General features: G+C 43.3%; 57 protein-coding genes and 1 pseudogene (2 of these 58 only partly in view). 43 read left to right on the top strand and 15 right to left on the bottom strand.

The annotated features are described in order from the left end of the window. The 6 genes from AC0VX7_RS06295 to AC0VX7_RS06320 all read left to right on the top strand — a co-directional run. Positions 1–881, top strand: the 3' portion of a protein-coding gene (locus AC0VX7_RS06295; RefSeq protein WP_475427134.1) for an ABC transporter permease. It extends 373 nt beyond the left edge of the window; the window shows 881 of its 1,254 coding nt (coding positions 374–1,254); its start codon lies off the left edge, out of view; its stop codon occupies positions 879–881. Positions 882–1,092: 211 nt separating this feature from the next. After that, the gene (locus AC0VX7_RS06300) at positions 1,093–1,788 is read left to right on the top strand and encodes a Type 1 glutamine amidotransferase-like domain-containing protein (RefSeq protein WP_475428094.1); all 696 of its coding nucleotides are present in this window, start codon (positions 1,093–1,095) and stop codon (positions 1,786–1,788) included. 116 nt (positions 1,789–1,904) lie between these two features. After that, the gene (locus AC0VX7_RS06305) at positions 1,905–3,128 is read left to right on the top strand and encodes a metallophosphoesterase family protein (protein WP_475427135.1); all 1,224 of its coding nucleotides are present in this window, start codon (positions 1,905–1,907) and stop codon (positions 3,126–3,128) included. Between the two features lie 14 nt (positions 3,129–3,142). Next, positions 3,143–6,142 (top strand): AAA family ATPase, encoded by a 3,000-nt coding sequence (locus AC0VX7_RS06310; protein WP_475427136.1) that lies wholly within the window; start codon positions 3,143–3,145, stop codon positions 6,140–6,142. A 76-nt stretch (positions 6,143–6,218) separates the two neighbouring features. Further along, positions 6,219–7,163: a 3'-5' exoribonuclease YhaM gene (gene yhaM / locus AC0VX7_RS06315; protein WP_475427137.1), complete on the top strand. Its 945-nt coding sequence runs from the start codon at positions 6,219–6,221 to the stop codon at positions 7,161–7,163. A 149-nt stretch (positions 7,164–7,312) separates the two neighbouring features. Then, positions 7,313–7,495, top strand: coding sequence for a sporulation YhaL family protein (locus AC0VX7_RS06320; RefSeq protein ID WP_102261744.1), 183 nt, complete (start codon positions 7,313–7,315; stop codon positions 7,493–7,495). A 376-nt stretch (positions 7,496–7,871) separates the two neighbouring features. Here AC0VX7_RS06320 and AC0VX7_RS06325 read toward each other — a convergent pair whose 3' ends face one another. Then, a complete protein-coding gene (locus AC0VX7_RS06325; RefSeq protein ID WP_475427138.1) occupies positions 7,872–8,756 on the bottom strand; it encodes a peptidylprolyl isomerase in 885 nt (294 codons plus the stop codon). Positions 8,757–8,946: 190 nt separating this feature from the next. On the opposite strand from AC0VX7_RS06325, the gene AC0VX7_RS06330 reads away from it, so the two are divergent. The 3 genes from AC0VX7_RS06330 (at position 8,947) to AC0VX7_RS06340 (ending at position 9,389) form a co-directional block, all read left to right on the top strand. Further along, on the top strand, positions 8,947–9,027 hold the full coding sequence (locus AC0VX7_RS06330) for a YjcZ family sporulation protein (RefSeq protein WP_475428095.1): 81 nt from the start codon (positions 8,947–8,949) through the stop codon (positions 9,025–9,027). Between the two features lie 93 nt (positions 9,028–9,120). Beyond that, positions 9,121–9,204: a YjcZ family sporulation protein gene (locus tag AC0VX7_RS06335; protein ID WP_064503397.1), complete on the top strand. Its 84-nt coding sequence runs from the start codon at positions 9,121–9,123 to the stop codon at positions 9,202–9,204. Between the two features lie 92 nt (positions 9,205–9,296). Further along, the gene (locus AC0VX7_RS06340) at positions 9,297–9,389 is read left to right on the top strand and encodes a YjcZ family sporulation protein (protein WP_023615405.1); all 93 of its coding nucleotides are present in this window, start codon (positions 9,297–9,299) and stop codon (positions 9,387–9,389) included. A gap of 261 nt (positions 9,390–9,650) precedes the next feature. On the opposite strand, the gene AC0VX7_RS06345 is transcribed toward AC0VX7_RS06340, so the two are convergent. From AC0VX7_RS06345 to AC0VX7_RS06355, 3 genes are all read right to left on the bottom strand, one after another. After that, positions 9,651–9,839, bottom strand: coding sequence for a hypothetical protein (locus tag AC0VX7_RS06345; protein ID WP_214705013.1), 189 nt, complete (start codon positions 9,837–9,839; stop codon positions 9,651–9,653). Between the two features lie 346 nt (positions 9,840–10,185). After that, positions 10,186–10,761 (bottom strand): HTH-type transcriptional regulator Hpr, encoded by a 576-nt coding sequence (locus AC0VX7_RS06350; protein ID WP_215034589.1) that lies wholly within the window; start codon positions 10,759–10,761, stop codon positions 10,186–10,188. 241 nt (positions 10,762–11,002) lie between these two features. Next, a complete protein-coding gene (locus AC0VX7_RS06355; RefSeq protein ID WP_475427139.1) occupies positions 11,003–11,374 on the bottom strand; it encodes a YtxH domain-containing protein in 372 nt (123 codons plus the stop codon). Between the two features lie 150 nt (positions 11,375–11,524). On the opposite strand from AC0VX7_RS06355, the gene yhzF reads away from it, so the two are divergent. Continuing rightward, positions 11,525–11,737 (top strand): membrane protein YhzF, encoded by a 213-nt coding sequence (yhzF, locus tag AC0VX7_RS06360; RefSeq protein ID WP_475427140.1) that lies wholly within the window; start codon positions 11,525–11,527, stop codon positions 11,735–11,737. A gap of 47 nt (positions 11,738–11,784) precedes the next feature. Here the strand turns inward: yhzF and AC0VX7_RS06365 are convergent, their stop codons facing one another. The 3 genes from AC0VX7_RS06365 to AC0VX7_RS06375 form a co-directional block, all read right to left on the bottom strand. Then, positions 11,785–12,303: a tryptophan transporter gene (locus tag AC0VX7_RS06365; RefSeq protein ID WP_475427141.1), complete on the bottom strand. Its 519-nt coding sequence runs from the start codon at positions 12,301–12,303 to the stop codon at positions 11,785–11,787. A 124-nt stretch (positions 12,304–12,427) separates the two neighbouring features. Next, positions 12,428–13,510 (bottom strand): 3-phosphoserine/phosphohydroxythreonine transaminase, encoded by a 1,083-nt coding sequence (gene serC, locus AC0VX7_RS06370; protein ID WP_475427142.1) that lies wholly within the window; start codon positions 13,508–13,510, stop codon positions 12,428–12,430. A 766-nt stretch (positions 13,511–14,276) separates the two neighbouring features. After that, positions 14,277–14,696, bottom strand: a complete 420-nt coding sequence (locus AC0VX7_RS06375; protein ID WP_475427143.1) for an HIT family protein — start codon at positions 14,694–14,696, stop codon at positions 14,277–14,279. A gap of 576 nt (positions 14,697–15,272) precedes the next feature. Here AC0VX7_RS06375 and AC0VX7_RS06380 point away from each other — a divergent pair. From AC0VX7_RS06380 to AC0VX7_RS06390, 3 genes are all read left to right on the top strand, one after another. Beyond that, positions 15,273–16,013, top strand: a complete 741-nt coding sequence (locus tag AC0VX7_RS06380; protein WP_475427144.1) for an ABC transporter ATP-binding protein — start codon at positions 15,273–15,275, stop codon at positions 16,011–16,013. After that, on the top strand, positions 16,006–17,217 hold the full coding sequence (locus AC0VX7_RS06385; RefSeq protein WP_475427145.1) for an ABC transporter permease: 1,212 nt from the start codon (positions 16,006–16,008) through the stop codon (positions 17,215–17,217). Before AC0VX7_RS06380 ends, AC0VX7_RS06385 begins: the two co-directional genes overlap by 8 nt. Before the next feature lie 103 nt (positions 17,218–17,320). Next, complete coding sequence (locus tag AC0VX7_RS06390) at positions 17,321–18,043, top strand: EcsC family protein (RefSeq protein ID WP_214908913.1); 723 nt, start codon at positions 17,321–17,323, stop codon at positions 18,041–18,043. A gap of 187 nt (positions 18,044–18,230) precedes the next feature. On the opposite strand, the gene AC0VX7_RS06395 is transcribed toward AC0VX7_RS06390, so the two are convergent. Together AC0VX7_RS06395 and AC0VX7_RS06400 are read right to left on the bottom strand one after the other, a co-directional pair. Then, positions 18,231–19,394 (bottom strand): M20 family metallopeptidase, encoded by a 1,164-nt coding sequence (locus AC0VX7_RS06395; protein WP_475428096.1) that lies wholly within the window; start codon positions 19,392–19,394, stop codon positions 18,231–18,233. A gap of 193 nt (positions 19,395–19,587) precedes the next feature. Beyond that, entirely contained in the window at positions 19,588–20,979 is a 1,392-nt protein-coding gene (locus AC0VX7_RS06400; protein WP_475427146.1) for a hypothetical protein, read from the bottom strand. Between the two features lie 291 nt (positions 20,980–21,270). Between AC0VX7_RS06400 and liaF the strand changes: the two genes are divergently transcribed. Genes liaF through AC0VX7_RS06415 form a run of 3 tightly spaced genes read left to right on the top strand, consistent with a single transcriptional unit; the run spans position 21,271 to position 23,727 of the window. Next, positions 21,271–22,038 (top strand): cell wall-active antibiotics response protein LiaF, encoded by a 768-nt coding sequence (liaF, locus tag AC0VX7_RS06405; protein ID WP_475427147.1) that lies wholly within the window; start codon positions 21,271–21,273, stop codon positions 22,036–22,038. 13 nt (positions 22,039–22,051) lie between these two features. After that, complete coding sequence (locus AC0VX7_RS06410; protein ID WP_215034571.1) at positions 22,052–23,086, top strand: sensor histidine kinase; 1,035 nt, start codon at positions 22,052–22,054, stop codon at positions 23,084–23,086. Then, positions 23,086–23,727, top strand: a complete 642-nt coding sequence (locus tag AC0VX7_RS06415) for a response regulator transcription factor (protein ID WP_475427148.1) — start codon at positions 23,086–23,088, stop codon at positions 23,725–23,727. The genes AC0VX7_RS06410 and AC0VX7_RS06415 overlap by 1 nt, the downstream gene beginning before the upstream one ends. A 34-nt stretch (positions 23,728–23,761) precedes the next feature. On the opposite strand, the gene AC0VX7_RS06420 is transcribed toward AC0VX7_RS06415, so the two are convergent. Beyond that, complete coding sequence (locus AC0VX7_RS06420; RefSeq protein ID WP_475427149.1) at positions 23,762–24,268, bottom strand: antibiotic biosynthesis monooxygenase family protein; 507 nt, start codon at positions 24,266–24,268, stop codon at positions 23,762–23,764. A gap of 304 nt (positions 24,269–24,572) precedes the next feature. Here AC0VX7_RS06420 and hemE point away from each other — a divergent pair, with 304 nt between their 5' ends. The 5 genes from hemE to AC0VX7_RS06445 all read left to right on the top strand — a co-directional run bounded on the left by hemE (position 24,573) and on the right by AC0VX7_RS06445 (position 31,241). After that, complete coding sequence (gene hemE / locus AC0VX7_RS06425) at positions 24,573–25,619, top strand: uroporphyrinogen decarboxylase (protein ID WP_475427150.1); 1,047 nt, start codon at positions 24,573–24,575, stop codon at positions 25,617–25,619. 90 nt (positions 25,620–25,709) lie between these two features. Then, positions 25,710–26,648 carry a ferrochelatase gene (gene hemH / locus AC0VX7_RS06430; protein WP_475427151.1) on the top strand — a complete coding sequence of 313 codons (939 nt, stop codon included), beginning with the start codon at positions 25,710–25,712 and terminating at the stop codon, positions 26,646–26,648. Between the two features lie 174 nt (positions 26,649–26,822). Continuing rightward, complete coding sequence (hemY, locus tag AC0VX7_RS06435) at positions 26,823–28,247, top strand: protoporphyrinogen oxidase (protein WP_475427152.1); 1,425 nt, start codon at positions 26,823–26,825, stop codon at positions 28,245–28,247. Positions 28,248–28,379: 132 nt separating this feature from the next. Next, positions 28,380–28,952, top strand: a complete 573-nt coding sequence (locus AC0VX7_RS06440) for a TetR/AcrR family transcriptional regulator (RefSeq protein ID WP_475427153.1) — start codon at positions 28,380–28,382, stop codon at positions 28,950–28,952. Between the two features lie 72 nt (positions 28,953–29,024). Further along, entirely contained in the window at positions 29,025–31,241 is a 2,217-nt protein-coding gene (locus AC0VX7_RS06445) for a YhgE/Pip family protein (protein ID WP_475427154.1), read from the top strand. Between the two features lie 121 nt (positions 31,242–31,362). Here the strand turns inward: AC0VX7_RS06445 and yhfH are convergent, their stop codons facing one another. Then, positions 31,363–31,497 carry a protein YhfH gene (yhfH, locus tag AC0VX7_RS06450; protein ID WP_084135502.1) on the bottom strand — a complete coding sequence of 45 codons (135 nt, stop codon included), beginning with the start codon at positions 31,495–31,497 and terminating at the stop codon, positions 31,363–31,365. A gap of 172 nt (positions 31,498–31,669) precedes the next feature. Here yhfH and AC0VX7_RS06455 point away from each other — a divergent pair, with 172 nt between their 5' ends. The 10 genes from AC0VX7_RS06455 to AC0VX7_RS06500 all read left to right on the top strand — a co-directional run bounded on the left by AC0VX7_RS06455 (position 31,670) and on the right by AC0VX7_RS06500 (position 42,291). After that, the gene (locus AC0VX7_RS06455; protein ID WP_475427155.1) at positions 31,670–32,404 is read left to right on the top strand and encodes an MBL fold metallo-hydrolase; all 735 of its coding nucleotides are present in this window, start codon (positions 31,670–31,672) and stop codon (positions 32,402–32,404) included. A gap of 13 nt (positions 32,405–32,417) precedes the next feature. Beyond that, positions 32,418–33,407, top strand: a complete 990-nt coding sequence (locus tag AC0VX7_RS06460) for a lipoate--protein ligase (protein WP_475427156.1) — start codon at positions 32,418–32,420, stop codon at positions 33,405–33,407. A gap of 171 nt (positions 33,408–33,578) precedes the next feature. Continuing rightward, entirely contained in the window at positions 33,579–35,135 is a 1,557-nt protein-coding gene (locus AC0VX7_RS06465) for a fatty acid--CoA ligase family protein (protein WP_475427157.1), read from the top strand. Positions 35,136–35,252: 117 nt separating this feature from the next. Then, complete coding sequence (locus AC0VX7_RS06470) at positions 35,253–36,038, top strand: enoyl-CoA hydratase-related protein (RefSeq protein ID WP_475427158.1); 786 nt, start codon at positions 35,253–35,255, stop codon at positions 36,036–36,038. Between the two features lie 410 nt (positions 36,039–36,448). Beyond that, a complete protein-coding gene (locus AC0VX7_RS06475) occupies positions 36,449–37,177 on the top strand; it encodes an AzlC family ABC transporter permease (RefSeq protein ID WP_215034547.1) in 729 nt (242 codons plus the stop codon). Next, positions 37,170–37,475 carry an AzlD domain-containing protein gene (locus AC0VX7_RS06480; protein ID WP_215034545.1) on the top strand — a complete coding sequence of 102 codons (306 nt, stop codon included), beginning with the start codon at positions 37,170–37,172 and terminating at the stop codon, positions 37,473–37,475. Before AC0VX7_RS06475 ends, AC0VX7_RS06480 begins: the two co-directional genes overlap by 8 nt. 197 nt (positions 37,476–37,672) lie before the next feature. After that, positions 37,673–38,461 carry an ABC transporter ATP-binding protein gene (locus AC0VX7_RS06485; RefSeq protein ID WP_475427159.1) on the top strand — a complete coding sequence of 263 codons (789 nt, stop codon included), beginning with the start codon at positions 37,673–37,675 and terminating at the stop codon, positions 38,459–38,461. Continuing rightward, positions 38,445–39,200: an ABC transporter permease gene (locus AC0VX7_RS06490; RefSeq protein WP_041966754.1), complete on the top strand. Its 756-nt coding sequence runs from the start codon at positions 38,445–38,447 to the stop codon at positions 39,198–39,200. The genes AC0VX7_RS06485 and AC0VX7_RS06490 overlap by 17 nt, the downstream gene beginning before the upstream one ends. Before the next feature lie 197 nt (positions 39,201–39,397). Further along, entirely contained in the window at positions 39,398–40,396 is a 999-nt protein-coding gene (locus AC0VX7_RS06495) for an aliphatic sulfonate ABC transporter substrate-binding protein (protein WP_475427160.1), read from the top strand. Positions 40,397–41,004: 608 nt separating this feature from the next. After that, complete coding sequence (locus AC0VX7_RS06500; protein ID WP_475427161.1) at positions 41,005–42,291, top strand: M48 family metallopeptidase; 1,287 nt, start codon at positions 41,005–41,007, stop codon at positions 42,289–42,291. Between the two features lie 208 nt (positions 42,292–42,499). On the opposite strand, the gene AC0VX7_RS06505 is transcribed toward AC0VX7_RS06500, so the two are convergent. Then, a complete protein-coding gene (locus AC0VX7_RS06505; RefSeq protein WP_041966757.1) occupies positions 42,500–42,736 on the bottom strand; it encodes an IDEAL domain-containing protein in 237 nt (78 codons plus the stop codon). Positions 42,737–42,926: 190 nt separating this feature from the next. Here AC0VX7_RS06505 and AC0VX7_RS06510 point away from each other — a divergent pair, with 190 nt between their 5' ends. Further along, complete coding sequence (locus tag AC0VX7_RS06510; RefSeq protein ID WP_041966758.1) at positions 42,927–43,505, top strand: competence protein ComK; 579 nt, start codon at positions 42,927–42,929, stop codon at positions 43,503–43,505. Positions 43,506–43,522: 17 nt separating this feature from the next. On the opposite strand, the gene AC0VX7_RS06515 is transcribed toward AC0VX7_RS06510, so the two are convergent. Next, a complete protein-coding gene (locus AC0VX7_RS06515) occupies positions 43,523–43,915 on the bottom strand; it encodes a YhjD family protein (RefSeq protein WP_475427162.1) in 393 nt (130 codons plus the stop codon). Between the two features lie 247 nt (positions 43,916–44,162). On the opposite strand from AC0VX7_RS06515, the gene AC0VX7_RS06520 reads away from it, so the two are divergent. From AC0VX7_RS06520 to AC0VX7_RS06540, 5 genes are all read left to right on the top strand, one after another. Next, positions 44,163–46,145 (top strand): S9 family peptidase, encoded by a 1,983-nt coding sequence (locus AC0VX7_RS06520; protein ID WP_475427163.1) that lies wholly within the window; start codon positions 44,163–44,165, stop codon positions 46,143–46,145. Between the two features lie 273 nt (positions 46,146–46,418). Beyond that, entirely contained in the window at positions 46,419–47,357 is a 939-nt protein-coding gene (locus tag AC0VX7_RS06525) for an LCP family protein (protein WP_475427164.1), read from the top strand. Positions 47,358–47,485: 128 nt separating this feature from the next. Then, positions 47,486–48,103, top strand: coding sequence for a TVP38/TMEM64 family protein (locus AC0VX7_RS06530; protein WP_475427165.1), 618 nt, complete (start codon positions 47,486–47,488; stop codon positions 48,101–48,103). 27 nt (positions 48,104–48,130) lie between these two features. Further along, positions 48,131–48,685, top strand: a complete 555-nt coding sequence (gene lepB, locus AC0VX7_RS06535; RefSeq protein ID WP_475427166.1) for a signal peptidase I — start codon at positions 48,131–48,133, stop codon at positions 48,683–48,685. A 103-nt stretch (positions 48,686–48,788) separates the two neighbouring features. Continuing rightward, positions 48,789–52,031: a winged helix-turn-helix domain-containing protein gene (locus AC0VX7_RS06540; protein WP_475427167.1), complete on the top strand. Its 3,243-nt coding sequence runs from the start codon at positions 48,789–48,791 to the stop codon at positions 52,029–52,031. Between the two features lie 23 nt (positions 52,032–52,054). Here AC0VX7_RS06540 and AC0VX7_RS06545 read toward each other — a convergent pair whose 3' ends face one another. Together AC0VX7_RS06545 and AC0VX7_RS06550 are read right to left on the bottom strand one after the other, a co-directional pair. Continuing rightward, the gene (locus AC0VX7_RS06545; protein ID WP_475427168.1) at positions 52,055–52,372 is read right to left on the bottom strand and encodes a hypothetical protein; all 318 of its coding nucleotides are present in this window, start codon (positions 52,370–52,372) and stop codon (positions 52,055–52,057) included. 99 nt (positions 52,373–52,471) lie between these two features. After that, a pseudogene (locus tag AC0VX7_RS06550) lies at positions 52,472–52,603 on the bottom strand (DUF3949 domain-containing protein); the annotation flags it as partial. 325 nt (positions 52,604–52,928) lie between these two features. Here AC0VX7_RS06550 and AC0VX7_RS06555 point away from each other — a divergent pair. The 6 genes from AC0VX7_RS06555 to AC0VX7_RS06580 form a co-directional block, all read left to right on the top strand. After that, positions 52,929–54,173, top strand: a complete 1,245-nt coding sequence (locus AC0VX7_RS06555; RefSeq protein ID WP_215034515.1) for a substrate-binding domain-containing protein — start codon at positions 52,929–52,931, stop codon at positions 54,171–54,173. A gap of 97 nt (positions 54,174–54,270) precedes the next feature. Then, positions 54,271–55,044: an ABC transporter ATP-binding protein gene (locus tag AC0VX7_RS06560; protein ID WP_215034619.1), complete on the top strand. Its 774-nt coding sequence runs from the start codon at positions 54,271–54,273 to the stop codon at positions 55,042–55,044. After that, positions 55,022–55,729, top strand: a complete 708-nt coding sequence (locus AC0VX7_RS06565) for an ABC transporter ATP-binding protein (protein ID WP_215034514.1) — start codon at positions 55,022–55,024, stop codon at positions 55,727–55,729. The genes AC0VX7_RS06560 and AC0VX7_RS06565 overlap by 23 nt, the downstream gene beginning before the upstream one ends. 17 nt (positions 55,730–55,746) lie before the next feature. Further along, positions 55,747–56,607 (top strand): branched-chain amino acid ABC transporter permease, encoded by an 861-nt coding sequence (locus AC0VX7_RS06570; protein ID WP_475427169.1) that lies wholly within the window; start codon positions 55,747–55,749, stop codon positions 56,605–56,607. Between the two features lie 4 nt (positions 56,608–56,611). Then, a complete protein-coding gene (locus tag AC0VX7_RS06575) occupies positions 56,612–57,625 on the top strand; it encodes a branched-chain amino acid ABC transporter permease (protein ID WP_475427170.1) in 1,014 nt (337 codons plus the stop codon). Continuing rightward, positions 57,625–57,671 carry the 5' end (the start) of a hypothetical protein gene (locus AC0VX7_RS06580; RefSeq protein WP_475427171.1) on the top strand. 133 nt of this gene lie beyond the right edge of the window, so 47 of the gene's 180 nt are visible here — the first part of the coding sequence; its start codon is at positions 57,625–57,627; the stop codon falls past the right edge of the window. The genes AC0VX7_RS06575 and AC0VX7_RS06580 overlap by 1 nt, the downstream gene beginning before the upstream one ends.

Genomic DNA, 57,671 nt, shown 5'->3' on the forward strand with positions numbered 1-57,671 from the left:
CTGCTATTCCTGGAGACCTGCAGGCGGCATTACAGCAGATTAAGACGGCGATGGCATCCACACAAATCAATATCGCTCCGGAGGAACTGGAAAAACTGTATGCTCCAGTTCAATTCGAAAAATCTGCTCTTGAAGAAGATGCCAAGACGGAAGAGGAACTGAATCAGGCAAGAGGATTGGTCTATGTTCTCCTTTTCATCATTTATTTTGCGGTCATCATGTACGCCAACATGATCGCTATGGAAGTCGCGACTGAAAAATCTTCAAGAGTAATGGAAATCATGATTTCCAGTGTATCCCCTATCAAGCAAATGTTTGCAAAGATTCTCGGAATCGGACTGCTAAGTTTGACTCAGCTTGCTGTGCTTTTATTAGTAGGGTACTTCTCAGTCAAACAGAATCTCGATAATATGGAAGGTGGATTCTTCGAGTTTTTCGGTTTTGGGAATATCGCAGGCAGCACAATTGCATATGCAGTAATTTTCTTCATTTTAGGGTACTTCCTGTACGCGACTATGGCTGCCTTCCTTGGCTCACTCGTCAGCAGGATTGAAGATGTCCAGCAAATGATTACACCAATGACGATGCTTGTTGTCGCTGGTTTCATGATGGCGATGTTTGGACTGGGACAGCCAGAAGCGCCATTTGTAAAATACACATCCTTCATTCCGTTTTTTTCGCCGATGCTGATGTTCCTGCGTGTAGGAATGCTGAACATCCCTTTCTGGGAAATCGCCTTATCAATAGGTATCCTTGTTGCTACAATTGCTTTCTTGGCTGTATTTGGTGCCAGAGTCTATCGAGGTGGAGTCCTGATGTACGGAAAATCAAATTCATTCAAGGACATCAAAAAAGCACTGCAGCTAACGAAAAACGAATAATGGTAAAAGCCGCAATCCCCGGATTGCGGCTTTTTTACAGGATTTTCGATGAACTTAGTGGAATATTTATTAAAGATAACGTTGCATGTGGACGAGATGGAGCGGGAACTAGAGTTTCGGTAACATAAATGACGAACATGTGCCCTAAATGAAGAGGCACCCAGAATTTTAACCACAAGATTACCATTTTAATAGAAGGAGTGTGGTCATGTTGAGGCAGATTATTGCGATGGGCGGCGGGGGTTTTTCGATGGAGCCGGAGAATCCGCTGTTGGATTTATATATCCTGGGACAGTCGGAAAAGCAGACGCCAAAGGTTTGCTTCGTGCCGACTGCCAGCGGGGATGCTGACAGTTATATTACGAGATTCTATACAGCTTTTGAAAGACATGAATGTACACCTTCACATCTTTCATTATTCAGGCCGCCGACAAGGGATCTGGAAGCCTATATTATGGATAAGGATATTATCTATGTTGGGGGAGGAAATACAAAGAACCTGCTCGCACTTTGGAAGGAATGGGGACTGGATATCGTCCTCCGAAAAGCCTGGCAGCAGGGCAAAATAATGGCTGGTGTTAGCGCTGGTTCGATCTGCTGGTTTGAGGAAGGGGTAACAGATTCTTTTGGCAGCGGACTTGAACCGCTTAAAACGCTTGGGTTTCTGAAAGGAAGCAATTGCCCGCATTATGATGGAGAAGAGGACCGCCGTCCTGCTTATAAGAGATTTGTAGGTTCAGGCAGGATTTCTGGGGGATATGCCGCTGATGATGGAGCTGCATTGCACTATATCGATGAGGAATTAGTTAAGGCGGTAAGCTCAAGGCCCAAAGCAAAAGCTTATCATGTCTGCAAGACAGAAGGAAAAGTGCGGGAAACAGTAGTAGAAACCATGTATCTCGGATAACTTGAAACTGCAGTTCAGATGAGAACTGCAGTTTTTTTGATTACGATGACAGAACGTGCATTCGTATTTTGAACATGTTAAAATAAAAGAAAATAGGACGGGAAAGGAATAACCAAATGAAACAGGTGAAGTTTTTACATACTGCCGACCTTCATCTTGATAGTCCGATGGTCGGTCTGAGGCATTTGCCAAAAGCCATTTTTCACAGGTTGCAGGAGAGTACTTTTAAAGCATTGAAAAATATCACAGATGCTGCGATCAAACATGAAGTTGATTTTGTCGTTATTGCAGGTGATCTATACGATGCTGAGGACCGGAGCATTCGGGCTCAGGCTGTTCTTCGCAATGAAATGGGGAGGCTCGCTGACAAAGGGATTAAGGTATATGGTATCCACGGAAACCATGACCATCTTGGTGCAAAATCTGTGACGATTGATTTTCCGGATAATGTTCACATTTTCTCAGATCAGGTGGAAAAGGCTGATTTTAGGAAACATGATGGCACTCTTGTCCATTTGTACGGTTTCAGCTATCCTGAGCGGCATGTAATGGAGCGATGGATTGAGAAGTATAAAAAGATTGAAGGTGCGGATTTTCACATTGGGTTGCTTCATGGCCATTTTGAGGGAGTGAGTGATCATGGGAAATACGCGCCTTTCAGGTTATCTGAGCTTATTAATAAAGACTATGATTATTGGGCACTTGGCCACATTCATAAGAGGGAGTTTTTATCACAGCAGCCTTATGTTGTCTATCCTGGCAATCCCCAGGGACGAAACAGGAAGGAACTCGGCGAAAAAGGAGCGTATATTGTTAAGTTGACAGAAGCAGGATCTTCGGTTTCTTTTATCGAAACAGCTGATGTGATATGGGATGAAACAGTTATTGACGCGAAGGATTCGTTAAGCTTCAATGCCACTTATGAAAAATGCCTGGCCGTCATTGATGGGAAAAGAAGAGAAGGAAAAGGGGTCCTGCTGGATATTCGGATTGATAACCTGGATTCGGGTCAGACAGATGTGATTGAAAAAGTAGCCAGTGGTGAACTCCTTGAACTTCTGCAGGAAGCTGAAAAGGATGAGGAGTCTTTTGTCTGGGTGCACAAGCTCAAATTTACTGAAAACATTGCAGTCGACCGGGCTGAATTGATTAAGCAAAGCGATTTTTATGAGGAGTTATTCAATTCTATTGAGCAATACGATGATATCAAAGACTCACTGTCTCCATTATTCCAGCACAGCCAGGCTAGAAGGCATTTAGGGCTGCTATCGGAAAGTGAAAAAGAACAGCTGGTAGAGGATGCCGAAAGGATTCTGCTTCAGCTTCTGCTGAAAAATTAATGAAAGGAGGCAGTATGATGAAACTCATTGAACTGCATGTATACGGTTATGGCAAGCTCGAGAATTATGTGATTGGCTCTGTAGGTCAATTGCAGGTATTCTATGGCGAAAACGAAGCTGGGAAGTCGACCATCATGTCATTCATCCATAGTATTCTGTTCGGCTTTCCGGCTAAGCAAAGTGCAGAAATCCGCTATGAGCCAAAGAATAATTCAAAGTATGGCGGCAAAATAAAAGCTTTTTTTCCTGACAGTGGAGTGGCTGTCATTGAGAGAGTGAAAGGCAAGTCCACCGGTGACGTGACTGTATCTCTTGAGGACGGGACGATTGGCGGAGAAGAGTTACTTAAGAATCTCTTGAAAAGAATGGATAAAAGCATTTTCCAGGCTATTTATTCGTTCAACGTCCATGGGTTGCAAAATATCCATGCAATGAAGGGAGAAGAGCTTGGCAGGTACTTGTTCTCTGCCGGAACGCTTGGTACAGATAAGCTCTTTAATACGGAGAGTTTCCTCACAAAGGAAATGGAGCAGCGTTTCAAGCCAAGTGGGAAGAGGCCGTTATTGAATGAGAAATTGAAAGAGTTGAAGGAAGTCCAAACCTCATTGAAAATTGCAGAACATCAGAACGAAAAATATTCGGAGCTGATGAGTACGAAAGATGGATTGAGCAAGAAAATTGCTCAGTTGCAGAAAGAAATTGCAATGCTGGAGCAAAAAGGGTTTAAGCTTCGTGAGTACAAGCGAAATGAAAAGCTTGTCATAGAAGCCGCAACGATAGAGAGCAAAATCCGTGAGCATGATCCGGGATTTTTTCCGGAAGATGGTCTGAACCTTCTTGAAAAATTGGACGAGCAGCTTAAGATCATCGAGGCAAGATTGTTAAGGATAAAAGAGAAGAAGGACCATTTCCTGAAAGAACTGGAGAGGAACAGACCGAATTCTGAATTACTCGGAATGGAAACTGAAATTGAAGCCAGAATTGAGAATCTGCCTTTATATGACCAACTGAAGCAGGAAAAAAGACTTCTTGAATCCAAACTCGTGGAAATAACAGAAGAAATAAGTCAGCTAAATGACAAGCTTCATACAGACTTCAATGAAGAAAATATCCATGAAATCAACACAAGTATTTTTATTAAGGAAGAGGCCGAAAACATCCAGCAGACAGAGCAAAGATTAAAGGATAAAAAGCTGGAGTTGGAGGCTGACTTTGAAGAGGAGAAAAAGGCACTAGCAGAACTTGAGGCAAGGGCTGAAGGTGCAAAAGGTGAACTTCTTGATGAAGGAAAGCGAAATCAATTAGTGAACGAAATGGATCTCCTGGAGAATAAAGATAGAATCCAGTCCGAATTAAATGATGTGGCAGACCAGATTGAAGCGGTCAAATCCAGGGAAGAAAGTGAAAAAAACAGAAGGAAAAAACAACAAAAGAAAGAGTATAATCAGTTACTACTTCTCGGAGGTATTTTTCTCATTGTGTTTCTTTGGGGAATCACAAATGGCACATGGTTACTAGCTGGAATCGGGATAGCAGGTTTGTTGTTTTTGTTGGCTGCGCGCTATAAGTCAAATGAGAAAATGCCAGTGGAGGACCAAATCCTATCCAAGTTGCAGGAGCGGGAAAGAGAGCTAAAAGATGCGTTAGGCAGCCAGCCGGAAGGCAGTGCTTTTACAATCAAAAATCTGCTTGCCAGGGACGAGGAGGCGAGACTGCGCCATCGTGAACTGCTCATCAAAATCGAGCATCAGCATGATCGTTTTGAAAAAGTTGTCCAGCAATTTGAAGCATGGGAAGCAGATGTAGCCGGTATAAAGCGGAAAAGGGTAGAATTACTGAAGCAATTCTGTCTAACGGAAACTGCTGGCACGATCAAGGTGATGGATGCCTATCAATTAATCGATACCCAGAAGCAATACTTCCGTGAGAGGAAGAGAATAAGAGAAAGCTTAAAGAAAGTAACAGAATCTTTAATGGAAATGGAAGATAGCCTGAAAATCCTCGCTGAACGATTTCTTCATAATAGCAATCTTGCTCCGGTGGAGGCAGCTAGTCTGCTGAAGCGGACATTGCGTGAGGCAATTGACCAGGGGGCGAGGTATCGCGAATTGACCGTGAAACTAGAGGAAATTGAAGAAGAACATTCATCACTTCATAAGGAAGAATTAGTGATCAGTCAAGAAAAGGAAGGGTTACTTGCTCTGGCCAGAACAGAAGATGAGGATGAATTCAGGCAGAAAGCGAAAGATGCTGCATTGGTGAAAAACTGGAGTGCAAGGCAGGAGGATATAAATTATCAGCTGCTTGCATCTGGATTGACCGATGAGGATCGAGATAAGATTCTAACAGGAATTTCGCTTGGGGAACAAATCGAGGAAAATGAAATGAGGCTAGAAAAGAGCAAGAGGGAGTTAACCACACAGTTTGATGTAATCGCAGATGTAAAGCATAAGATGAAGGTACTTGAAGAAGGCGGCATATACAGTGAATTGCTCCATAAATATAAGCAGCTTCAGCATGAGTTTGCGGAAGATGCAAAGGATTGGGCAAAGTTTGCGGTTGCCAAGGATTTGCTTTCGAGGACAATAGACCGTTATAAGGATGAGCGCTTACCGAGAATGCTTGCCAAAGCTGAGAACTTCCTATCGATTTTGACTGATGGAAGTTATGTGAAAATCATTCCTCAACTTTCAGGAAGCGGTTTTCTGATTGAAAGAAATGATCATATGTTATTTGAAGCGAATGAACTTAGCCAGGCAACCGCCGAACAAGTCTATGTATCCATCAGGCTGGCCCTTGCAGCCGGACATTATGATCGTTATCCATTCCCGATTATCATCGATGACAGTTTTGTCAATTTTGATCATAACAGGACTGCCCGGATTATTAAGCTTCTTAGGGAAATGAGCAACAACAATCAGATTCTCATTTTTACATGCCATCGTCATCTGCTGGACTACTTTACGGAAAATGAAATACTCAATCTGCAAGAAAAAAGTACAAATATAGTTTAAAAATGCCATGGTTTGAGAATCAGAGACAATAGACTCTGTATGTTATACTGTTGCAGAGAGGAGAGGGCGGTTAACTATGAATAAAGGAATTTTGAATCACGAAACAGGGGACCAGGTAGAAGTATTTTTATTGATCAAGCATTCGTCAAAAGGGATTGCCAGCAATGGGAAGCCGTTTTTGACACTCATCCTCCAGGACCAGAGCGGGGAAATTGAAGCAAAGCTTTGGGATGTTTCCGATGAAGATGAAAGTACTTACAGTGCTGAAAGCATTGTAAAAGTCCTGGGAGATATCCAGAATTACCGTGGACGAAACCAGTTGAAGATCAGGCAAATCAGACCAGCTTCGACAGCTGACTCTGTCAAACTATCTGATTTTCTTGAGACAGCCCCTGTCAGCCAGGATGAAATGAGCAGCAAGCTCACCCAATACATTTTTGAAATGAAAAACCCTAATATCCAGAGGGTCACGAGACACCTTTTGAAAAAGCATATGAATGCATTTATGGAATATCCTGCGGCAACAAAGAACCATCACGAATTCGTTTCAGGACTTGCGTATCACGTTGTCTCCATGTTGGACCTTGCGAAATCAATCGCAACGCTATATCCAAGCCTTGATAAGGATCTTTTGTATGCGGGGGTTATCCTTCATGATTTAGGAAAAGTCTTTGAGCTATCCGGCCCGATTTCAACAACTTACACGGTTGAAGGGAATTTGCTCGGTCATATATCCATCATGGTCAATGAAATAGGCAAGGCAGCCGATGAACTAGGCATCAGCGGTGAGGAAGTAGTCATTCTTCAGCATATGGTATTGTCCCACCACGGGAAAGCGGAGTGGGGAAGCCCGAAACCGCCAATGATCAAAGAGGCAGAAATTCTGCATTACATCGATAATCTTGATGCAAAAATGAATATGCTAGATCGCGCGCTTGCCAGGGTTAAGCCAGGCGAGTTCTCTGAAAGAGTATTTGCGCTTGATAACCGGTCCTTTTACAAGCCTGTATTCCATAAGTAAAAGCAAAAATGGCCTCACTCCAATTCTATGGAGGGGGGTCTTTTTGTTTTTAATCTTTTTGACCTCCTAAGGCATATTTAAGATTAAATTTCATATTAATACTGTAAGAGTTCAATTTGGACAACCTTTTAAATGGAGGGTATGAAAAAATGTCAATTCCAATCTGGGTAATAGCAGTCGCAGCAGGGATCGTATTCAGCGCCTTCATGGCAGTGAAAACAGGGAAAGAAGAACGAAAAGAAGAAATGGAAAGCATAGAACGTGAAGGCGAGCTTTATATGAAGCGTCTTGAGCGGGAAAAAGAACGACGTGAACATTCGGCGGAAGCATAAAAAAACACTGGTCTCCAGAAAATGGAGCCAGTGTTTTTTCACTATAATATCAGAATTTATATAATATCAACTTTGATAACTGTCTAGCTCCAGCGCCTAGACCCTCGAGACGCTTGTCTAGTGTTGCCTCCTAGAAACTCCGAAACTTCAACTCCGCCGGCAGAAGCAAAAAGCGCTTCTGACGCGGAGTCTCCAGTTTCTGCGTTTCTGGGCAGTCGGCTATACTTTTCGATTTCGGTCCTGCCAATGAAGTCAAAGAACGACTTCACTGTCAGTTCCTCCGAGGCACACGATGTGCTAGACCCGCCAGCCACAGGACGTGGCGTTTAAAGGCGGGCAGCGCTTGTCGGGTCTGGACAAGGCGCTTCCGCTTTTCTTATTGTGGTTGTGCTTCTGCTTCTGCTTCTGGGAATTCAGCAGCGCCTTTAAGGTCTTTATCCTTGATTTTTACATTAGCAGCATCAAGCTCACGCTTTAGAACCTCTTGAATCTTGTTAGAGTCTAGCTGAGCAAGTTTCAACTCATACTCAAGCTCGTTCTTCATTTTTTCGTAAGATTCTTTTTCTTTCTTCTCAGTCACCTTAATAATGTGGAAGCCGTGCTGTGATTGTACAGGTTCGCTGATTTTATTTACTTCAAGAGCGTAAGCCGCCTCTTCAAATTCAGGCACCATTTTGCCAGGGCCGAAGAATCCAAGGTCTCCGCCTTGTGCAGCTGAACCAGGGTCTTGAGAATACTCTTTCGCTAAATCTTCAAACTTTGCACCTTCATCAAGCTTTTTCTTCACTTCCTGTGCAGTCTTTTCATCTTCTACAAGGATGTGGCTTGCTTTAATTTCAGGCTTGTACTCTTCGTAACGCTTCTTAATTTCATCTTCGCTGACTTTTACATCTTTAAGTGCAGCTTTTTCCATAAGAAGCTGGTCTTTAAGGACTTCTTTTAATTCTTCTTCGTCTTTAAGCTGGTTTTGCTGAAGAACTAGCTCGAAGTTCTCTCCAAGCTCTTCCTTAAGCTCGGCCACTTTTTCCTCAACCTCTTTATCAGTCACTTCATAATTTTCCGCAAGAACTTTTTGGTAAAGCAACTCTTGAAGTGCCTGCTCTCCATACTTTTCTTTCATGGATTGATAAAGCTCTTCTTTAGTAATGTTGCCTGCCTTCGACTCAACGATGACTTCTGAAGAATCAGCATTATCGTTGCTGCATGCACCTAATCCCATTACTCCGGCTGCAACCGTGAGGGAAATTATCATTTTTTTCATGGTGAACATCTCCTAAACAGAAAATTCTAGTGGCCGTTTTTACCACAAACTCTACTATAACATAATTTCAATATTCTACAAAAAATAAGTAATGGATATTATTGGTTATTTATTGAGATGGGCGAATATCTATACCGTTTGTTCGAGGGTGCATAGGATGTAGAGAAGAGAAAAAAGGAGGTAGTTGATAATGGGCCAATATAATTCAGGCTTTGCGTTAATCGTTGTCCTGTTCATCTTGCTGATCGTTGTAGGTGCAACTTACCTGTAATCAACAAAAAGCAAGTAATGCAGGATAGTTGCCTATGCGGAAACGACATTACTTGAATAAGATATCATAACCACTTTGGAAGGAGGTGTTAATATGGGTGCAGGATACGGCGGCGGCTTCGCGTTAATTGTCGTGTTATTCATTCTGTTAATCATCGTGGGTGCAGCTTGGCTTTAATCTCTGAGTAAAGAGTATGGGGGACATTTGGCCCCCATACTTCTAAACTACGATGTTAAGGCAAGTTCTTAAAGCAGAAAGGAGGAACCTCAATGTCTGGAGGAGGACACGGATATGGCGGCGGCTTTGCATTGCTCGTTGTCTTGTTCATTCTGTTAATCATCATCGGTGCATCTTGGCTGTAAACATCGATGGGGCAATGCTTTCTGCATGCCTTAATCATTAAAAAAGCTTCATCAATTCTGATAATAAAAAGCGGTGAGGGAAGCCTCACCGTTTAATTATGTAATAGGTATTTTATTATTTCTACATCGACAAATGTCCAGCTCCAGCGCCTAACCCCTCGAGTCGCTTCGGTCTTGCCAATGAAGTCAAAGAGCGACTTCACTGTTAAGCCCTCCAGCGCTTGTCGGGGCTGACCAAGGCGCTTACGCTTTTCTATGTAGTCACGTATACAAAATTTCAACGAAAGATGAAATTAGCAAGATTGTAACTAAAATATTGATCGTCCTGAAAATTTTCGCATGTTTGTCTTCAGGTATTTCCTTCTGGATGCAGAGGGAATCTGTAAGCTTATTTATATAGAAAAGAATGAAAGCAGCAAAAAGAACAAACACGAACAAAATGGAGATCATCGAAGAATCCCTCCTTAGCAATCTTTTTATCTTAAATACAATAACAAATATTTTAAGAAAAAGATAGTTATTTGATAAGGCAATAGCTAGTTATTTTGTGCAGGAGGGTTGAAAGGAAGATAACTGAAATCAAGATTTGCCAAACTGTAAGCATGCTTTTGAATGTGAGGGAATGAGCAAACCATAGGAAGAACAAAAAGCGGAGGGATTTATGTTCATTCATCCGCTTTATAAGATGATTTCAGCTGGACTCCAGCCAAAAACTACAGCCAGAGGAAGAGGACAAGTTTGTAGCTCCGAGGGGTTATCCTTCCTCTATTGTTGGAGTGGCATCATACATTAAGTATCAAGCAAACTCCTTTTCGGCTGGATCTATTTTTTTAAGTGTACCGTCTTCATCAGAAAACTTGCTGTCGATATTCGAAAAAGATTTCTCGAATATTTCCATAAAGTCATCGCCATAAATATTACGGACAATTGCCATGATTTCAATGATGTCCGGGAACTTTCCATATAGTTCCTTCAGTGGCATGGCTCCTGAAAAAACGGCATTAGTATCTGGCTCATAGTTTTCCATCAAAGCGAGCAATATACCTTCGCCTTCTTCCGTAAGCTGGATATACGTATTTCTCTTGTCGCTTTCCTTCTTGGAAAACTTCAAGTAACCACGTTCCTCAAGCTTTTTGGAAAAGTTGAAAGCAGTGGAAACATGCATGACACCAAATTTTGCCACATCTGAAATCGAAGCTCCATTCAAATGATAAGCAATCCATAAAATATGGTGCTCATTGATATTCAGGTCGAATGGTTTGATCCATTGCTGCCAGTCCTTCTCAACAGACTTCCAAAGGGCCTTACTCAACTGGGCAATTCTCTGGCTAAATATCATTGCTTCTTTCATAGAATAATTTTTATCTCCCATTCTCATAATCACCTACTTTATTGTTTCTATTTTCATTATGCCAATAAAACAAAAATTAATAAAGATATAAATTTACAAAATTTTTTGAATTTGTTAAATTCCATCTAAAGTCAGGGGTTTTTTTATGAAATTTTTTCATTGTCCTAACAAAAACGCCATTTGCATAATATATCTTTCTTGATAAAAAAAGAAAATCCTTCCCACCGGAAAAATTTTACTTAAGGGGAAGGATTATTCCTGATTATTTTTCTTTAGAATTAGCTGCCGCCAATTCAGTTTCCAAGTCTTTAATTGTATCTTCAAGTTCCATTACATCTTCCTGAAGACCTTTCTTGTTTTCTTCGGTTTCAAGCTTCCACTCAAAGATAGCCGTCTTTACATCGGTGATAAATGTTTGGATAGACTCTTTTCCTTCTTTTGAAGCAGTGGCCACTGTATTTTTCAATTCAACAGCGGAATCCTTTATATCCATAATGGATCCAATGTATTCATTTTTATTGGCTATAAGAGTTCTTCTCGTTTCATATCCGGATTTTGGAGTTGCTAGCAGTGTTGTAATACCTGCTACGACACCACCTATAACCATTCCTGATAAAACTTTTTTTGCATTCATGCTTTGACCACCTCATCGATTTTTCTGTATATGTTCTCCAAATGAATCGCGATTCCTCTTTTCTTCTATATTTAATTTCCTATTCTCGCACAAATAAACGTTATTAGCTTCATAGCCTTAAATTAACAGGCATAAAAATATAGTAAGGTCATGTTCAGGAAGGAGAGGAGGGGAGTCGAGATTTTTACAAGTGTGGTGTTTCTCATCAGCGTTGCTTTCTTTGTGGGGGCCGTCCATCATCTCCTTGCGTTAAAGAAGCCAGGTATGTATCCTCCGAAGGCGCTTTTGCGGAAGAGAGCAGGAACGCTGGCAGGGGGAGGAGCAATTTTTTTATTGATCGGGATTATATTTTATACATTCTAATAGACATAACAAAGCCCCTGTCCGTAATAGACAGGGGCAGATATTTTTTAATGGATTTCAGCGAGCCTTGCTCTTTTAAAAATGTTTGTTGCCACAGGATAAAGAATGCCCATGAAAACAGCGTTAAATGCTGCTGCTGGAAGCACAACCGCTGCGAATAACGCAGTGAACGGTCCCGGCAGGCCGACAAGGAAATATGCCGAACCAAGGAAAACGATTCCTGACACAATGGTTCCAATCGCTGTTAGGCCGGCTGCAGTATAAATCGAAAACTTGAAATTTTTCAGCGCCAGCAGGATCCCGAAAAAGACAAACGCAGTAACAGGTTTATCAATGATGTTCGGAACAAGGCCTCCTGGGAAAGTAGTAGTCAATCCTGAAATCAGTCCAGTTACGGCTCCAACCAATAGTACACTCTTTTTGTCAGGAAACAGGATGATCCCAAGGAACATCATTGTCAGCATCATATCTGGCTTCATCCCTAGGAAAAAACCGGGTACGACGACGTGCAAGACTGCTCCCATCCCCACTAAAAGTGACAATGCTACAAGATTCTTCGTATTCATTTCTCATCTCTCCTCTGCTATTCTAGCTAACTAGTACTCCTCCTGCAGTGCTCTCTGTGCCTGCAGCGAAAAGCTTTCTCCAATTATAACACATATTTTAATGGAGTAAAGGATTAATATTCTGTTAATTTCTGCTCCTGAATCGATTCATAAAGTCAGCAAGTTTTTCAACGTTTTCAAGTGGAACGGCGTTATAGATCGAGGCTCGGCAGCCGCCGACAGACCTGTGGCCGGCAAGCCCGATAAAGCCGTATTCCTCCGCCTCATGGAGGAAGGACGAAGCCAGGCTGTCATTTTCGAGTGTAAAGGTGACATTCATTCGTGAACGGCTTCCTTTTTCGGCATGACCGGTATAGAACCCTTCGCTTCTGTCTATCGCATCATAAAGCAGTGCCGATTTCTGCTTGCTAAGCAATTCGAGCTGTTTTACCCCGCCCAGCTCTTCTGCCCATTGAAGAACAAGCATCAGAAGATAAATCGATAAAGTAGGAGGAGTGTTATAAAGTGATTGTGAATCAGCATGGACCTGATAATTGAGCATGGAAGGCAGTCCTGATCTAGAACGTTTAAGCAAATCTTTATGAATGATGACAACTGTGACACCGGATGGGCCCAGGTTTTTCTGCGCACCTGCATAAATGAGTCCATATGATGATAGATTTAGAGGCCGGCTGAGAATATCACTGGACATGTCAGCAACCAGAGGAATAGCAAGATCCTCAGGGAGGGAATGCCACTGGGTTCCGTAAATGGTATTGTTCGTCGTGATGTGAAGATAAGAAGATTCAGCTGAAATGTCGATTTCTGAAGTACTGGGGATAAATCTATAGTTGGCATTTTTGGAAGATGCGGCTATCATGGCATTTCCAACTTTCTGAGCTTCCTTCAACGCTTTTTCTGACCATGTTCCGGTCAAGACATAGCTGGCAGTCGATCCTTCCTCAAGCAGGTTCATTGGGACCATTGAAAACTGCAGACTTGCACCACCCTGGAGAAATAGAATTTCATATTCATCAGGAATGGTGAGCAGATTCCTGAGAAGAATTTTTGTACGTTCATTAATTTCTTCGAATTCCTTGCTGCGATGGCTAAGCTCCATCACACCCATGCCGCTGCCCTGGTAATTCATCATTTCCTTTTCTGCTTTTGCTAACACTGCCTCAGGCAAAGCAGCCGGGCCAGCATTAAAATTGAGAGCTCGTTTCATGTGGATCCCCCCGAAAATTTAATTACGGTATGTCTTTAATGTGTTAAAGTTATCATCATGCTACCAGAAATTCAAGCAGAATTCTAATGTTTACAGAAAAATTAAATTAGTTTTAGGAGTTCTCTAGGTAAGTCCTGAAAAAATGAGTTTAATAGACATTTCGATGAGCAAGAGGAGTCAAAATGTCTAATAAGATGAGTTTAATAGACATTTCGATGAGCAAGAGGAGTCAAAATGTCTAATAAGATGGGTTTAATGGACATTTCGATGAGCAAGAGGAGTCAAAATGTCTAATAAGATGAGTTTAATAGACATTTCGATGAGCAAGAGGAGTCAAAATGTCTAATAAGATGGGTTTAATAGACATTTCGATGAGCAAGAGGAGTCAAAATGTCTAATAAAATGAGTTTAATGGACATTTCGATGAGCAAGAGGAGTCAAAATGTCTAATAAGATGGGTTTAATAGACATTTCGATAAGCAAGAGGAGTCAAAATGTCTAATAAGATGGGTTTAATAGATATTTCGAGGAGCAAGAGAAGTCAAAATGTCTAATAAGAGGGGTTTAATAGACATTTGAAGAGCAAGAGGAGCCCGAATGTCTAAGTAAGATAGGTTTAATAGACATTTCGATGATAAAGAGGAGTCAAAATGTCTAATAAGATGAGTTTAATGGACATTACAATAGCAGAAGGAGTCAAAATGTCCAATAAATCAACTTTAACCTCAATTTAACACCAATAAAAAAACTCCCGCAATGCGGAAGTCTAAATCTTGCTATTTATTTCTGCGGCGATTTTTTGGTAATCGTCGGATGTATATTGATCCTGATGTGTTTTCCACACAGCGCCGAAGCCATCACCATTGCCATAGCGCGGAATCAAATGCATGTGGAAGTGGAAGACTGATTGGCCAGCTGCTTCGCCGTTGTTTTGAAGTACATTCAGCCCGATAGGATCATATGCAGCCCTGATCGCATTAGCGACTTTTGGGACTGCCTTGAATACATTCGCAGCAATCTCGTCAGTGAGCTCATAGACATTTTCTTTATGTACCTTCGGGATGACAAGTGTATGTCCTTTCGTTACCTGGCTGATATCCAGAAATGCAAGGACATTCTCATCTTCATACACTTTTGCTGATGGGATATCGCCGTTAATGATTTTACAAAAAATACAATCGCTCATCTATACCACCCTTTCCATTGCTCATGTTTCTGGTATTTTATCACATTTTACCAATAAACATAAAGAAAGAAAGGACAGGATCCGCTTGGAATCCTGTCCCTGAAGGGGAACTAATTACTGTTCATTGACGTTCTCAGCAGGTTTACCTTTGATAAACACCTCATTTTCAATTCATTTGAATGATAAAAATGATGGGTTATTCAGTACCTGGTTCAATCGGACCATCCCCTGTCTGCTTTAATCGGTTTCACAACTTATAAAGCGGGAAGTGATCTGCGACACACACCTCATTTCAAAATGTGGAGTGATGTTACTGAACGGCTGGGTTAACATTTACGTAGCGCAATGCAACCATCCCCTTGTTTTGAACGTTTAAATCAGTGTGCTTATATATCGAATAATATGTCTTTAACAGACACCTCATTTCGAAATATTGCTTGTTACCCCTTCATAAATTATGATGCCCCGATTGGAAGCTTATATGCGAAAAAGTTTCGAAATTAGTTGAAGCTTTTCCTAATGGATATGGATTTGTTAAAATAACGGTACAGAATACGAACTGGAAGGGCGTTGTTCATGTCTTTATTGGAAATTAACCAGGTAACCGGTGGATATACGAGGAATCCGGTATTGAAAAATGTGAGTTTCACCGTCAATAGTAATGAAATCGTTGGATTGATTGGCCTGAACGGTGCTGGAAAAAGTACGACAATCAAGCATGTGATCGGCTTGATGGAGCCTCATAAGGGTGATATTAAAATTAATGGCAGAACCTTTTTGGAAGGCAAGGAGGAATATAGAAAGCAGTTCACCTTTGTGCCTGAAACGCCTATTCTTTATGATGAATTGACGCTTGAGGAGCATCTGCGGCTGACAGCAATGGCCTATGGTCTTGAGGAAAAAGAATATGAACAGCGAATAGATGCTTTATTGAAGGAATTCAGGATGAGTAAAAGGCTAAAATGGTTTCCTGCCCATTTTTCAAAAGGGATGAAACAAAAGGTAATGATCATGTGCGCATTTTTGGTACAACCTTCACTTTATATCGTCGATGAACCATTTGTCGGTCTTGATCCACTTGGGATTCAATCCTTGTTGGATTTGATGGATAAGATGAAGGAAAATGGGGCTGGCATATTGATGTCGACGCATATTCTTGCAACGGCCGAACGTTATTGCGATCGTTTTGTCATTCTTCATAATGGAGAGGTCAGGGCGCATGGGACGCTTGAAGAGTTGAGGGACCAATTCCAAATGCCTGGCTCAACACTGGATGACCTGTATATCCAACTGACGAAGGAAGAAGACTATGTTTAATCCGCAGCACTTATGGAAGGAGCGTTTCGGTACTTTTGCCAAGGAAACCGGAAGCTACCTGCGATACATTTTTAATGGCCATTTAGTGATTGTCGTCCTGTTTTTATTGGGAACGGCGGCTTTTTACTATCAAGAGTGGATTGAAACGCTGAAGCCGGATTTCCCGGCAGCGTGGATCATCGCCTTGGTTCTTGCTGCCATTCTTACATATAGTCCAATCCAGACTTTTTTGACCGAGGCGGATAAAATATTTTTATTGCCACTTGAAACCAGATTGGATGACTATTTCCGGAAATCGATCACTTTCAGCCTGAGCCTGCAGTCTTATTTATTGCTGCTTGTACTCGCGGTATTGATGCCTCTCCATGTAAAAATACATGGTGCCGATTTCAAATCTTTTTTCATCCTTTTAATCGCACTCATTCTGGTAAAATGGATCAATATATTGATTCGCTGGAATGTACAGTATTTTATCGAGAAGAACGTAAAATTGACGGATAGCATCATTCGTTTTTGTATTAATGTCGTTCTTTTGTATTTTATCTTTTCAGGAGCGCAGCTATTTTTTGCAGCCGTTCCAGCTGCTGTCTTAATCATGCTGTATTTTTACTATAAAAAGCAGACAAATGACAAAGGTTTGAAGTGGGAGCAGTTGATCGAGGACGAAGAACGGCGGATGAATGCCTTTTACCGTGTGGCCAATATGTTTACGGATGTTCCAAAGCTGCGAGACCGCACGAAAAGAAGAAAATGGCTTGATTGGCTCGTTAACATCATTCCATACAAGCAGGACCTGGCCTTCAGCCATCTTTACTTAAGGACCTTCGCAAGATCCGGGGATTATTTCGGCTTGCTTGTCCGCCTAACATTGATAGGAGGAGCAGCGCTTTATTTCCTATCATATGGGCCAGGACAAATTTTGTTTGCTTTGCTTTTCATGTATTTGACAGGGTTTCAGCTTTTGCCTTTATGGAATCATCACCAAAACAAACTCTGGGTCGGTCTGTATCCTGTACCAGAGAATTCAAGAAAAAAATCCTTTACGAGCCTGTTGCTGGGAATAATGATTTTTCAGGCAGCTGTTTTTGCAGGGACAGTTTTCATTAAAGGGGATTTGATATTAGGAGCAATCGTATTGGCTGCTGGAATCGCATTTTCACTGTTCTTTGTTTATTTTTACAGTCAGAGTAAGCTTAAATCATAATTTTGAAATCCTTTTCGTAATCGCCTTAAGCTTTTATGAAAAGGATTTTTTTGAATCGTTTTTGTGTTTGAGACGTAATAGTAAAAAACAAGGGGTGAAAACATTGAATGATTATGAATTGAAGGCTTATGAAGAGGTTCTCACCTGGAAGCGAAAGCTGAATAAACGTTCAAGCCTTTTGGCTCGTGCTTCAAAGAAAGCGCAGACGAAAGTGAATCAGTTGATTCCAGACAGAGTACATCAATTCTTGACGGAAAGTATTAAGAACATGGTCAAGGCGACTCTGGCGGGATCAAATTACACGACGAAAAAGCAGCAGGGAACAGGGCTTTCACTTGCTGAGAAAGACCAGGAGCTTCATAAAAAGCTGTCTGCATATAAGAGGACGGCGGCTGTGGAAGGGGCCGGAACTGGAGCCGGGGGCATACTGCTCGGAATGGCGGATTTTCCTTTGCTTTTATCGATTAAAATGAAATTTCTTTTCGAGGCTGCATCTGTATATGGTTATGACCCTTCAAGATATGAAGAAAGGCTTTTTATCCTTTATGTTTTCCAGCTGGCTTTTTCAAGTGATGAGCATCGAAAGCAGACGCTGGACTTGATTGAGAACTGGGAAGCAAGAAAAGCTGAATTGTCGGAGCTGGATTGGCAGCAATTTCAGCAGGAATACAGAGACTATATCGACTTTGCCAAAATGCTGCAGCTAATGCCAGGTATTGGGGCTGTTGTAGGAGCTTACGCAAATTACAATCTGCTCGACCAGCTAGGTGAAACAGCGATGAATGCCTATAGGATAAGGATCCTGAAAACACCTCCGCAACTATAAAATGCGGAGGTGTTTTGCATCATCAAATAATTATGTTGTGGTGACTTATTTAGGGTGTTCTTAATCTAGCTCTAGCGCCTAGCCCCTCGAGACGCTTCGGTCCTGCCAATGAAGTCAAAGAACGACTTCACTGTCAGGCCCTCCAGCGCTTGTCGGGGCTGAACGAGGCGCTTGCGCTTTTTGTTTTTTAAGCTAATGTCTCACTTTTTTCGTGTTTGGTTTGTTCCTTTATTTGATAGTTGAGTGCGGCTGCGCAAAGAGTTTTTGCGGCTATGACCATCGCTTTTTCATCAAAATCGAATCTTGGGTGATGATGCGGATACGATCCATCAGTTTCAGGCTTAGCTCCGGTAAAGAAGAAGGTACCTTTAACATTCTGCAGATAGTAGGCGAAATCTTCACCGCCCATTTGAAGGGCACTTTCTTCTATTTTTGTCACTTCCGTTACTTTAGTTGCACAGTCAATCAGGAATTCAGTTTCTGCTGCATGGTTGACGACGGCTGGATAGCCTTTTTCATAGAGGTAATCATATGTGCAGTCTGTTGCCAGACAAGTGCCGTTGACTACTTTTTCAATTTCCGTTGCGATGAAATCCCGGGTTGATTCGTTGAATGTCCTGACTGTACCAATCAGCTTTGCTTTATCGGCAATTACATTAAAGGCATTTTCTGCCACGAATGAACCTACGGTCACAACTGCGGAATCGACAGGATCGACGCGTCTGCTGACAACTTGCTGTAAGGTCGAAACAAGCTGCGCTCCAGCAACAATGGCGTCCTTTGTCTTATGCGGCTGTGCACCGTGTCCGCCCTTTCCCTGGATTGCTATTTCAAATCGGTCAGCTGCTGCCATGATTGGTCCAATCCGGTATTGGATGGTTCCTGTTGGCTCAGTTGCCCACAGATGGGTACCGAAAATCACATCCACGCCTTCAAGGCAGCCATCTTCGATCATCGAAATTGCGCCGCCTGGAGCGTACTCCTCAGCATGCTGGTGAATCATCACGTACGTTCCCTGCAAAGTTTCCCTGGCTTCATATAGTACCTTTGCAAGCACTAATAATGTCGCTGTGTGTCCATCATGGCCGCACGCATGCATCACACCTGGAACTAATGATTTATATGGAACATCTTTCTCGTCCTGTATAGGCAGGGCATCAAAATCAGCTCTAAGTGCGACCGTTTTTCCTGGCTTTGCACCATGGATTTTTGCAACCACTCCGTTGCCGCCCACATGGGCGCGGACCTCAACTCCAAGTTTTTCGTAATACGATTGGATATATTGTGCTGTGTTCACTTCCTGGAAAGACAATTCAGGATGTTGGTGCATATAACGGCGGATTTCCACCATTTCCGGATAAAGGTTTTCTATTTTTTTTAAAAGCTGATCCTGCAATTGGTTCATCTCCTTATGTAAAATAGTTTGATAATTTAAATAATTATAGCACATAAATAGAATAAAAACATTTTAGCTTCATAGCAAAAGAAGCTCCCATAAAGGAAGCTTCGTATATAAATGGAGCCATGTAATGGCATCCAGTATTTTAAATCAGGAACATTGCCACAATCGTGGTGACAATCAGCCCGATTGTAACCGGAAGCAGATTCCTTCTTGCTAGTTCAAACGGATCCACTCCGCAAATTGCGGCTGCCGGAATCAATGCCCATGGAACAAGGGTGCCGCCGCCGACCCATATGGCAGCAATTTGACCAAGAGCGGTCAGAGTAGCGGCTCCTGCACCTATGGCAGTCGAGAAAATCGCAGCTACCGATCCGGCAAGTGAAATTCCGGAAAAGCCCGATCCATCGAGGCCGGTAATTGCCCCGACAGCAGTGAGGGTCACGGCTCCAACTTCAGCACTGAGTGGCACGACAGAAGCCAGCGCCACGCCGAGGTCATTTACAATGCCCTGAGAAGTTTTTGGCAGGAACTCGCCGATAATTTTTGTGAAGCCTGAATCACCAAGATAGAAGAATGCTGCGATTGGAATGACTGCACCAAAAACCTTAAAGCCGAACTGAAATCCTTCGATCAGATAGCTAGTCGTTTTTTCAAGACCTTTGTTCTTATGTGCTGCGAGTGAAATGAGAAGAAGAATGAAAATCGAAGTCCCGCCAACGAGCGCAGTTGCGTCGCCTCCTTGCAAGTCAAGAATGGACATTGCGGCGACATCTACAGCAAATAAAACCGGTATCAGGATGGCGAAAAATTTCTTGGCACCGGCTGATAGCAAGCTGGGGTCACTTGTATGATCCATTTCAACTTCAAGCGCGCCGCCACCTTTTAGTGTCCCGTTTTTCATATCTCTTTTTAATAGATAGAAAGCGGTGACCGTTGTGACTACACCCATCACAATGACCAGCGGGATACTGGCCTGGACTACCGAACTGACAGGAATGCCTGCTGCATCTGCAGTAAGTTTTGGAGCAGCCTGGATGACAAAGTCACCGGACAGGGCGATTCCGTGCCCAAAGAGGTTCATTGCGACGGCTACCCCTAGCGCAGGCAGTCCGACTCTGACAGCAACCGGTAAAAGAACAGCTCCCATCAAGGCCACGGCCGGGGAAGGCCAGAAGAACCAGGATATGACCATCATGACAATGCCAATCGTCCAATAAGCCAGCGCCGGTGTTTTGATCAGCTTTGCAAACGGGGATATCATCGCATCATTGATTCCGGTCACTGTAAGTGTCCTGCTCATCGCCACGATAATCGAAATAACAAGAATAGTAGGCAAAAGCTCGGTAATCGCATATATGAAGCTATTGAATATACTGCTGACCGATCCACTCAAAGATCCCGTTGCGACAATTGCCAATAAAAAGATACCGATAATTGATATAAGGGTTGTGTCTCTTTTCATGACCATGAAACCGATAATCAGGAAAATGAATAAAACATATATCCAATGAAGTGCCGTTAATTCTATGATCATGGAATAATCCTCCTTTCTAAATGACATGCTGTGTACCTTTGGGTTATATAGGCAAATTTCCTAATTGAGTACTACAGGATATGATGGCCGCGGAAAGGTGTGAGCGGTATCAGAGAATTTTTTCTCGGTCTCGAGACGGAGAGGAAAAGCTTCTCCAGAGGGGCGAAAAATGCCGAGCCATATTTTAATATGAAGCTATAAATTCAAATCTAAAAAAACCAGCATAAAAAAGGGGTTTTCCCAGCAGGAAAAGAATAAGTGATTATGATAGGAAGAAAGAAGGGGGAACTTTTGCGTACACGATCGATGAATCAGATAGCTGCGGCTGTCATACTATCAGGCTTAGGAGTTATTCTTCTGTTAGTCAATTTAGGTGTCATTTCCTTGGAAATAAAAGAGCTTTTTGTCGTAACCTATCCATTTTTATTAATAGTGTATGGATTAGTAGTCTTACTGCAGAGACAGTTTGGCTGGGGGTCATTCATCGTCCTATTTTCATCCTTGCTGATCATGGACCGCTTTGGCTTGATTGCCTTTGAATTTCTTGATGTGTGGAAACTTTGGCCTCTATTGCTGATTAATTTTGGATTAGCGATGCTGTTTAGGAATAAGAAAATAAAAGTAATTTACCAAACGGATTTTCCATCAGCGAAGCAGATTGATAAAATCCCGGCTCCCGAAACTACCTTAAAGAAGATACGGGGGGTGTCGATTGGCCAGGTGACATTCAAAAAGCAAAACTGGGCAGTCGAACCAATGGATTTATACAATATGGTCGGTGAATATTTTATAGACTTCAGTAAAGGCTTCATTCCTGACAGGGAGACGCCGATTAGGGTGCGCGGCTGGGTTGGTGAAGTGAAAATGCTCATTCCCGAGGATGTGCCTGTAAAGATTGATGCTGTCATAGGCGTCGGTGAAGTAAAGCTGTTCGATTATGCTCAGGAGCAAATAAAACATGTAGTAGCTTATAAATCGGATGATTATGATGATGCAGTAAGGAAATTAAACATCACAATCGAATTGAAGATCGGTTCTGTCAGGATTGATCGGGTGTAGGGGGAAGCAGCAAATGACAAGTATCCGCTTATGGTTTATCCAAACGTTCTTGATGATGGCTTTCATAACTTCTCTCATCCTCTTCATCGGTCTTCAAATCTTTCTATTCCTGGTGCCTGACAGCGGCCTTTCGACTACGATGACGTTCTGGTTTTGGCTATATAGCTTTGTCATTATGGCAGCAGTCGGATTTTACTTCAGTTTACGAGGAAGCTACGTAATCAAAGGACGTCTTGGCGATATATTACTATTCATCGCTACTTTGCGCAGAGGCAAATTCACGGAAAGAATCCAAACGGATGAAAAAGATGAAATCGGACTCATTTCCGAGGAGCTCAATCAGTTATCTGAATACCTCCAGGACCAGGTTCATTCATTGCAGCGGCTTGCAGAAGAAAAAACGGAGCTATCAAAGACGGCAAAGTCCGCCGCAACCATGGAGGAAAGACAGAGGCTCGCCAGGGATCTGCATGACGTAGTCAGCCAGCAGCTATTCGCGCTCAGCATGATGTCATCTGCTTCACTAAGATGTTTTGACCAGGACCCAGAGAAGGCCAGGAAGCAGCTGGAGCAAATATCTGAGATAGCGGGCAAAGCACAGGGGGAAATGAGGGCTCTTCTTCTTCATCTAAGGCCTGTCCAATTGAGTGGGGAGAGCTTGTGTGAAGGAATCATTAAACTAATCAGGGAACTGAAGCAAAAAACGAATCTGGCATTCGAAGCTAGTGTTGATGAAATCGAACATATTTCGCAAGCTGCAGAAGAGCATATATTCCGGATTGTTCAGGAAGCACTATCAAATATCCTGCGGCATGCCGATGCGACCAAGGTGAAATTGGTGCTTGCAGAAGAGAACCGATATATCCATCTGTATATCGGTGACGATGGTAAGGGCTTCGACATCCATGAAGAAAAGATGGCATCATACGGCCTTAAGACGATGAGGGAACGGTGCGAACAAATTGGCGGTACATATAATATTCGTTCAAAAGCAAACGAAGGAACATATATTGAAATACGGATACCTGCTTTGAGGAGGGAAGAGTAATGGGGAAAATCAGGGTTGTCGTAGTAGATGATCATGAAATGGTCAGAAAAGGCATCATTTTCTATTTGGAGACTGAACCAGCAATCGAGATTGTCGGTGAGGCGGATGGTGGAAAAAAGGCAGTTTCACTTGTAAAGGAAACGAAACCGGATGTTGTCCTGATGGACTTGTTAATGGAGAATGGATCGGGGATTGATGCAACCAGGGAGATACTAAGTTTTTATCCAGAATGTAAAATCATCATTATCACTAGCTTTTATGACGATGAACAGGTTTTTCCGGCCATCGAGGCAGGAGCATTTAGCTATATGCTAAAAACAGCGTCCGCATCTGAAGTCATCAAGGCGATTGAAAAAGCCTCAAGAGGGGAAACGGTCATTGAACCAAAAGTGGCCAATAGGATGATGAAAAGACTTAGGCCGCAGGAGCGTAAGCCACATGATGAACTGACAGAACGAGAGCTAGATGTGCTGAAATGTATTGGTGAAGGAATGACAAACCAGCAGATCAGTGAGGAGTTATTCATCGGTGTCAAAACGGTCAAAACCCATGTTTCGAACATTCTGGGTAAACTCGGTTTATCAGACAGGACGCAGGCAGCGATTTATGCTAACAGAAACGGTTTGATTAAAACGACATAAAAGAAGGGAGGGTGCCTCATGCCCCTCCCTTCTTCTACTTTTCTATATAGTATTTCGATACGTATGATGCGCTCTCAAAAATATTCGGCCGTGCACCGTCTATTCCTGCTTCTGTGCCGCGTTTTTTGTGCGCATTCTCGTAAGCCTTCGATTTTTGCCAGTTTTCGAATGCCCCTTCATTTTCCCAGATTGTCAAAATGATATATGTGTTGGAGCTTAAGGGACGAAGAACGCGGATTGCGATAAAACCTGGTTCATTCTCTATCAGCCTCGGCCTGTTCAAAAATCGGTCTTCAAAAAGGGGCCGGCCTTCATCTGTTACTGGAATATTGTTGAAAACAGCGAATCCTTCATGGTCAAGTGAACCAGCGGAATCAATCACCTCATACTTCCTTGGTGAACTGAACAATGTTTTCTTGTCAGACTCGTGGACAAGGAGCGACGACTCATTATTGTTCATCAATATCATGTTTTCACCTTGATGCTTTTCTTTCAACTTCATTAAAAAATCTGGAGTTCCTGACGTAATATATAGATTCATTTTCTCACCTCGTTTTAAATAAAAATGCTTTGCTTCTATTATACTAATTGTATGCTGATAAACCCAAGCTATCATCTGTTTTCCCTTTTATTGAGGAAGTAAAAGCAAAATTCGTCAAATTTTTAACAATTTAAAGCGTTTGCTATGAAATCGGCTGACAAAAACGATATAGTGTATATAGTTTGTTTTTTTGTATCAACTAAGCAGGCTATCGCGAAGCCGATTCGGAAAATAGTTGTTTTTTATTTTATTCCTTTTATATTACAATGGAATACAGACATTATTGAAAGGTGGATTTCCCCTAATGAGCAAGATCATTAACGATACATTTTTAAAAGCAGCCAGAGGAGAAGCAACAGATTACGTTCCTGTCTGGTATATGAGACAAGCTGGAAGGTCCCAGCCTGAATATAGAGAGATCAAGGAAAAATATTCTTTATTCGAGATTACGCACCAGCCTGAACTTTGTGCTTATGTGACAAGGCTGCCTGTTGAGCAATATGGAGTAGATGCGGCGATCCTTTACAAGGACATCATGACACCACTGCCAGCTATGGGAGTGGATGTTGAAATTAAATCAGGCATCGGACCTGTCATTTCCAATCCAGTAAAAACATTCGCTGATGTTGAAAAGTTGGGTACGATTAACCCTGAATCTGATATTCCTTACGTACTTGACACGATCAAACTTCTTACAGAAGAACAGTTGTCAGTACCATTGATCGGCTTCTCAGGAGCACCGTTCACGCTTGCAAGCTATATGATCGAAGGCGGTCCTTCAAAGAATTACAACAAGACTAAGGCATTCATGTACGCACAGCCAGAAGCCTGGTTCGCACTGATGGACAAGCTTGGCGATATGGTGATTACATATGTGAAGTCACAAATCAAGGCTGGAGTAAAAGCTATCCAGATTTTTGATTCATGGGTAGGTGCGCTGAATGTTCAGGATTACCGAACTTACATCAAGCCAGTCATGAACAGGATTTTTTCTGAACTGAAGAAAGAAAATGTTCCATTGATCATGTTTGGTGTTGGAGCAAGCCACCTTGCCATGGAATGGAACGAACTTCCGCTAGATGTTGTTGGATTAGATTGGCGTCTACAAATCAGTGAGGCTCGCGAGCTTGGAATCCAGAAAACCGTCATGGGAAATCTCGATCCTGCAATCCTGCTTGCACCTTGGGAAGTAATCGAAGAAAAGGCCAAGGGTATCCTTGATCAGGGCATGGCACAACCAGGCTACATCTTCAACCTAGGGCATGGTGTATTCCCATCAGTGAACCCGGAAACATTGAAAAAGCTGACTGCTTTTATCCATGAGTATTCTGCCTCGAAACTAGGCAAATAGTCTCTATACTGCTTCAGAGCATTACATTTGGTAAAATGGTCTGGTTTTTGGCAGAATAGAAGCTTAGAGACACGAAAAAGAGGTGCAATCATGACGAAGAAAAAGATGGGTTTGCTTGTGATGGCATATGGCACACCCTACAAAGAAGAAGATATTGAACGATATTATACACATATCCGCCGCGGACGCACTCCGTCACCGGAAATGCTTGAGGACTTAAAACAGCGTTACGAAGCAATTGGCGGTATTTCTCCACTTGCGAAAATTACCGTTGCGCAAGGCGAGAAGCTTGAACAGCATTTGAACAGCATTCAGGATGACATTGAATTCAAGATGTATCTCGGTCTAAAGCATATCGAGCCGTTCATCGAGGATGCAGTCAAGCAAATGCATGATGATGGTATTGAAGAAGCGGTTAGCATTGTACTGGCTCCTCACTTCTCGACCTTCAGCGTGAAATCCTATAATGGACGCGCCAAGGAAGAAGCGGCAAAATTGGGCGGACCAGAAATTGTATCGGTAGAACAGTGGTATGACGAGCCGAAATTTATTAAGTACTGGTCAGACAGAGTAAGTAATATATTTGCTGACATGCCTGCTGATGAGCGCGAGAACGCAGTATTGATCGTTTCGGCCCACAGCCTTCCGGAGAAGATTCTCCAAATGGGGGATCCGTATCCTGAACAATTAAAAGAAACAGCTGATATGATCGCAAACCAGGCAAATGTGAAAAATTACGAGGTTGGCTGGCAAAGTGCAGGAAACACACCTGAGCCATGGCTAGGGCCAGATGTCCAGGACTTGACGAGAGACCTGTTCGAGGCAAATGGATATAAAGCCTTTGTTTATGTGCCGGCTGGATTTGTTTCCGACCACCTGGAAGTACTATATGACAATGATTATGAATGCAAGATCGTAACGGATGAGATCGGGGCCAGCTATTACAGGCCGGCAATGCCAAATACAGAGCCTGAATTTATTGATGCATTGGCAGATGTGATTTTTAAGAAGCTGTCAACTTCAAATTAGGCTGTTTTGGCAATAATTGCGGCTTTTCGTACATGTTCTGTAAACCGCATCAAGAATGGTATCATTGCTCTTTTCGAGGAGACTTCAAAATTAAGATATCATTCATACAGGCTGAGACAGCAAAAAAGTTTACGAAAAGAGCCTCGCTAAACTACTTAAAGAAGGCGATTTACCGTGAAGGAAAAGAAGAAAGTTGTAATCGTTGGGGGCGGCATAACTGGTTTGTCAGCTGCATACTATTTGCAAAAGCATGCCAGGGAGAACCAGCTTCCGCTTGATGTGAAATTGGTCGAAGCCTCTCACCGTGTTGGCGGGAAAATGCAGACATATGTTAAAGATGGCTTTGTGATTGAAAGAGGACCAGATTCATTCCTTGAGAGGAAAGAGAGTGCAGGACGACTCGCCAGGGAAGTTGGCTTAGGGGATAAACTAGTCAATAACAGTACCGGAAAAGCGTATGTGTTAGTGAAGGACAAGCTCCACCCTATGCCTGGCGGTGCAGTGATGGGGATCCCTACACAAATAGGCCCCTTTGTCACAACCGGCCTGTTTTCATGGCCAGGCAAGTTCCGGGCTGCAGGAGACTTCTTCATGCCACCTTCCAAGGTGAAAGGAGACCAGTCACTAGGTGAGTTTTTCCGTCGCAGGCTTGGGGATGAAGTCGTTGAAAATCTGATCGAACCTCTGCTCTCCGGAATCTATGCCGGGGATATTGATAACATGAGTCTACTATCAACTTTCCCGCAATTCTATCAGGTTGAACAGAAATACGGGAGCCTGATTCTTGGTACAAAGAAAACGACTCCCTCGGCGAAAAAGAAGCCTGCCGAAACAGGCCAGTCAAAGAAAAAAGGAATGTTCCTGACCGTGACTTCAGGTTTGCAATCTTTTGTCGATGCCATTGAGTCGAAGCTCGAACCAGGTTCTGTGATAAAAGGGATCCGGGTCGATAAAGTAAGCAAACAAGAAGATGGTTACCGGATGAGGCTGAGCAGCGGGGAAATACTGGACGCAGATAGTATCTTGGTATCGGCCCCACATGAAGCTGCCTTGCATATGTTCTCAAATCATGAACATATTTTTGATCCTTTCCGGAATATGCCCTCGACATCGGTGGCTACAGTTGCGATGGCATTCCCGGAAAGTGTCATAAAAGAAGATATTGATGGTACTGGATTCGTTGTATCGCGGAACAGTGACTACACAATCACTGCCTGCACCTGGACACATAAAAAATGGCCCCATACTACTCCTGAGGGAAAAGTATTGCTCCGTCTTTATGTCGGCAGGCCGGGGGACGAGGCAATTGTCGAGCTTTCGGACGATGAAATCATCAAGATTGCTCTTGAGGATTTAAATAAAACGATGGATATCCAGACAGAACCTGAGTTTGCCGTAGTTTCCCGATGGAAAGAGTCAATGCCGCAGTACACCGTCGGACATAAGGAAAGGGTCGCGAATCTGAAGAATGACCTGGCCGGTGAGCTTCCAGGTGTCTTCGTTGGCGGCAGTTCCTATGAAGGAGTCGGCCTTCCGGACTGCATCGACCAGGGAGAAGCCGCTGTTGAAAAGATTCTGGCATTCTTAAAGCTTAACTGATAAAAAACCCTTTTAGGGTTTTTTATTTTTGTTTTCACAGTACACACGCTTGCCATAGTGTAAAAGATATGATAAATTAATTTTTGACACATTGACCGTTTTTCTCATTTGGTCATTTTAGAGGGGGATATCATGGCAATTGACCGAAGACAGCAGATTATTGATGCGGCCACCAACTCTTTTTCGCTATACGGATATAAGGCGACTACGATTGACCAGGTGGCAAAGCTGGCGAACGTTGGTAAAGGGACAATCTATACCTTTTTCAAAAATAAAGAACAGCTTTTCGATGAAATCATTAATGGGCTGATCAAAGAAATGAAAGTAGTCGCAAATGAGGCAGTAAATACGGAAGATTCTTTTTATGAAAATGTCCATAGGGCTTTGTACAGGCTACTGGAGTTTCGTAAAAGGCACCAGCTAACCATCAAGCTTTCGCAAGAAGCGCGAGATATAGGAACACCAGCCGTTCTGGAGGTTATGGATAAATTAGAATCTGCTATTCTGAGCTTTATTAAAGAGAAAGTAATCCAAGCGATCGAAAAAGGTGAAATTAAGGAATGTGATCCGGAGACTACTGCTTTCATCATGATGAAGCTTTATATTGCGCTGATCTTTGACTGGGAAAAAAAGAACGAGCCACTTGAAAAAGAAAAAATCTCAGAGTTATTTGAGTTCTATATTTTCAGAGGATTGTCTGAATAAGATAATCCTTATTTCAAGTCTAAAATTGACTAAATGAACAAAACGGTCATTCTTTACAACGAGGAGGACATCATGAAAAATAAATTATTCACGCAGGAATTGCTTGCTATTTTTCAAAATAAAAAGCTTCTTATTCCAATCATCGCCGTCCTGTTTATCCCGGTCCTGTACAGTGGGATGTTTCTATGGGCATTCTGGGATCCGTATGAACATCTGGCAGATTTGCCTGTAGCAGTTGTCAATGGAGATTCAGGTTCTGCGATTGATGGGAAGAAGATGGAGCTTGGCGATGATTTAGTTGAAAAATTAAAACAGAACCAGGACTTCGGTTTTGAATTTGTGTCGGAAGAAAAAGGGATAAAAGGTCTGCAGCAGCAAAAATATTATATGCTGATCAAAATCCCGAAAGACTTTTCCGAGAATGCAACTACCTTAATGGATGAGCATCCCAAAAAGCTTGAACTTGTTTATATGCCTAATGAAAGTTTCAATTTTCTATCAGCTCAGATTGGTGAAACAGCAGCTGAAAGAATAAAAGCTTCCGTCTCCGAAAAGGTTTCTGAAACTTATGCTGAAACCATGTTTGAGAAGATCGGCGAATTGGCAGATGGCCTTGGCAAAGCGAGTGACGGAGCTTCAGACCTGAACGAGGGTGCGGTAAAGCTGAAAGATGGAAGCCAGGCGCTATATAATAACCTGTCCGTTCTGGCGAGCAAATCGATTGAATTCAACCAGGGAATGAATTCGGCTAATTACGGAACAAAAGAGCTTGCCAATGGAGCAGGAAAGCTAGCCGGCGGACTTGGCCAATTGGAGGGAGGCGAAACCAAGCTTGAGGATGCTTCGGGTCAACTGTTGACAGGCCAGGAAGATTTACTTGCGGGAGCTACAGAAATAAAAGCAGGTATAGATCAAGCTAACAGCAAGATACCAGCAATGATTGAAGGTACAAAACAACTTGAACAAGGATCTGAAAATCTCAGCCAGAACCTGACAGCTTGGAAAAATGGGGCTGACAATGCAGCTGGCGGAGCATCTCAACTTCATGCAGGCATTCAAGAGCTGCAAAGACAAATGGAGGCGATGGCGCCTGCAATAGCTGCAGATCCTGATAAACAGAAAGAGCTTGCTTCTTTCCAAAAGCTAGCCGAAGCGCTTAGCAAACTGGAAGCAGGCAGTGCCACTCTTGAACAAGGAACTGCTCAGCTCTCAAGCTCAGCAGGTGAACTGGCTGTCGGCTCTGAGAAATTATCAGCCGGCTTGAATGAAGTCATTGTTGGTCAAGGACAGCTACAAGCGGGAATGTCTAAAATCGCATCTGGCAGCGGACAACTTGAAACAGGTGCTGCAAAGCTGGCAGCCGGACACGAAGAGTTTCATTCGGGTCTCCAGCTGTTCGGTGACAGGCTGAGTGAAGCGAAAGCTGGTTCTGTTGAGTTGGCGAATGGCAGTTCTAAACTTGTAGGGGGAATGGATCAGCTGGCAGCTGGTTCAGCAGCCATGAAGGACGGAACAGACAAACTGGCATCTGGTGCTAGAGAATTATCTGAAGGGAATTCCAAGGTAGCAGATGGGACATCAGAGCTCACTGTAAAGCTGAAGGATGGAGTGGAAGAAGCGAAGCTCAATCCTAACCAGGATACCTATAACATGCTGGCGGCACCTGTGAAGCTAGAAAGTCAAACAATCAAAGCGGTTCCAAACTATGGTACAGGTTTTGCGCCATACTTTTTATCTTTAGGCTTGTTTGTAGGTGCTTTGCTGCTTTCAATTGTCTTCCCGTTGAGGGAACCAGCAGGTGTTCCCACCAGCGGGGCAAACTGGTTCTTCAGCAAATTCGGCATATTGGCAGGAATCGGGGTATTGCAGGCACTTGCAGCTGATGTCATCTTACTTTTTGGGTTAGGTTTAGACGTGGAAAGCATTCCGCTATTCTTTACTTTCTCTATTATCACAAGTCTGACATTTATTGTATTGATTCAGTTCCTAGTAACATTGCTGGGTGATCCGGGCCGGTTTGTTGCTATCGTCATCTTGATCCTTCAGCTTACGACAAGTGCAGGAACTTTCCCGTTGGAATTGATTCCAGGATTTTTGCAAAAGTTCAATGCATTTTTGCCAATGACATATTCAGTGCAGGGATTCAAGGCTGTCATCTCGAGCGGGGATTTCGATTTCATGTGGAAAAATGCAGGAATACTGGCCATTTATGTCTTACTGCTCGCAGCAGGTACAGGCGTATACTTCCACTGGATGTTTAAGAGGAAATTTGCAATGTTAGTTAAATAAAGAAAAAAAGAAGCCAGCCGTTTATAAATAAAACGAGCTGGCTTTTTATGTGCAGTTTTACCACTGCGGGAAAGGGATTGTATTACACCCGGATTACCGGGGAAGGAAAACGATTTAGTTTTTATAGTTTGCCAGGGTCCATGCATCCATCGCACTTATTTCCATAGCACTCATGTTGTTCATTAATTGTCTCTCCACACTCTGAGCATTGCTTTGCTGGTAAATTGCGAAAGAATTCTACGACATTTTCAATCATGCTGTTCCCTCCAATTGAGTTTGTGTTTTGATACAGTTTCATTATTTATTTTATTGTATTATAACAGAACGTCCGGCGTCAATCATAATTTTCTGAAAAAGCCGTTAAAGTGAAAAAATGGGCAAAATGAAGTATAGTGAAAGAAAAACGTGTGATTTTAGGAGGGCAATCATTGAAGCTGACAATAATAGGATTCTGGGGCGGCTTCCCAAAGGTGAATGAGGCCAGCACTGGATATTTGCTTGAACATGAAGGGTTTAAGTTAATGATAGATTTTGGCAGCGGCGTACTGGCGAAAATCCAAAATTTCGTGCAGCCTGAAGAGCTGGATGCCATGGTGCTGTCGCACTATCATCCCGATCATGTCGCTGATATCGGAGTATTACAGCATGCCAGGCTCATCCAAGGCTTTCTGGGCAAGAAGTCCCCGCAACTTCCGATTTATGGACATACACAGGACAAGCAGGAGTTTGCGAAGCTTACATATAAGAACATAACAAAAGGGGTCGCTTATGATCCGGCAAAAAATCTTACCGTAGGGCCTTTCACGATCTCATTCATTTCTGCAGTACATCCAGTTCCTTGCTATGCGATGAGGATCGAAGCAGGCGGAAAGTCTATGGTATATACAGCTGATACTTCCTTCAAGGAAGAATTCATCCCATTTGCATCCGGAGCTGACTTATTGCTCTCAGAATGCAACTTTTATGGTAACCAGGATGGCAAAGGGGCGGGGCATATGAATAGCTACGACAATGGAAAGCTGGCTGAGGGCGCGGGTGTGAAACAGTTAGTCTTGACCCATTTGCCTCATTACGGAGAAATTGACCAGCTTGTTTCAGAAGCTTCCACAGTTTACAATGGCCCGATTACTCTTGCAAGGGAAGGGCTCGAAATCACCTTATAAAGGAGAATCAATCATGTTATTTATCGACAACAAAGGAATCACAGACCCTAGGATCAATCTGGCAATCGAAGAATATGCCTTGAAGAATCTCGATATCGATGAAACCTACTTACTGTTTTATATAAACGAACCATCCATCATTATTGGCAAAAATCAGAACACAATTGAAGAAATCAATACTGAATATGTCGAAAACAATGGCATCCATGTCGTCCGCCGATTATCAGGAGGCGGAGCAGTATACCACGACCTTGGCAACTTGAATTTCAGCTTTATCACAAAAGACGACGGAGAAAGTTTCCACAATTTCAGGAAGTTTACCGAGCCAGTGGTGAATGCCTTAAGGAAACTGGGAGTCAATGCCGAATTGAGCGGAAGGAATGACCTGCTGGCTGAAGGAAGAAAGATATCCGGAAACGCTCAATTTTCCACAAGAGGGCGGATGTTCAGCCATGGTACCTTATTGTTTGATTCAGAAATCGAAAGTGTGGTTTCAGCGCTAAATGTTAAAAAAGACAAGATAGAATCTAAAGGAATTAAATCTATCCGCAGCCGGGTTGCGAATATCTCCGAGTTTCTCTCAGAAAAAGTGACAATTGAGCAATTCCGTTCACTTCTCTTAAAAAATATCTTTGAGGGACTGGATGAGATTCCTGAGTATGTTTTAACAGAGCAGGACTGGGAAAAAATCCACGAGCTTTCAAAGGAAAGATACCAGAATTGGGATTGGAACTATGGAAAGTCGCCTAAGTTCAACCTGCAGCATTCGCATCGGTTCCCCGTGGGGCAAATCGATGTCCGTTTTGAAGTCAACAAGGGAATCATCGAAAACTGTAAAATTTACGGAGATTTCTTTGGGGTAGGCGATGTCACCGAAATAGAGGACAAGCTGACCGGCATCAAATATGAGAAGTCTCAAATAGCCAGTGCATTAGAAGCTGTGGACATCAAACATTATTTCGGAAATATTTCTAAAGAAGATTTCATTAACTTAATATATTAAACTGAAGGAGCGCGGTGTTGATGACACCGCGTTTTTAATTTACTAAAAGTAAAATTGTTAGAATTTCGACATATTTTCCTTGAATCCATAATTTTCTTTCAATATAATATATTTAGAAAACTTTTTACAAAGTTTGGTGACTCTTGTCACCGCAAAGGGGGAAGGGAGTTAATGAATCTTTCATCACAGCTTCATCACACTGCCTCAATGCTGGGCGATAAGCCGGCATATTTTTTCATGGACAAAGCAAGCACCTATGCAGAGCTAGATGCTACTGTAACGAAGTTTGCTTCTGGACTTGAGAAACTAGGGGTAAAAAAGGGCGATCATATCGCATTGTTGCTAGGAAACTCTCCACATTTTGTCATCGGTTTGTACGGAGCGCTTAGACTCGGTGCAACAGTCATTCCCATCAATCCAATTTACACAGCAGATGAAATCGGCTATATCTTGAATAACGGTGATGTAAAGCTTGTCGTCGGGCTGGATTTAATGCTGCCGCTCGCAGAAAAAATGCATCAGCATCTGCCAAAGGTCGAACACTTCGTCATCGCGGAGACCGGCCAGAGCCAGATGTCTGAAGAGGAAATGTCCAAGCTTTCTTTAGGTTCAAAATTGAAACCGTTTACACATGTCGTTGGTTCCGGAGATCTTGATTTCAAGGATCCTGAACTGAATGATGATGATGTCGCCGTCATTCTTTATACGTCTGGAACAACAGGCAAGCCTAAAGGGGCCATGCTTACACACAAAAATCTTTATAGCAATGCAAAAGATGTAAGCGATTATCTAAAGATGAACGAAGATGACAAGGTGATCACAGCCTTGCCGATGTTCCATGTTTTCTGTTTGACAGTTGCCCTTAATGCGCCATTGATGAATGGTGGAACACTGTTAATTGTTCCTAGATTCAGCCCGGCGGAAGTGTTCAGGATTGCCCGGCAATACGAGGCTACTGTATTTGCCGGAGTACCAACAATGTACAATTTCCTTTTCCAGTATCCAGAAGGAAATCCGGATGACCTTAAATCGCTTCGACTTTGTATTTCTGGCGGTGCTTCACTTCCAGTTGCGCTTCTTCAAAATTTCGAGCGTAAATTCAATGTAATGGTTTCAGAAGGATACGGTTTGTCGGAAGCTTCACCAGTCACATGTTTCAATCCACTTGACCGTCCACGCAAGGCTGGTTCAATTGGGTCTTCAATCGTGAATGTTGAGAACAAGGTTGTCAATGAATTGGGAGATGAAGTAGCTCCTGGAGAAGTTGGCGAATTGGTCGTCCGCGGTCCGAATGTTATGGCAGGCTATTATAAGATGCCAGAAGAAACAGCTGCCACAATCAAGGATGGCTGGTTGTATACAGGAGATCTCGCTCGCATGGACGAAGAAGGCTATTTTTACATTGTTGACCGTAAAAAGGACCTGATCCTGGTCGGTGGATACAATGTATATCCTCGTGAAGTCGAAGAAGTATTATACAATCACCCAGACGTAGTTGAGGTTGCCGTTCTCGGTGTACCAGATCCGAATTTCGGCGAAGCAGTAAGATGCTATGTTGTCAGCAAAAATCCTGAACTGACCGAAGAGCAGCTGCTCGAGTATTGCCGCGAACACCTGGCGAAATACAAGGTGCCAAGCGCGATCGAGTTCCTCGAAGAACTTCCGAAAAACACAACCGGAAAGATTCTAAGAAGAGCGCTAAAAAATCAGGTTTTACAAGGACAATAATCCTAATGATGAGAGGCAGGCGCCCGTGCCTGCCTTTTTTCGCTCTATTAGCGCTTAAGCTTTTCAAATTGAGAAGGAATTTTGTCCTTTTAACTAGAATGTCAATTGGAGAAGGAGATGATCAGTTTGGGAAACATCAATTTTCAATTAGAGGGAAATACGGCAATTGTCACGCTGAATCGTCCGGACGCATTAAACGCTTTTAACTATGAAACACTCGGAGAATTACAGCAAATTATTGAAAAAATTAGATCGAACCGTGAAGCCAGAGTCGTCATTTTTACTGGAGCTGGTGAAAAGGCATTCAGTGTCGGAGCTGATTTAAAGGAGCGCCGTACTTTGTCTGATGAGGACGTAAAGCGGAACATTTATAAAATCGGCGAGGTCTTCACGATGGTTGACCAGCTTCCACAGCCGACGATTGCCGCCATCAATGGATTTGCCTTCGGAGGCGGAATGGAGCTGGCCCTTGCCTGCGATTTCCGTGTTGCCGCTGCAGGAATACAGATGGGATTGACAGAAACAAGCCTGGCGATTATCCCGGGAGCAGGTGGCACACAGCGGCTGCCAAGATTGATCGGGCAAGCAAAAGCACTTGAGCTGATTTTGACCGCGCGCCGGCTGAAAGCTGAGGAAGCGCTTGAATATGGACTCGTCACTGCTGTCGTCAAAAAAGAGAGCTTGCTTGATGAATGCATGAAATTTGCTGACATGATGCTGGCGAACGGTCCAGTGGCCCTGCAGCAGGCAAAGTACGCCGTCAAGCAGGGGATGAACGCGGACTTGCAGACAGGATTGCAAATCGAGCGCAAAGCATATGAAGTGACCATTCCGACAGAAGACCGACTCGAAGCGCTGGCAGCCTTCAGTGAGAAACGAAAGCCAAATTTTAAAGGGAATTAATAAAAACACGGCTGAGGCCGTGTTTTTTTGGTGATTCCATTCTTTTTGCCGCAAAGCTCGTAGGAAGAGAGACCGCAACTGTAGCAAATATTTAATGTTATCTATCAATTTTGCGTTGGTATCCACGGTTTTACCAATAATTCGACCACATTTGGGAATAATTCAACCCCTTTTCCTAATAATTCGACCACATTTTTAAATAATTCAACCACATTAATCAATAATTCGACCACATTTTCGAATAATTCGACCAACCGCTTCATTAGCAGCCTGCCAGTCATAAACTTTTTCACGCAACTAATTATTTCGATAAAAGAAATACTTTTCCAAGGTGCTGGAAGTATGTATAATATATTTTAATTGATTAAAGGAATTTGATTTTTACATAGTGATAGAAAGGCGGGAAGCGAATGGAAAGCACATTGGTTGTTAAGCAGGCAACAGATTTTAAAAGAGGGATTCAATCGGGCATCAGCATTGCGATAGGCTATATGCCGGTTGCGCTTACCTTTGGCCTGATTGCCAAGACAACGGGACTTGCACTTAGCGAGACGGTCATGATGAGCTTGCTGGTGTTTGCGGGAGCCGCACAATATATTTCATTAAGTCTCCTCGCCCAGGGGATTGGGATTTTTGAGGTCATCCTCACGACCTTTATCGTGAATATCCGCCATTTTCTCATGTCTGCGTCCTTGAATGAAAAAGCAGAAGAGGATACCGTGGGAGCGAGAATGGGCTATTCATTCGGGATCACGGATGAGACATTTTCAGTCGCAGCGACACGCGAGGGCACAATCAATGCCCGTTATATGTTCGGCTTGAACCTTACTGCTTACTCAAGCTGGGTCGTTTTCTCGGGGTTAGGCTTCATCATTGGGGCAGGATTGCCGCAGACCCTTCAGGAAAGTATGTCAGTCGCTTTGTATGCCATGTTTGTGGGATTACTAGTCCCGTCGATGAAAGGCAATGTGAAAGTTGTATACCTTGCCGTAATCGCAGCGGCGTTCAATTCGATTTTTACGATGGCTGAACTTATGTCTACAGGCTGGGCCATCGTGCTGGCAACACTGCTATCAGCGATTCTTGTAGAGGCAGTAGAAACATTCAAGAAGGGCAGGGGGACAGAAACAGATGAGTAAAGAAATCGTCATCATGATCATAGGTATGGCCATCGTAACCTACATACCGAGGATGCTGCCGTTTGTGATGTTCCGTGGAAAAGAACTTCCGCCATTCCTGCAGGGTATCCTGAAAAATGTTCCTTATGCCACTCTCGGCGCGCTGATTTTCCCGGCAATCCTGTTTATCCAGGAAGATATCTGGTATGGGCTCATTGGGGCTGCCGCTGCATTCATTGTTGCTTTTATGGGAGCGAATGTCATTGTTGTCGTCATTGGCTCCATCTCCGTTTTGACTTTATATTCTTATTTTTTCTAGACCTGCGGACATGCGGGTCTATTTTTTTGGTATGAGTAGCTGGCTGAGAAATCTATAGCTCACGAATTCAGCTTAGGAAAAACGGGCTGCCAGATTTTATAAAAGAATGAAATGTTGACAAGATGAATGAATAGATTATAATTAACTTTATTAATTCCGACTAAACTAATAAGTTTTATGAGAATAGGGTGGTTAAATTGTTTATTGAAATCAGCAATGTACACAAACAATATGGAGACAAAAATAATCACCAGGTTGATATTCTAAAAGATATTAATCTAGGAGTGAATAAAGGTGAATTTGTATCGATTCTTGGGCCATCCGGCTGCGGGAAATCAACGCTTCTTTCGATCGTGGCTGGACTGACTCCGGCAACTAGCGGCGAAATTATTGTCTCTGGCAAAAAGATAGATAAACCAGGCAAGGATAGGGGGATGGTTTTCCAGCAGGCGGCGCTCTTTCCGTGGCTGAATGTTCTAGAGAATGTTCTATTTCCGCTTAAACAGGAAATGCCGAAGAAGCAGGCTGAAGCGGAAGCGAAAAAACAATTGCAAAAGGTTCAGCTTAGCAAATACCTTTCCCACTATCCTCACGAGCTGTCAGGGGGGATGCAGCAGCGGGTGGCGATTGCGAGGGCGCTTGCGATGAATCCGGAAATCCTTTTGATGGATGAACCATTCGGCGCTCTGGACGAACAAACGCGTTCGCGACTCCATGAGCAGTTGGAGACGATTTGGGCCGAAACACAGAAAACAATCTTGTTCGTCACTCACAGCATCTCTGAATCCATTAAACTATCTGACCGGATCATTGTGATGGGAACGAAGCCAGGGGTGATCCTTAAGGATATTAAAGTGGATATTCCAAGACCGCGCCATGAACATAAAAAAGAGATGGTTGAACTGGAAGAATATATTATGAGTTATCTGAAGAAGGAGATCGACAAAGTCATCAGGGAGGAGCTTGCAGATGAATCCACACATTAAGAGAATCATATTTTTCGCAGCAATCATCGCATTCTGGTACACCGGAAGCAAGCTGGAATGGTGGATGCCCATCATCCTTCCTTCCCCGGAAAAAGTCCTGGAGGCACTTATCACAGGCTTTGAGGATAAAACGCTGATTTACGACCTAATTGCCAGCTTCAAACGGCTCGCGATTGGTCTCGGACTTTCCCTGGTAATCGGAACTGGACTTGGAGTCCTGCTCGCTAAGTCAAAAACGGCGGATGAAACACTTGGAACTGTCGTCCTCGCATTTCAAAGTGTACCGAGCATCGTTTGGCTCCCGCTTGCAATCATGTGGTTCGGTATGAACGAGAAAGCTGTTATTTTCGTGGTGGTTCTTGGAGGAACATTTGTGATGACACTTAATATCAGAGTGGGCATTAAAAATGTTTCACCATTATTCATAAAGGCGGCAAAAACGATGGGAGTGACCGGCTGGAACTTATACAAAAGGGTTATTTTTCCGGCAGCGATCCCTTATGTTGTAACCGGCTCAAGATTGGCATGGGCATTTGCCTGGAGGGCACTGATGGCAGGGGAGCTTTTAAGCACAGGTCCAGGACTCGGTTATACGCTCCGCTACGCATCAGACTTTGGTAACATGGGGCTCGTGATTGGCGTCATGATCATTATTGGTGTCATTGGAACAATCGTAGATCAGCTTATCTTCCAGCGTATCGAAAAATCGGTGCTGAATCGCTGGGGACTTGATTCATAAAGGCTCTTTTCTCAAACTTTGTTCTACACAATAAGTCTGAATTACCTAATTTTCTTCACAAAATTAACGATTATGAGAAAAGAGCTTGCAAACTTGGTAGCGACATACAAAATGGCTTTTATCAAGTTAAAATCGGCTTTAGGATTTTAACAACAATCTTTACGAAAACAGACTTCATAAAATAAGGAGGAATAGTTATGAAAAAAGCTATATTACTTTTAACATTTTTGTTTACTGCCGCGATGGTACTCGCCGGGTGCGGTTCAAGCGGTTCATCGACAACCTCAGCAGGCAAGGAAAAAATCGTCATTGGCTACTTCCCGAATATCAACCACGTTCCAGCGATGGTAGCAAAAGATAAAGGCTTCTTTGAGCAGCAGCTTGGCGATGGAACCACCATCGAGTATAAGACATTTGCAGAAGGCGGTTCTTTCATGACTGCTCTGAAAACGGGTGAGATCGATGCAGGTCTTGTTGGACCGGGACCGGCGATGAACAATTACTCTACTGGTGCAGATGTTAAAATCATTGCAGGTGCTTCGACTGGCGGCACAGTAGTTTTGGCAAGAAAAGGTGTCGAGATTGACTCAGTTGAAGACTTCGCTGGCAAGACATTCATCACCCCGGGAGTTGGCTGCACTCACGACGTCCAATATGAAACGTACCTTGAAGAACAGGGAATCACATCACAGCGAATCGGCGGAACAATGAAACACCTTACTGGCCAGCCGGCACAGTACGCGGCCATGCTGAAGTCAGGCAAGGTTGATATCGCTGTAGCTCCAGAGCCATGGGCAGCTGTCATTGAAAAAGAAACAGGCGCAGAAGTCGTCATTGGCTGGGATGAAGTATCCTTCGGAGAAACGCTTCCTGCATCCGTAATGGTCACTTCCGGAAAAATGATCGAGGAAAATCCAGAAACTGTCCAAAAAATTATTGACGCACATAAAGATGCTGTGAAATTCATCAATGAAAACCCAGCTGAAGCACAGGAAATTACAATTAAAGACATTAAAAAAACAACAGGACAAGAGCTTGAAAAAGATGTTGTCGAGCTGGCATGGGAACGCATTGGTTTTACCCATGAAGTCGATGCACAGGCAATCCAAGACTTCTCAGATTCATCCTACGCATTGAAGTTCCTTAAGGATAAGCCGGATTTCAAAACATTGATCGACCAAAGCTTCCTTAATTAATACAAGGGGTACCAGGAGTTAGATTGCCTGGTACCTTTTTTGTTGTTGATAAGTAATAGTGGTAGTGATACTCAGATTATGTTCACATTAAGAAGCAAAATGAGCCCTTAACGGAGGCGAAACTCAGTTAAAGGTCACATAAAAGGGTGTAATGTGACCTTGGCAGCGCCGAAAGTCAGTTAAAGGTCACATTAATGGGCTTAATGTACCCTTGGCGGAGGCGAAAGTCAGTTAAAGGTCACATAAAAGGGTTTAATGTGCCCTTAGCAGCGCCGAAAGTCAGTTAAAGGTCACATAAAAGTGCTTAATGTGCCTTTAGCAGCGCCGAAAGTCAGTTAAAGGTCACATAAAAGAGCGTAATGTGCCCTTAGCAGCACCGAAAGTCAGTTAAAGGTCACATAAAAGGGTGTAATGTGACCTTGGCAGCGCCGAAAGTCAGTTAAAGGTCACATAAAAGGGTTTAATGTGCCCTTAGCGGCGTCGAAAGTCAGTTTAGGGTCACATAAACGTGCTAAGCATTTTCCCCAGCCATCAATAACTTGTTCTATTTTTAGGACAAAGGATTAAAATAGTTATAGACATGGTTGTACGTAAAAGGGGGAGAAGCTATGGCGAGAAAGATGGGTTTTTATGGTGTGATCGCCTATGTGCTCTATGGTTTCGCAGTTTACTGGTATTTATTTTACTTTGCAGATAGTAGTCTTCCATTTGAGTTCGAAGGTTCGAGGGCGGACCCGGCAACGTTTTTAAACGGAAGGGAATTAATGCTAAGCGAGGAATACTCAAAAGTTAGAAACTTATTGTTTTTCTTGTCGACACCTTTTGAATGGCTGTTTTACTTTTTGATTTTACTCCTGGGCCTTTCAAAAGCTTTTAAGAAATGGGGAGAAGAGACGGCGAAAAATAAGTATGGCCAAACAGCGATTTATTTAATTTGGCTTTCATTTTTTGCTTACGTCGCGACGTTCCCTCTAAGTTATATCAGTTATACGCTGTCCAAGACCTATAATATATCGACACAGTCATTCGCCTCGTGGATGAAGGATGAGTTGATTGATTTCTGGATCAATTATGCCATGATGTTCGTCATTGTCGTTATCCTTTACTGGCTGATGAACAAGTTTAAAAGGTTCTGGTGGCTTTTTGCGTGGATGCTATCTGTACCGTTCACCTTGTTTATCATGTTTCTGCAGCCTGTCGTGATCGACCCGCTGTACAATGATTTTTCCCCGTTGAAAAATAAAGAGCTGGAGTCTAAGATCCTTGATATCGCGGGGCAGGCTAATATTCCAGCTGAGCATGTATTTGAAGTGGATATGGCTGAAAAGACAAACGCTCTTAATGCTTATGTTACGGGAATTGGCTCCAATTCGAGGATTGTCCTCTGGGATACGACTCTGAACAGGTTGAACGATGACCAAATTCTATTCATCATGGCCCATGAGATGGCTCATTATGTGGAGAAGCATTTATATATCGGGATTGCCGGCTATCTGTTCCTTTCCTTGTTCGGTCTTTACTTTGTCTCAAGACTGATGAACTGGGCAATCAGGCGATGGGGCAAGGAATTCAAGCTGCAGCACCCTGGTGACTTAAGATCGCTTCCTTTGTTCCTGATGTTCCTTTCGATGATTATGTTTGCGGCAAGCCCGGTTTCCAATCTCGTGTCACGCTACCAGGAAACAAGGGCTGACCGGTATGCGATTGAAATGACTGAAAATACTGATGCGGCGATTTCTGCCTTCCAGGAACTGACGAAGGCGGGCCTCAGCCAAGTAAATCCTCCATGGCTGGTGAAAGTTTTCCGATATGGACATCCGACAATGCTTGAAAGGATTTCAAGACTCGAGGATTATGAAGTGGAAAAAAGAAATGCACAGGAAGATGAATATTAAGCAAGAAAGCCCTCGACAATGAGGGCTTTCTTTTTTAAACTCAGGAACGAGTCCAATGACCAGCCAGCAACTGAGTGCAACTCGAGAGCGGGAAATAACATTTGGTCCATACAGATTTGGCTCCTGGAAAAAATCATTTAATAACAAGTCGAAAGCTGTCTTTATTTCGAAATAATAAAATATCCCCTATATAGGGGATATCACTCATCTAAGTGCCGAATTGTTTGTTGAGATCCTTCAATTCTTCCGTCAATGTTAAAAATAGAATTTTGTCGCGGTCATCGATTGCTTTATCAATTTTTGACATCAGTTTTTCTTTTTTAGTATTCAACTGAATTTCGGAAATGAGCATGTCAACATACAGGTCCAGAACAAAAGATTCCTTGGCTTTAATGCGTTTCATCACACTGGCCTTCATGATTTCAGAATACGGTTTTTCTTTCACTGACCTCACCTCTTAGACCTTTTTTATATTATATGGATTATTGAAAAGATAATCAACTAAATTTTTATAATTTTTAGAAAATTTATATTTGGACACTAATTGTGACTAAAAATAGAACTTTTTCTGTAAGTAAAGAAAATTTAAACACTTATGGTAAAATAGGGTATAAGGTATTTTAGGAGGTGAAGGAATGACAGGAAACACAAGGAACTTAGTAGAAGAGTACGAAATAAATCCTTTTACCATGATAATTATTCCTGAAGAATACGGCAGCAGGGTTTACTCCAGGGTGATCGAGCTGGAAGAGGAGTATTTATCCCCATTCAGACCAATAGATATTATCAAGAAAAGCTGCAAGTATTTTGGAAGCAGCTACGAAGGCAGGAAAGAAGGAACGAAACAGCTTACCGGGATTACCCATAAAACCCCCATCATTGTCGACCCTATAAGCTCCATATATTTCATGCCTACAAGCTCGCCTACAAAACCGGACTGCATATGGGTTTCACATGAGCATGTATTATTCCATAAGAAGGTGGACGCCCACAGTACACAGGTTACCTTCAGGAATAAGAAATCCATGATTCTGCCAGTATCCCATCATTCATTTGAAAACCAGCTGCTAAGGACATCCCTGCTGCGCACCAAATTCATGCAGCGGATGAAAGAAACCGAACGAAAAGCGCTATACCTTCTCCATGGTCCAAGGTTCAATGACTCACAAGGATATCCTCATGCCAGTCTCGTCAGTGAGGTATATAAAGACTAAATCAAGGAATCCGGTTTTCAGCCGGATTCTTTTTCAATTGCTGCAGATGTTGTTTTAAACCGCTTGAATAGGTAGTGGATCATCAATTCCTGGACTTTGTTGCGAATGCGGGGATTGAAGTAGTTATGCTGTTCTTCGTAGCCTTTGTAGATGAAGAGGAACATGGTGAAGGCGTCATCCCGTTTTACTTCTTCAACCTTAAGGTTATTTTTTTTGAGGTAGCTTTTCACAATGGCTAGCTCTTTCTGGACTGCTTTCATTGCTTCTTCAATTAGCTCCAAATAAGGCTTTTTCAGTTTAAATGGACTATTTTCTACGACAGAAAGATCCCGGTTGAGCACGACCAGTACCATCGGCAAATAGATGGCCTGCTCCATAATATCGCGGTCTTTTTCAGGAATCCTTGTCATTTTGCTCTGTCCCTTCAAAATAAAATAAGAACGTTTGTTCGTAATTATCGTACTGGATTTTAAGGAGGATTTCAAGAGGGTAAAAAAATTTTCCTCCCACTATCATCTTCTCCAAAATAAAAGGAAACTTGCAGTGCTGGTGGGTTGTTTGCTTTCTTCAGAAAAACATTGAAATAAAAGCAGGAGATTTATTTCTGTTATCGAAATATAAAGAGAATAATTTAACTTTGGAAGGATGGCTCCCGAAATGGAAAAAAGATTTATTAAAGCAGAGGATTTATTTGAATTAAAGTCCGTTACGGACCCTCAGTTCTCACCAGATGGAAAGAAGTGTGTGTTTGTCCAGACAGAGATGCTGGAGAACAAGAATGATTATGCCTCAAATTTATACATAATTAACATTGAAGAAGGCGGAGAGCCGAAGCAATGGACTTACGGTGAAGGTCGCAACCATTCCCCAAGATGGTCACCGGATGGAACGAAGGTGGCTTTCGTTTCGAATCGCAGTGGCAAGAACCAGGTTTTTGTTCTGAATACTGCCGGCGGGGAAGCGAGGCAAGTGACAGATTTCAGGAATGGTGCGAATGGTCCCGTTTGGTCACCGGATGGGGAAAGAATCGCTTGTTCTGTATCCCTGAAGCCTGAGGAAGATTTGCTTGCAAAAGATGAAGAGAAGAAGGACGACAAGAAGCTGGAACCGTTCGTAGCACAGGAAATGAAATATAAATCAGATGCAGCTGGCTTCTGGGACGGCAAGTATCGACAGACTATCATTGTGGATCTTGCAGATGGCAAAGCTGAATTAGTGGCAAAAGGCGAAATAGACTACCATTTGCAGTGCTGGTCTCCTGATGGCAAAAGTCTTGTATTGTCGGCTGATGAGTCACCTGAACGTGATTTATCATTCAAAAGTGATTTATGGCTGATGGATATCGAGACAGGGAACAAAACAAAGCTTACAAACGGAACTGGCTACTTTGGAAATGCCGTATTTTCACCTGACGGGAAATACCTTGGCTATACGGGGCATGAAAGAGAGTTTGAAAATGCAACGTTAACCCAGGTTTGGGTTCAGGAGCTTGAGACTGGTAACATCCAATGTTTCACAGAAAATATGGATATCCTTGTTGGAGACGCTGTTGCCGCAGACTTCCATCAGGGAGCGCACAGTCCTGGATTGATCTGGGGCGAAGATAGTGAAAGCTTCTATTTCCTTGCGACCGATCAGGGAAATACTGTTTTATACTTTGCAAACCTTGCTGGTGAAGTGTATCCAGCACTTCTTGACCAGCAGCATGTGTATGGGTACACACTGGACAGTAAAAACCAAAGAATTGTCGCAGCTATCAGCAATCCAGTGCTCCCAGGGGAACTGTTCCAGCTTGAGGTGACCACTGGTGAGATGAAGCAGCTGACGTTCGTGAATGAAAAGGTCTTGGAGTCGGTCACTTTATCGCGGCCAGAGCAAATATCTTTCGAGGCCAGTGACGGCACCCCGCTAAATGGCTGGATCATGAAGCCTGCAGGATATGAAGAGGGCAAGAAATATCCGCTGATTCTCGAGATTCATGGGGGACCACATGCGATGTATGCGAACTCGTATTTCAATGAGTTCCAGGTCCTGGCGGCTGAAGGATACGGAGTCCTCTATATCAATCCACGCGGCAGCCATGGCTACGGGCAGCAATTCGTCAATGCTGTGCGAGGGGATTATGGAGGCGGAGACTATCAGGATGTGATGGACGCTGTCGATCACGCGCTGGAAAAGTACGATTTCATTGACAAGGATCGATTAGGAGTGACGGGGGGAAGCTATGGCGGGTTCATGACAAACTGGATTGTCGGACATACGGACAGGTTCAAGGCTGCCGTCACTCAGCGTTCGATTTCAAACTGGATCAGTTTTTATGGTGTCAGCGACATCGGCTACTATTTTACAGAGTGGCAGATTCAGGCAGATCTCAGTGATTTGGATACACTTTGGAAGCATTCACCTCTAGCCTATGTGGATAAAATCAATACACCATTATTGATCCTTCACAGTGAAAAGGACTATCGCTGCCCAATCGAACAGGCTGAACAGCTATTTATCGCCTTGAAGAGACAGGGAAAGGAAACGAAGTTCATCCGCTTCCCAGAGTCCAACCACGAGCTTTCAAGAAGCGGAAAGCCTAATCTCCGCCTAAGCCGGTTGGCATCGATCGTAGACTGGTTTAATAGCTACCTGTAAAATCAATAGAACATTTAACCCGCGGCAAATGCTCATGCCGCGGGTTATTTTTTGAAAAATTCTCCAGATAAGTTTAAGGTTATAGGTAAAGAAGGAAAATAGTAATAAAGTATTTCACATGACTGTTGCTTTCGATTCAATCATGTATCGTGGTTGCAATAATCAATTTGAAAATGATTATGAATCAAAATACCGCGAAAGCAGCAAGTTAACGGAAAGTGCTTAATAAAATCCATGTTTTATCAATATCTATAAATCGGAAGGGTTTTTCGAATGAGATCTGATAGGCATCAACATAAAAAAAGAAAAAAGAGAATCAGGTGGTCGAGTATCTTTTTACTGCTATTCCTTCTGGTCGGAGCCGTTGCGCTGTATTCCTATATGCAGTACCGTTCTGGCGTGAATGATTCGGAAAAAGCGGCGGAGGAAAACAAGCAGGAATACCAATTTAATGGCGAGAGTGACCGAAATGGCCTCACGAATATTTTGCTGATTGGCAGTGACGCAAGAGCAAAAGAAGCGTCCCGTTCAGATACAATCATGATCGCCAGCTATAATCCAGATACAGAGTCTTATAAGTTGACCTCGATCATGAGGGATACGTATGTGGAGATTCCGGGACACGGGATGAATAAAATCAATGCTGCGTTTGCGCTTGGCGGCCCGGAACTATTGAGGCAGACAATCAAGGAAAACTTTGATGTAAGCCTTCAATATTATTCAATCGTTGATTTTGAAGGGTTTGTCCGTTTAATGGATGAAGCATTCCCAGAAGGTGTAGAAGTTAATGTTGAAAAGAAAATGTCAGAGGGAATCGGTGTCACACTGGAACCTGGTGTGCAAAGACTGGATGGAAAACATCTGCTTGGATATGTCCGGTTCCGCCAGGACGCAGTAGGTGATTTTGGCCGTGTAGAACGCCAGCAAAACGTCATAAAAGAAGTGGGCAAGCAGTTCGCCAGCATCCAGACACTGCCGAAGCTCCCTAAATTGGTTGGAGTCGTTACGCCGTTTATTAATACCAATATGGATACAGGCGATATCTTATTTATGGGAAAAGGGCTGATTTCAAAGGATAATCGGGATATCGAAACAATGAGGATACCGGTTGAAGGATCATTCGAGAACCAGAGGGTGAGTGGTGCAGGAGCAGTACTGGCGATAGATTTTGAAGAAAACAGAACCGCGCTGCAGAATTTTTTAACTAAATAGATAGCTTGTTAAATATTACCCAAATTAAGATTTAGAGGTGTACAATTATCTCTATGAGGTAAATAGAATAAGGTAATCAGAACTCTGTGGAATACTGATTACGAAGTGTTTTGGACAAGGAGATCTCAATGGATGTTGAATTATTGAAAGAATGGTTTACAATCGAAAACATTATGGATTTGCTCAACCAATACCGATCGTTTGGGCCAATTCCGGGAATTTTGCTCCCAATGCTGGAAGCTTTTTTGCCGTTCCTGCCATTGTTTCTATTTGTCATGGCAAATGCGAATGCGTTTGGGCTGTGGCTTGGGTTTCTCTTTTCCTGGATTGGTGCTGTTCTCGGGGCGTTGATTGTCTTTTTGATTTTCCGACGGTACGGCCAGGGACGAATCCTAAGGTTTTTACAGCGCCATCCAAAAGTCCAGAAAGGGATGAACTGGATTGAACGCCATGGATTTGGCCCAATATTCCTCATGCTGTGTTTTCCTTTTACACCATCTGCCCTCGTCAATATTGTAGCAGGGCTTTCAAAAATCAGCATGGCACAGTATATGCTTGCAGTGATTACTGGGAAAATGGTGATGATTTTTACGGTCAGCTTTGTAGGTTATGATATTCGTTCTTTAATCACTAATCCCGCGCGAACGGCTATCGTTCTGGCAGTAATCGCTATCTTGTGGTATATCGGCAAAAGAATTGAAGTAAAAATGAATATGAGTGTTGGAAAAGACGATAATGACAGATAGCAGGATAACAGGTGGTGAAGGAAGTCGATGAAAGAAATCGTGAAAAGGGAAGGGCTCGAATGGATCAAGGCTTTTGCTCTCGGAATGATCATATTTGTCTTTATCAGGATTTTCTTTTTTTCCAATTATGTTGTTGAAGGAGAATCCATGCTTCCTACACTGGAAGATGGGAATAAAGTCGTTGTCAATAAGCTGGGATACGAAACAGAAGATCTCGAAAGGTTTGACGTAATCGTATTCCATGCGAATGAAGAGGAAGACTATGTGAAACGCATCATCGGCCTGCCAGGCGATAAAGTTGAATATCGTGAAGACATGTTATTCATCAATGGCAAACAAGTGAAGGAGGTTTTTTTGACGCATTACCGCGAGCAATCACCCGGCGGCTATTTGACCGGCGACTTCACCCTCGAGGATTTGACCGGGGTTGAAAGAGTGCCGGAAGGAAAATTGTTCGTCCTTGGCGATAACCGTCTGGGCAGCTGGGACAGCAGGCAGTTTGGGTTCATTTCGGAAGAGCAGGTTGTCGGCAAAGTGAATCTGAGGTATTGGCCGCTCGAGGAAATGGATATATCTTTCTAACTATACATATAGAGAAGTGAAAAGACTCGTCAATTTTCGAGTCTTTTTTTAATTCGTTTATGTTAGACTGGCATCATTATAATGAAAACAGGGCGGAGATTATATGCAGGGAACATTGCCATTGATCAAAACAAAATTGATTGTTCCTGGCTTACAGGATCAATGGATCAGACGGGCGAAATTATCGAAAAAAATGAAAGCGATTACTGAAAAGCCGCTGACCATCATCCAGGCGGGCGCCGGATATGGAAAGAGCACGGCTCTGGCATTGCATGTCAAGGATCAGAACCAGTCGTGCTGCTGGTATACAATCACTTCTTCCGATGACGATATTCTTCCGTTTCTATCCTATTTGACAGCCTCGATTCAAACCTTGTTCCCGGATTTTGGTCATGAGCTAATCGCTTTTATGAAAAAGATGGACCGTTATATAAGAGAAGAGGAACTTAGCATGCTCTCTTCGCTTTTCATCAATGAAACCCTCCAGATACCTGAGAAAATCATTATCATCCTTGATGACTTCCACGCAATAGAGCATTCCTATCATATCAATGTCTGGTTGGAAAAATTGCTGGAGCATATGCCTGGACATCTCCATCTTGTCATCTCGACCAGGACGAATCCCGGTTGGAAAGTCCTTGCCAAGTTGAAGGCTAAGAATGCATTGAATGAGATTTCGAAGACGGATTTGATTTTTGGAAAAGAAGAAATCGAGCTGCTCCTTTCTGATTTTTATCAGATTTCTATTAGCGACGAACAAATTGACCAGTTGTATAACATGACGGAAGGCTGGGTCATAGCAATTGGAATGATCGCCCAGCAGCTGCCTCACCTTCAAAGTCTTGATGAGCTCCTGGTAGAGCCGGCAAAGTCGCTTGAGGATCTGTTTCAATATCTGGTTTATGAAGTGTTTTCGAAACAGCCTCCAATGATCCAGCAATTCCTTGAACAGACAAGCATCTTTGAAGAACTAAGTACGGATGTATGCGACCACATCCTCGGCATGAACGGCTCCATCCAGATGCTGGAGCAGCTGACTGCGAAAAACCTGTTCATTCAACAGATTGGCGGCAACCAGTTCAGGTATCACGCTCTTTTCCGCGAATTCCTTGAGAGCAGGCTGATCACAAGCCAGCCTGAACAATACAGAGTTTTGATGGTGAATAGTGCACACTATTTTGAAAAAAAAGGGCATTGGGAAGAGGCTTTATACTGCTATGAGAAAATAGGCCAATACCGTGCTGCTGCCGCGATTATGGATGAACAGGGGATGGAGCTACTCGAAATGGGCAAGCTCGAGAATCTGCAGGAGCGGCTAGCAAGAATCCCGCTGGAAGATAAAAGCCGCTATTGTTCACTTTTGTTTCTTGAAGGTGAAGTTTACCGTTACCGCTCATTGTACAAGCAAGCGGAAGCATGCTATGAGCAGGCAATTCAAACAGCTGACAGGATAGGAAATGCGGAATGGAAAAGCAAAGCTCTTGAAGGAAAAGCGAAAATTTATCTTGATACGATCCAGCCGCTTAAAGCTGAACGTATATTAGCTCAAGCCATAGAGCTTCGGGAAGCAGCGATGCTTAATGGTGCTGCTGAGGAAACGGGAAGGCTGTATCGCCTTCTTGCTGAAAACCTGATCAATTCGGGGCAGGCCTTGAAGGCGGAAAAATGGATTGAACGGGCAAGGGCGATGGGAGTCCACATTGAGGATGGAAACCTGGAAGCCCGGCTAACCTTAAGGACCGGACGATTTGTTGAATCCAGAAGGATTTTAACGGACGTCAAAGCGATCGACCATCTAAATGATAAGCTGCATTTGCCTCAGTCACATCGGGAAACGGATCTGCTGCTTGCATTGATCGAAGCTTTTACAGGAAATGGCATGGAGGCGAAGGCATTGTCCCAAGCAGGAATCCAGCATGGCATTGATATCCAGGCTCCATTTGTGGAGGCTTGCGGATGGATCAGGATGGGGCATGCCGTTCAACTCATTGAACAGTACGATCTGGCTCTTGCTGAAAAATGCTATGAAACGGCACTTGATATCATGGGACGTCTGAGCATCGAACGCGGGAAGGCCGAACCGCTGATGGGCCTGTGCATTCTTTATGGCTCAAGGCGTGAATATGAGAGGGCTGCTGAGGCTGGGAGAAAGGCGCTGCTCGAAACAGAACAGGTGAAGGATGTCTGGCTATCGGCACTTATAACGCTTTGCCTGGCGATTGCGTCAATTTATAACGACAGGCACAAGGAGGCGAGCGATAACCTTCATAAAGCAGAGGGACTGATCAATCAGTGTGGAGATGAATATGGGAGGATGCTGCTTGCGTTTTGGAAGTCCTACTATTATTACTCATTAAATGATGGTCAGGAGTTCAATACAGCATTTTCAAGCTTTTTAAAAAGGATGAAGACAGTCGGATATGAATTCTTCCTAAAAAAGCGGACGACATTTGGCCCTCGGGACTTGCAGGTTTTCGCACCGATGCTCATTCAAGCAGTAAAGCAATCCATTATGCCCGGCTATGCTGAGAAGCTGCTGGAGGATTTGAAAATCCCGCGTCTGAATGCCCATCCTGGCTATACGTTAAGGGTCCAAACGCTTGGGCAATTCAGGCTTTGGCTAGGGGACAGGGAAGTGGAGGACAGGGATTGGCAGAGGGGAAAAGCAAAAGAGCTGTTCCAGCTTTTCTTGACAAAGAGGAACCAGTTCCTGATGAAGGAGGATATTTTCCAGATTCTCTGGCCAGTTCATGAGGAAAAGAGTGCGGACAGAGATTTTAAAGTAGCTTTGAATGCTTTGAATAATGTGCTGGAGCCTGCCCGCAAAGCGAGATCTGCCCCTTTTTTCATTATCAGGGAGGCAGCAGGCTACGGAATTAACCCACAGGCAGCCATTGAGCTGGATTCGCGGATTTTTGAAGAATGGGCAGAAGCTGGCCTTGAAGAGAAGAACACAGAAAAAGCAATGGAAGAACTGGAGCGTGCCTTGGATTTATATAATGGGGATTACCTTCCCGAACGACGGTATGAGGACTGGTGCCTCAATGAGCGAGAACGACTGCTTGTTTACTTTTTGCGAAGTGCTGAGAAGCTGGCGCAATTGAATGTAAGGCGTGAAAACTATGATTCTGCCATTCATTGGTGTCAAAAAATCCTCCACAGGGACAGAACATGGGAGGAAGCCTATCGATTGCTGATGTTTTGCTATTATCGCAAGAACAATCGTCCGCAGGCAATGCGATGGTATAAAAAATGCAGTGAAGTCCTGGAGGAGGAGCTGGGAGTCACTCCCCTGGAACCGACAAGGCATATGTATGAGATGATAATTGAAGGGAACAATCAATAGACTTACAGGCTGATGCATACTTGTTACGCCACAGTTAAAATGCGGTCAAAATAACTCTTCAGGATCAGCCATCTTGCAGGATAGGTTGCAGCGAAATCCTTGATAGAATCATTGGAGTACATCAGCAGGCAATCAATCTGCTTTTTATGTTGTTTTAAATCATAGAGCAGGGCATGTGGGATTGTATAATGCTCGTTCAGCTGGTATGGATTTAATTTTACAGGCTGAATTCTCTCTGTCTTCATGAAATCGAGCAGCAGGTTTTGCTGTATTTCAACACTTTTATCCTGGACGTGTCCATTTATATGAATCTTTTCATTGATTAAAAAGATTCCCATCATAGAAATCCCCTCCATGTTTTAGGCAGTTTAGTAACGTTATTGCCATAAAAATTGGAGGGGATACTATTTTATTGGAAAGTTTTGTAATGAAAGTCCATTTTACCGATGCTGGTACTTATAGATCAATCCTGCAATGATATTTGCCGGTATGAACAAAATATTCGATTGCAGGTTCATATGAAGGACTTCTTCCTGCACAGGCATTTCCTCGTACATTTGACTTTGTGAAAGCTGCTTTTGGTTTCTTTAGTTCTTCCATTTTTTTGATATATATGTAATGGATCGGCGTCATGATGATTGTCGTAATGGATCCATGGCAGTATGAAAAGGATCATGATAAATAAAAATACGGAATCTATCGAAGTTGTCCCCCTTTTTTTATGTTTCTCTCTATACGGAATCAGCCTCTTGTTAGTTTCATATTAAGCTATTTTTCACCTTCAATAATCTCTCCTTATTTTATTCAGCCTGTTGTAACTCATTTGTAACTGGCGTTTTTTAAGATGATGTCAAAGCTTGTGGGCTTTGGAATCACCATTTTAAAGGGGGAAAGGAAATGAAAGCTGGTCAACGGAATTTTGTTTTATCATTTATGCTCATTTTGGTCCTGTTGTTTACAAGTGCCTGCAGCGGATCGGGAACAGAGAAGTCAGGCGGTACTGAAGGGAAAGACGGAAAAGATGAACCGAAAAACACTGAACCAATCAAGATTGGTGTCCTGGCTTCGCAAACAGGCGGACTTGAGGCTTATGGGAAGCAGACACTTCGCGGGTTCGAGCTGGGACTTGAATACGCTACTAACGGAACAAATGAAGTGGCGGGACGTAAAATTGAATTCATTGTTGAAGATACAGAAACGAAACCGGAAGTAGCTGTCCAGAAAGCGACGAAGCTGCTTGAAGAGGATGAAGTAGACTTCCTTGTCGGTTCTTCTAGTTCAGGTGACACACTGGCAGTTCTGCCGCTTGCTGAAGAATATGAAAAAATCATGATCGTCGAGCCGGCTGTAGCAGACAGTATCACAGGCTCTGAATTCAATGAATTTATTTTCCGCACAGCGCGTAACTCTTCACAGGATGCTGTTGCGGGTGCCGCTGCAATCGCAAAGAAAGGCGTAAAAATCGCGACTCTTGCTCCTGATTATTCATTTGGACGTGATGGCGTGGCAGCGTTCAAAGAAGCAGCTGAAAAACTTGGTGCAGAAGTCATTCATGAAGAATATGCAGATCCTGCTGCGACGGATTTCACTTCCAACATCCAGAAGATCATCGACCAGAAGCCGGATTACTTATTTGTCGTATGGGCTGGCGCGAATTCACCTTGGAACCAGATTTCAGACATGAAGGTCCAGGAAAAAGGAATCAAAATCTCTACTGGTGCTCCTGATATCGCAGCACTTGCAACGATGGAGCCACTTGTCGGCATGGAAGGCTTCACTGTTTATTATCATGACCTTCCGCAAAATGACGTCAATAAATGGCTAGTTGATGAACATAAAAAACGCTTTAACGGTGAGCTTCCAGATTTGTTTACGCCAGGAGGCATGACAGCTGCGATGGCAATTGTCGAAGCACTGAAGAAAACGGAGGGTGACACGGATTCCAAGAAATTGATCGAGACAATGGAAGGAATGAGCTTTGATTCTCCAAAAGGAAAAATGACCTTCCGGGAAGAAGACCATCAGGCACTCCAGGCACTATACGCAATCAAGCTGGAGAAAAAGGATGGAGTTGACTATCCAGTTCCAGTCCTGATCCGTGAGCTCTCTCCAGAAGAAACAGCTCCGCCAATCAGGAATTAACAAAGATTCATAATGAACTTCGGTAACTCAGCCGGAGTTCATTATGCTTTTAGTGAATCGTTACGTAGGTGCAATTCGATTAAAGGTGGTGAAGTACATGACGGCAATTATCGAGACGAAAGAGCTTAGCATTACATTTGGCGGCCATACCGCTGTAGACTCTGTCAGCATCTCAGTCCCTCATAATCATTTCAAATCAATCATCGGTCCGAACGGTGCCGGGAAAACGACTTTCTTCAACCTGTTGAGCGGGCAGCTTGCGCCGACGAAAGGACAGGTCATGTATAAAGGCAGTGACATCACAAAGCTCTCCCCGACTAAAAGAACAAGGGCAGGAATTGGACGGTCCTTCCAGATTACCAATGTATTCCCCAATCTGACAGTGATGGAAAATGTCCGTCTTGCGGTACAGTCACATGAAGGAGTCCGCTACCAGATGCTCAGGCATTTTCGTTCCTTTAAAAAATTTGAGGAGCAGGCAGAAGAGTGGCTGAAGCTGGTGTTGCTCGATGACAAGAAGGATGCACTTGCAAGGAACCTTGCCCATGGTGAGAAAAGGAAGCTGGAGATCGCCATGCTGCTTGCTCTGAACACTGAGGTGCTGCTGCTCGATGAACCGACGGCAGGTATGTCACTGGAAGAGGTTCCGGCAATCCTCGAGGTGATCAGGAAAATCAAACAACGCGGTGACCGGACGATCATTTTGATTGAACACAAAATGGACATGATCATGGATCTTTCTGATTCCATCATGGTCCTGTTCAATGGCGCCCTGCTTGCTGATGGTACGCCAGAGGAAATCATGAAAAATGAAACGGTCCAGTCTGCCTATTTAGGAGGTTTGCATAGTGAGCACGCTGCTGAAGCTTGAACAGGTTGAGACATTCATTGGCCAGTATCATATTCTTCAAGGTATCTCATTTGAAGTGCCGAGAGGAGAGGTTACTGTGCTGCTGGGCCGAAATGGTGCCGGTAAAACGACTACACTCAGAACGATCATGGGCCTGAACCCGGCTGCTAAAGGTTCCGTTTTATTTAAAGAAGAAGAAATCAAGAGTCTGCCAACTTATTCGATTGCAAATAAAGGAATCGGATATGTTCCAGAAGATCAGGGGATTTTTGCTGGCCTGACTGTCGAAGAAAATATCAAGGTGGCAGTCAAAAAAGAGAACGATGAGACCCAACAGCGACTGGATTGGATTCTTGATCTTTTTCCTGATTTGAAAAAGTTCTGGAAAAAACCCGGCGGGCTTTTGAGCGGCGGCCAGAAGCAGATGCTTTCTATCGCAAGAGCATATGTCAATGACAATGAACTGCTCTTGATCGATGAACCGAGCAAAGGCCTTGCACCGATCGTTGTCGAGAAGGTGATGGAATCCATCCAGCAAATGAAGGATAAAACGACAATCATCCTTGTAGAACAAAACTTCATGATGGCCAGCACGATTGGCGATAGCTTTTACATCATTGACGATGGCAGGACGGTTTCAAACGGCTCAATGAATCTCCTTCGTGAGGATGAAGAAATGAGACGTAAATATCTCGGCATTGCGTAGGAAAGGGGGAAGAAAGAGTGGATGTACTGATTAACTTGAGCCTTAACGGCCTTGCCACGGGAATGCTGATCTTCCTTCTGGCAGCCGGCCTTACTTTGATATTTGGGTTGATGGATGTCCTAAACTTTGCCCATGGTGGTTTGTTTGCCTGGGGCGCTTACAGCGGCATTTGGATTTATACCTCGACAGGAAGTTTTTTTATTGGGATCATCGGTGCCATCCTTACTGGCATGCTCCTCGGAATTATCACTGAGCGCTGGATCATTAAACCGGTTTACGGCAACCATGTGCAGCAAATATTGATCACGCTAGGCTTGATGCTTGTTTTATCGGAGATGTTAAAAGTGGTCTGGGGACCTAACCAGATATCAGCGACAACGCCTGATTACCTTTCTGGAAGCTGGGAGTTTGGCGGCATCATCATCATCAAATACCGGGTTTTCATCATTGCTGTCGGGTTCGCGGTTTTCCTGGCAGTACAATACTTGCTTAAAAAGACGAAAATTGGCCTGGTTGTCCGCGCGGGTGTTATGAATAAGGAAATGGTCCAATCACTCGGAGTAAACATTCAGAGAGTATTCATGTTCGTGTTCATGATTGGAGCCGGCATGGCTGCTCTTGGCGGGATGCTTTTAGGACCGTATTCTGGCGTGATTTACGCGGATATGGGGATGGAATTCGCGATCCTCGCATTCATCGTAGTGGTCATTGGTGGAATGGGAAGCTTTACAGGTTCAGTGATGGCTGCGGTTTTGGTTGGACTGTCAGGATCATTCATGGCCTATTATGTACCAGATCTGGCGCTTGCAGCTAATATGCTGCTGATGGCAGTGGTATTAATCTTTAGGCCGCAGGGTTTATTCGGGGCAAAGGGGTGAGGAAATGATGACAAGAATGTTTTCAAATCGCATGAACATCATATATTTGCTTATCGCCGGGTTCCTGGCACTGCTTCCTTTTGTCTACGATTCAAGAAGCTTGCTCATCCTCCTCTCCCAGGTGTTCATTTTTGCTGTATTGGCAATGAGCTATGACATCTTGCTCGGATATACGGGCATCGTCTCGTTCGGCCATGCGATGTTCTTTGGCATCGGGGCTTACACGGTTGGTGTCTTTATGAAAAGGTTCGAACCGGAAACAAGCTACTTTCTGCTGGCTGTTTTGGTCACGATTTTGCTGACTGCTGTGGTGAGTTATTTCGTCGGACTGCTGACACTGCGGCTGAAAAGTCATTTTTACGCGATGCTGACGATGGCATTCGCTGGATTGTTTTTAGTACTCGCTGAAAAATGGCGCACTGTTACTTATGGAAATGATGGCTTCACTTTCAGGGTACCGGACTTCCTGAAGGACAGGACAGACTTTTACCTGATCTGCCTTGGTTCGATGGTCATTGTCTTCATTTTATTAAAAAGATTCACCAATTCCCCACTCGGAAGAGTCCTCCAGGCAATCAGGGAAAATGAGCAGCGGACAGAATCGCTTGGGTACAGCGTTTTGCAGTATAAAATCATTGCCAGTGTCGTATCTGGAGTCATCGCGGGTATAGCGGGGATTTTATATGCTGTTTCCCTAAGGTTCGTTAACACGAGTGTTTTTACAATGGATATCACACTTGATGCCTTGCTGATGACCATCATTGGCGGAGTCGGGACGCTTGTCGGAGCAATCATCGGCGCGGGAATCATCGAGTTTTCCCATCACTGGCTGACAGAACTGGCAAAGGTTCACTGGATTTTCGAAAGATGGATCATCTTTTTCGGCATCATTTATATCCTTGCAGTCATGTTCTTCCCAATGGGCATCGTCGGAACCTTGCAAAAACTGAAATTCAGAAAGAAAAAGAAAGCTTCAGTTCCGGTTGAATCAGAGACTGTCAGCCAGGGAGATTCGTGATGGAAACAAAGCAAGTTACTTCATTCGTACTTCGTTTCCAGCTCGC

The sequence above is a fragment of the Mesobacillus sp. QJM3NY_10 genome (genome assembly GCF_056173465.1).

Excerpts from the sequence above, each read along its gene's own strand:
- lepB (WP_475427166.1), top strand. The coding sequence starts at position 48,131 with ATGAAAGAAATCGTGAAAAGGGAAGGGCTCGAATGGATCAAGGCTTTT.
- AC0VX7_RS06440 (WP_475427153.1), top strand. The coding sequence starts at position 28,380 with ATGGCAATTGACCGAAGACAGCAGATTATTGATGCGGCCACCAACTCT.
- AC0VX7_RS06325 (WP_475427138.1), bottom strand. The coding sequence starts at position 8,756 with ATGAAAAAAATGATAATTTCCCTCACGGTTGCAGCCGGAGTAATGGGA.
- AC0VX7_RS06320 (WP_102261744.1), top strand. The coding sequence starts at position 7,313 with ATGTCAATTCCAATCTGGGTAATAGCAGTCGCAGCAGGGATCGTATTC.
- AC0VX7_RS06490 (WP_041966754.1), top strand. The coding sequence starts at position 38,445 with ATGAATCCACACATTAAGAGAATCATATTTTTCGCAGCAATCATCGCA.
- AC0VX7_RS06525 (WP_475427164.1), top strand. The coding sequence starts at position 46,419 with ATGAGATCTGATAGGCATCAACATAAAAAAAGAAAAAAGAGAATCAGG.
- AC0VX7_RS06520 (WP_475427163.1), top strand. The coding sequence starts at position 44,163 with ATGGAAAAAAGATTTATTAAAGCAGAGGATTTATTTGAATTAAAGTCC.
- AC0VX7_RS06560 (WP_215034619.1), top strand. The coding sequence starts at position 54,271 with ATGACGGCAATTATCGAGACGAAAGAGCTTAGCATTACATTTGGCGGC.
- AC0VX7_RS06345 (WP_214705013.1), bottom strand. The coding sequence starts at position 9,839 with ATGATCTCCATTTTGTTCGTGTTTGTTCTTTTTGCTGCTTTCATTCTT.
- AC0VX7_RS06545 (WP_475427168.1), bottom strand. The coding sequence starts at position 52,372 with ATGATGGGAATCTTTTTAATCAATGAAAAGATTCATATAAATGGACAC.
- AC0VX7_RS06575 (WP_475427170.1), top strand. The coding sequence starts at position 56,612 with ATGATGACAAGAATGTTTTCAAATCGCATGAACATCATATATTTGCTT.
- AC0VX7_RS06340 (WP_023615405.1), top strand. The coding sequence starts at position 9,297 with ATGTCTGGAGGAGGACACGGATATGGCGGCGGCTTTGCATTGCTCGTT.
- AC0VX7_RS06335 (WP_064503397.1), top strand. The coding sequence starts at position 9,121 with ATGGGTGCAGGATACGGCGGCGGCTTCGCGTTAATTGTCGTGTTATTC.
- AC0VX7_RS06415 (WP_475427148.1), top strand. The coding sequence starts at position 23,086 with ATGGGGAAAATCAGGGTTGTCGTAGTAGATGATCATGAAATGGTCAGA.
- AC0VX7_RS06365 (WP_475427141.1), bottom strand. The coding sequence starts at position 12,303 with ATGAATACGAAGAATCTTGTAGCATTGTCACTTTTAGTGGGGATGGGA.
- AC0VX7_RS06380 (WP_475427144.1), top strand. The coding sequence starts at position 15,273 with ATGTCTTTATTGGAAATTAACCAGGTAACCGGTGGATATACGAGGAAT.
- serC (WP_475427142.1), bottom strand. The coding sequence starts at position 13,510 with ATGAAACGAGCTCTCAATTTTAATGCTGGCCCGGCTGCTTTGCCTGAG.
- AC0VX7_RS06385 (WP_475427145.1), top strand. The coding sequence starts at position 16,006 with ATGTTTAATCCGCAGCACTTATGGAAGGAGCGTTTCGGTACTTTTGCC.
- AC0VX7_RS06355 (WP_475427139.1), bottom strand. The coding sequence starts at position 11,374 with ATGAATGCAAAAAAAGTTTTATCAGGAATGGTTATAGGTGGTGTCGTA.
- AC0VX7_RS06410 (WP_215034571.1), top strand. The coding sequence starts at position 22,052 with ATGACAAGTATCCGCTTATGGTTTATCCAAACGTTCTTGATGATGGCT.
- AC0VX7_RS06350 (WP_215034589.1), bottom strand. The coding sequence starts at position 10,761 with ATGGGAGATAAAAATTATTCTATGAAAGAAGCAATGATATTTAGCCAG.
- yhfH (WP_084135502.1), bottom strand. The coding sequence starts at position 31,497 with ATGATTGAAAATGTCGTAGAATTCTTTCGCAATTTACCAGCAAAGCAA.
- AC0VX7_RS06460 (WP_475427156.1), top strand. The coding sequence starts at position 32,418 with ATGTTATTTATCGACAACAAAGGAATCACAGACCCTAGGATCAATCTG.
- AC0VX7_RS06510 (WP_041966758.1), top strand. The coding sequence starts at position 42,927 with ATGACAGGAAACACAAGGAACTTAGTAGAAGAGTACGAAATAAATCCT.
- yhaM (WP_475427137.1), top strand. The coding sequence starts at position 6,219 with ATGAATAAAGGAATTTTGAATCACGAAACAGGGGACCAGGTAGAAGTA.
- yhzF (WP_475427140.1), top strand. The coding sequence starts at position 11,525 with ATGTTCAGGAAGGAGAGGAGGGGAGTCGAGATTTTTACAAGTGTGGTG.
- AC0VX7_RS06305 (WP_475427135.1), top strand. The coding sequence starts at position 1,905 with ATGAAACAGGTGAAGTTTTTACATACTGCCGACCTTCATCTTGATAGT.
- AC0VX7_RS06420 (WP_475427149.1), bottom strand. The coding sequence starts at position 24,268 with ATGAATCTATATATTACGTCAGGAACTCCAGATTTTTTAATGAAGTTG.
- hemH (WP_475427151.1), top strand. The coding sequence starts at position 25,710 with ATGACGAAGAAAAAGATGGGTTTGCTTGTGATGGCATATGGCACACCC.
- AC0VX7_RS06540 (WP_475427167.1), top strand. The coding sequence starts at position 48,789 with ATGCAGGGAACATTGCCATTGATCAAAACAAAATTGATTGTTCCTGGC.
- AC0VX7_RS06445 (WP_475427154.1), top strand. The coding sequence starts at position 29,025 with ATGAAAAATAAATTATTCACGCAGGAATTGCTTGCTATTTTTCAAAAT.
- AC0VX7_RS06530 (WP_475427165.1), top strand. The coding sequence starts at position 47,486 with ATGGATGTTGAATTATTGAAAGAATGGTTTACAATCGAAAACATTATG.
- AC0VX7_RS06480 (WP_215034545.1), top strand. The coding sequence starts at position 37,170 with ATGAGTAAAGAAATCGTCATCATGATCATAGGTATGGCCATCGTAACC.
- AC0VX7_RS06375 (WP_475427143.1), bottom strand. The coding sequence starts at position 14,696 with ATGAGCGATTGTATTTTTTGTAAAATCATTAACGGCGATATCCCATCA.
- AC0VX7_RS06400 (WP_475427146.1), bottom strand. The coding sequence starts at position 20,979 with ATGATCATAGAATTAACGGCACTTCATTGGATATATGTTTTATTCATT.
- AC0VX7_RS06495 (WP_475427160.1), top strand. The coding sequence starts at position 39,398 with ATGAAAAAAGCTATATTACTTTTAACATTTTTGTTTACTGCCGCGATG.
- AC0VX7_RS06395 (WP_475428096.1), bottom strand. The coding sequence starts at position 19,394 with ATGGTGGAAATCCGCCGTTATATGCACCAACATCCTGAATTGTCTTTC.
- AC0VX7_RS06470 (WP_475427158.1), top strand. The coding sequence starts at position 35,253 with ATGATCAGTTTGGGAAACATCAATTTTCAATTAGAGGGAAATACGGCA.
- AC0VX7_RS06500 (WP_475427161.1), top strand. The coding sequence starts at position 41,005 with ATGGCGAGAAAGATGGGTTTTTATGGTGTGATCGCCTATGTGCTCTAT.
- AC0VX7_RS06475 (WP_215034547.1), top strand. The coding sequence starts at position 36,449 with ATGGAAAGCACATTGGTTGTTAAGCAGGCAACAGATTTTAAAAGAGGG.
- AC0VX7_RS06330 (WP_475428095.1), top strand. The coding sequence starts at position 8,947 with ATGGGCCAATATAATTCAGGCTTTGCGTTAATCGTTGTCCTGTTCATC.
- hemE (WP_475427150.1), top strand. The coding sequence starts at position 24,573 with ATGAGCAAGATCATTAACGATACATTTTTAAAAGCAGCCAGAGGAGAA.
- AC0VX7_RS06310 (WP_475427136.1), top strand. The coding sequence starts at position 3,143 with ATGATGAAACTCATTGAACTGCATGTATACGGTTATGGCAAGCTCGAG.
- AC0VX7_RS06465 (WP_475427157.1), top strand. The coding sequence starts at position 33,579 with ATGAATCTTTCATCACAGCTTCATCACACTGCCTCAATGCTGGGCGAT.
- AC0VX7_RS06555 (WP_215034515.1), top strand. The coding sequence starts at position 52,929 with ATGAAAGCTGGTCAACGGAATTTTGTTTTATCATTTATGCTCATTTTG.
- AC0VX7_RS06515 (WP_475427162.1), bottom strand. The coding sequence starts at position 43,915 with ATGACAAGGATTCCTGAAAAAGACCGCGATATTATGGAGCAGGCCATC.